We start from the raw sequence: 56,676 nt of genomic DNA on the forward strand, positions 1-56,676 counted from the left end.
GCGGGGCCGCCTGGCGGGACTTCAGGCCGGGCCTGGCGCGACTGGTCGCGGCACGCCTACCGAGCTTTCCCGCTGGCCGGATACGAGTGCGGTTGGTTCCACGCCGCGCCGCCAACCGGCGGGATCGGCTGGGCGGGGCCGCCTGGCGGGACTTCAGGCCGGGGCTGGCGCGACTGGTCGCGGCACGTCTAGCGGGCCCTTCCGCCGGGCGGATACGTGTGCGGTTGGGATCCACGGGCCGTGCTCACAGCCGAGTCGATCGGGTGGGTCACCTGAAACCTCCAAGCCGGGGCCGGGGGCGACCAGCGGAGCACGCCTACCGGGCCCCTTCTCCGCCAGGCTTGTGTGCGGTCGATATTTGCGGCCCCGACCGGTGGTGGGATCGGTTGGGCGCCTGATCGATCTTGAGGCCGGGTCCGGGTGGCTAGTCGCGGCACGTCTGCCGGGCCTTCGGCCGCCCGATGCGTGCGGGCGGTATTCAGGCGCCAACCGGTGGGATCGGGTGGGCCGCCTGACGAGCTTCAGGTCAGCTCAGGTGCGGCTGGTCGCGGTGTGTCCACCCGGCCCTTCCGCCGGGCGGATACGTTTGCGGTTGGTATCCACGGGCCGCGTTGCCAACCGGCCCGATGGGCTGGGCCGCGTGACCGTTCTCCAGGTTGGGCTGGGGGCTCGTGCGGCGCGGCTGCCGAATTTTCCCGCCGCTGGATAGGCGCACGATCGACGCTCGCGGCCGCCAACCGGCGGGACTGGGGAGGCCGCCTGGTGGGACAGGTCTGGGTGTAGGGCGACTGGTCGGGGTGCGGCCAGCGGACTCGCCACCTGAGACGTGCGCGGTTGATGTTCATGGGCTGCCAACCGGTGGGGTCTGGGCGGGGCATGTCTGCCGGGTTCTCGTGTTGCCCGGGACGTGTGCGCGGTCGGTATCCATGCGCTGCCAACCGGAGCGGGTTGGGTGTCTGTGGGTGTTCAGGCTGGGTCTGGGGCTACTGGGCGGGGGGAGCTTGTGGGGTGGTCGTTTGCGGTGCGGCGGCGTAGGAGGGTTGCCCAGCGGGGGCGGTCGCGGTCTGTGGCGGGGGCGCCGCGGACCTCGGTGCCTGAGACCTCGGCGGCCTCGGCGGCGGCCAGGTACACCGGGAGGACGCCTGTGCCGGGCTGGTCGGCCAGGTCGGGTTCCAGGCCCAGTGCGGCGGCGATCGAGGGCAGGACGGCGGCGGACGCGGACGCGTAGCCGCGGGCGGACGGGTGGTAGCGGTCCTCGCTGAACATCGAGAGCGGGTCGGCGGCGAACTCGCGGCCCAGCAGGTCGCCCAGGGAGATCGAGCGGGCGCCGCGTTCTACCGCGGCGATGGTCTGGGCGGCGGCTAGCTGGCGGCTGGCGCGGCGGGCGATCCACTTCAGCGGGGGCATCAGAGGCTTGACGGAGCCCAGGTCGGGGCAGGTGCCGACGACGACGTGGCTGCCCGCGGCGCGGAGGCGGTCGACCGCGTCGGCCAGGTGGCGGACGGAGTCGGCGGGCGGGATGCGGCCCGTCACGTCGTTGGCGCCGATCATGATGACGGCGATGTCGGGACGGGTCTGCAACGCGCGGTCGACCTGGCCGCGGAGGGACGGGGAGCGGGCGCCGGAGCGGGCGACGTTCGTCAGGCGGACGGGGCGGTCGGCGATCGCGGAGAGGCCGGTGGCCAGGAGTGCGGCCGGGGTCTCTTCCGGGGTGTGGACGCCCAGGCCCGCGGCGGTCGAGTCGCCGATCATGACAAGGGAGAGCGGTGTCGTTTCCAGCGTGCTGCCGTAGACGCCGTCCGCGGGTGGTGGGTCACTGTTGGGGGTGGCCTCGATCATTCTGCGGGCCAGTTTCGCCTCGACCACGACCAAGCCGAAGGTGATGCCGCCCACGGCGGTGATTCCGCCGCCCCCGTACGCAGCGGCCGCCGCGATGCGGCGTGCCGTGAATGCCCTCAACATGCGTCGCTGACCCTCCGTGATGACCTTCTACCCCCGGGCCGCCGCCTTGATGCCTGCGGCCCCCGGCTCGGCTACCTTCGGAAACGGGGTCCGTCCGGACCCGCGTCCCGGGCGCCCTGCGTGAAACAGGGACGCGACCATTGATTCGGCACACTGAACGACAAGGATGTCGCGGTGCAGGTACACGATTCGCTCGTCGAGCTGATGGGCAACACTCCACTCGTCCGGCTGCGCAAGGTGACCGACAGCGAGGGGACGGGCCGTCCGGGAGCCCAGGTGCTCGCCAAGGTGGAGTACTTCAATCCCGGTGGGTCGGTGAAGGACCGGATCGCGGTCCGCATGATCGATGCGGCGGAGCGGTCGGGGGAGCTGCGGCCGGGCGGGACGATCGTGGAGCCGACTTCCGGGAACACGGGGGTGGGGCTCGCGATCGTGGCGCAGTACCGGGGGTACCGGTGCGTCTTCGTCTGCCCGGACAAGGTCGCCCGGGACAAGGTCGACGTGCTGCGGGCCTATGGCGCGGAGGTCGTGGTGTGCCCGACGGCGGTGTCGCCCGAGCATCCCGACTCGTACTACTCGGTGTCGGATCGGCTGGCGGCGGAGATTCCGGGCGCGTGGAAGCCGAACCAGTACACCAATCCGCAGAATCCGGTGTCGCACTACGAGACGACCGGGCCGGAGATCTGGGAGCAGACTGAGGGGCGAGTCACGCACTTCGTGGCGGGGATCGGCACCGGCGGGACGATCAGTGGCGCCGGCAAGTATCTGAAGGAGGTCTCCGGGGGACGGGTCAAGATCATCGGGGCTGATCCTGAAGGGTCGGTGTACTCAGGGGGGAGTGGACGTCCCTATCTCACCGAAGGTGTGGGGGAGGACATCTGGCCCGAGACCTATGACCGGGACATCTGCGACGACGTCATCGCCGTGTCCGACAAGGACTCGTTCAACATGACGCGGCGGCTCGCCCGTGAGGAGGCGCTGCTCGTCGGCGGGTCCTGCGGGATGGCCGTGGTCGCGGCGCTGCGCGTGGCGGAGCGGGCCCGGCCGGACGACGTGGTCGTGGTGCTGCTGCCGGACGGCGGCCGCGGGTACCTCACGAAGATCTTCAATGATGAGTGGATGGCCGACTACGGCTTCCTCATCCCGGCGACCGAGGAGGCTCGGGTCGGCGAGGTGCTGACGCGCAAGGGGCGGACGCTGCCGGAGTTCGTGCACGTCCACCCGCACGAGAGCGTGCAGACCGCCATCTCGATCATGCGGGAGTACGAGGTGTCTCAGCTTCCGGTGATGAAGGAGGAGCCGCCGGTCATGGCGGCGGAGGTGGTCGGGTCGGTGGTGGAGCGGGACCTGCTCGACATCCTGGTCAGGGAGCGCGCGAAGCTGACCGAGCCGGTGGAGCTGCACATGTCGGAGCCGCTGCCGACGCTCGGGTCCGGCGAGCCGGTGAGCAAGGCCGTCGGGGTGCTGGAGAAGTCCGGGGCCGCCGTGGTTCTGGTCGACGGGAAGCCCAAGGGGCTGGTCACCCGGCAGGATCTCATCGCGTTTCTGGCCGGGTCCGGAGGGTGACGCGGGCATAAGGAAAGCGCCGGAGGCCTCTTGGCCTCCGGCGCTTCTTTCTTGGAGGATGTCGGGTTGCGCGGCCCGGCCGGTGGGCGGCATTTCGGGGCCGGGCCCCCCAACCCCACGCCCGTCTGTGGGGCGCCGGGTTACCGGTGCCCGGACGGGAGGTAGTCCTCCCGCGTGTCGGACTGCTTGAGCTGCTTCTTCGGCTGGTCGCCGTGCCCCGGCCACCAGGCCCGGTGGCCCAGCAGGGCGGTGAGGCCCGGCACCAGGAACATCGCCATCACGAAGGCCGACAGCGCGATCCCCAGCGCGATGGAGAAGCCCATCTGCTGCAGCATCGACACCTTGGCGAGCAGCATGACCGAGAACGTCCCGGCCAGGATCAGGCCCGCCGCGGCGACCGTCGGGCCGCCGTGCTCGACCGCCAGCGCGGCGGCCTTGCGCGGCTCGTGGCCCTCCTTGGCCTCCTCGCGGAGCCGCGCGGTCATCAGGATGTTGTAGTCGGTCCCGATGGCCAGCACGAACAGATACAGCATGATCGGCAGGTGGAAGATCTCCCCGGGCTGGCCCATCAGGCCCTGGAAGACGTACACCGCGGAGCCCAGCGTCGCGGCGAAGCCGAGCAGCACCGCCGGGACGAGGTACAGCGGCGCGACCACCGAGCGGAGCAGCGCCAGGAGGATCAGCGCGATCAGCGCGCCGGCGATCGGCAGGATCACCGACAGGTCGCGGTTGACGACCCTGTTGATGTCGCTGTAGATCGCGGTCTCACCGCCGACGAACACCTCGGTGCCCTCGGGCGCGATGTCGTGGACGGCCGGTCCGAGATCGTTCTTGACCAGGTTGATCGACTTGTTGTCGACGGGGTTGCCGTTGAGCACCAGGTTGACCTGGGCGACCTTCGGGTCCTTGCTGGGGGTGGCGGGCTGCACGCCGCCGACGCCCGGCAGCGACTTCGCCTTCTGCCCGAACGCGTCCAGCTCGGCCTTCTCCAGCGGCTGGCCGTCGGTGGACCGGATCATGACCTCGACCGGCGTGTTCTGCCCGGCGGGGAAGCCCTTCTGCAGGTCCTTGACGGCCTGCGCGGACTCGGTGTCCTGCGGGAAGCTGGACTGGAAGTCGTAGTCGGACTTGAACCCGATCGCACCGGACGCCAGCGCGACCATCAGGCCCGCGGAGACGAGGGCGACCATGGCCGGGCGCTTGCCCACCATCCGGCCGATCCGCGCCGAGGTGGTGGCCTTCGGCTGCTTCTTCCAGGACTTCGACGGCCAGAACACCGCGGGGCCGACCAGCGACAGGATCGCGGGGAACAGCGTCAGCGAGGTGACGCCCATCACCAGGACGCCGATGGCGAGCGACGGGCCCCATGCGGCGAAGATCCCGAAGGAGGCCAGCATCAGCACCAGGAACGTGGCCGCGATCGCGGCCGCCGCGGAGGTGATGACCTCGCCGACCCGCTCCACCGCCGAGATCAGCGCGGTCTTGCGGTCCTCGCCGGCGCGCAGCCGCTCCCGGTAGCGGAACAGCAGGAACAGGTAGTAGTCGGCGCCGACGCCGAACAGGACGATCGTCAGGATGATCTGGAGGCTGTCGTCGCCGGAGAAGTCCAGCACCTTGGACGCGGCCCCGATCAGCCCCATCGACACCTGCTCGGTGGCGATGATCACGATGATCGGCAGGATCGCCGCCAGCGGCGCCCGGAAGATCAGCAGGATCAGGCCGATGATCAGCCCGAAGGTGGCGAAGGTGATCAGCACGAAGGACTCGGTGAAGGAGTCTTCGTTGTCGACCCAGGCCGCGGGCTCACCGCCGACCTTGGCCTCCAGCCCGCTCCCCAGCTCCTTGGGCAGCTGGGTGCGGATGTCCTTGATCGCCTGACTCTGCTGCTTGGCGGACTCGCCCCCGGTCGTCATCTCCACCGGGACGCTGATCAGCTGGATGGACTTGTTCGGCGCGACCGCTTGGGCGCCGGTCTCGAAGCCCTTCACGGTCGGGTACTTCTTGGCCGTCAGGTTCTGCGCTGCCGCGGCGATCTTGGTGCTGTCAGCGGGGGTGATCTGCCCGCCGTCGGAACGTTGCACCACGATCAGGGCGGACGCGTCCGCCTGGTCCGGGAACGCCTTCTCGGCGATCTCGGCCGCCTGGACGGACTCGTACTTGGACGGCAGGAACTCGCCCTGGTCCGACTCGGTGGCGAGCTTGGGGGACAGAACGATGATGAGGGCCGCGGCCAGGAGCCATGCCCCGATCGTCCACCATGGATGTCTCACGACGAAGCGCGCGAGCCCAGCGAACATGCGAATTCCTTAGTTTCAGGGTGAAGTGGTTCGGGTTGGGATGTTTGTTTCAGGTTGAGGTGGTACCCGTAAAACGGTAGAGAACCGGACGGGCTCTGTAGTCAACCCCCGAGCCGAAATAGTGGCTGATACTTGCGGGGGAGTGCCTCATCCTCTAGGAGGGGAGTGGGCTGGATAGCCTCGTACCCATGGACAACGAGGTTCATCAGACTACCCGCGGCCTGCGAACCGGTGACGGTCGGGAGGCGAACGGCGGACGGCGGCACGGCTTCGACACCGTGGCACTGCACGCCGGTCAGGAGCCCGACCCGACCACCGGCGCGGTCGTCCCGCCCATTTATCAGGTCTCGACCTACAAGCAGGACGGCATCGGCGGGCTGCGCGGTGGCTACGAGTACTCGCGGTCGGCGAATCCGACGCGTACCGCGCTGGAGGTATGCCTCGCCGAGACGGAGGGCGGCGCGCGGGGGCTGGCGTTCGCGTCGGGGCTCGCCGCCGAGGACGCGCTGATCCGGGCCGTCTGCCGCCCCGGCGATCACGTCGTGATCCCGAACGACGCGTACGGGGGGACGTACCGGCTGTTCGCCAAGGTGGCCGAGCCCTGGGGGGTCGCGTTCGATCCGGTGGCGCTCGGGGACGTGGACGCGCTGCGGCGCTCCCTGCGGGGCGATACGAAGATCGTTTGGGTGGAGACGCCCACCAATCCACTGCTCGGTATCGCCGATATCGCGAAACTGGCGGAGGTCGCGCACGATGCGGGGGCGCTGCTGGTCGTCGACAACACGTTCGCCTCGCCCTACCTCCAGCGGCCGCTGGAGCTGGGCGCCGACGTGGTCGTCCACTCGACGACGAAGTACATCGGCGGGCACTCCGACGTCATCGGCGGCGCGCTGATCGCGGCGGACGCGGAGCTGGGGGAGCGGCTCGCGTTCCACCAGAACGCGATGGGCGCCGTCGCGGGGCCGTTCGACGCCTGGCTCACCCTGCGCGGGATCAAGACGCTGGGCGTGCGGATGGACCGGCACTGCGCCAACGCCGAGCGGATCGTGGAGATGCTCGTCCGGCACCCGTCGGTGCGGGACGTGCTGTACCCGGGGCTGCCCGATCACCCGGGGCACGACATCGCGGCCAAGCAGATGCGGGCGTTCGGCGGCATGGTCTCGTTCCGGATGGAGTCGGAGGACGCCGCGGTGCGGGTGTGCGAGCGGACGGAGCTGTTCACGCTCGGCGAGTCGCTCGGCGGCGTCGAGTCGCTGATCGAGCATCCGGGCCGGATGACGCACGCGTCGGCGGCCGGGTCGCCGCTGGAGGTCCCCGCCGATCTGGTGCGGCTGTCGGTCGGGATCGAGGACGTCGACGACCTTCTCCACGATCTCGATCGGGCGCTGGCCTGAGCGTTCGTCCGGGCCCGGCTGGGCGTTCGTCCGGGGCCCGGCCTGGGCGTTCGTCCGGGTGCCGGCCTGGGCGTTCGTCCGGCCAAACGAGTTGATCTTCCCCCGGGTGGTTGATCAAACCTCTATAATCAGCGCGCCAGGTTGGTGAAGAAGGGGCCCGGGGTGCGCAAATCACTGGTCAGTGGGGCGGCGTTCGCCGCGGTGTGTGTCTCCGCCGTCGCCGTTCCCGCGGGAGCCCACGCGACGGCGCCGACGCCACCGGCACCGTCCGTTCCGGCGGTGGCGCCGTCTGGGGAGCCGGTGACCCCGGAATCCGGGTCGCCGTCGACGTCGTCCACGTCCATGCCCCAGGGCGGGACGCCGGGCGGGCCGTCCGGCGGTCCGGCCGCGCCCGACGGGGAGCCCGACGGGACCGTCACCGCCCAGGCGGTCATGGTCACCCCGGCGCTGCCGAAGTCCCGCACCTACGCCTACGGCAAGGCCGCCGCGCAGCGGATGGACGCGTACTGGCGCGACGCCGGGCCGCGCGCCACGCCCCGTCCGGTGGTGCTGATCCTGCACGGCGGCTACTGGATGAGCGGCGACAAGGGCGGCGGCTGGAAGTACTTCGCGCGGCGGCTGACGGAGCAGGGCTTCGTCGTCGTGTCGGCGAACTACCGGCTCGCGCCGAAGGCGCAGTGGCCGGCGCAGCGCGACGACTCGCTGTCCGCGCTCGCGTTCATCAAGAAGCACGCCCGGCTGTGGAACGCCGACCCGCGCCGCGTCGCCGTCCTCGGCTCCTCGGCCGGGGGCCACCTCGCGACCCAGATCGGCGCGTACGGGACGGGCGGCCAGCAGGTGCGCGGCGTGATCGCGCTGTCGCCGCCGAACGACCCGTTCCTCGCCTTCCAGGACGGCGCGAACCCCGCCGCCACGCTCCAGCAGGTCAAGCTGCGGCGCGCCGTGACCGCGCTCGTCGACTGCGTGCCCGACTCGGTCTCCGGCGTCGCCGGCATCGCCGCGGACTGCCTGGCCCGGCTGGACGACGCCAGCACCGTCACGCACGCCTCCGCCGGCGACGCGCCCATGCTGCTGCTCCACGGCAGCGGCGACTTCGTCCCGGTCACGCAGAGCACGGGGCTGGCGAGCGCGCTGCGCGCCGCGGGCGTCCAGGCGACGGTGAAGACCGTCGAGGGCGACCTGCACGCGGCGCAGATGCTCGAGGACGCGGACACCTGGCCGCTGATCGTGAGCTGGCTCAAGAACCACGTGAAGCCGCGAGACTAGAAGTTCAGCCGTTCCAGACCATCAGGACGAGGATCACCAGCCAGATCAGGGACACGACGCCGGAGAGGGCGGCGATCCTGCCGCGCTCCACCTGCGCGATGTCGCCTTCCGGGGCGGCGGCGGGCTTGGCCGCCTGCTTCTCGTCCTTGGCCTCGGTCGTCTCGCCGTCCTCCGCCTTGGCCGCGGCTGCGGGCTCGGGCTTCTTGGCGGCTGCGGCCTCCAGCAGGTGCACCGCCTTCCGCTGGTCGCGGTCGACGATCAGCAGCAGCACCAGCGCGACGATGAACAGCGTCATCGACGCAGACAGCCAGACCTCCGCCAGGTCGCCCTCGGCGAGCAGCAGCCCGAACAGGAAGATGCCCAGCGCGCCGATGCCGTAGATCTGCGTCGTCCGGTGCAGGTACCGCACGACGGACGCGTTGCGCTTGCGGATGTAGCGCGGGGTCGAATGGGTGGCGGCGGTGAGCGGCCCCAGCGTGAAGATCGCGAAACCGATGTGCAGGAAGAGCAGCAGGCGGTCGGAAGTCGACATGAGGCCGACCCTAGCCCTGTGACGCCCTTACACGGGGGGTGTGGGGGGTCGTCCCCCCACAAAAAAGCAGGCGCTAGCGGCGGGTGCGGCGCACCCTTAGGTAGTCGCTTACGACGTACTCGCCCAGGCGGTCGGCGTCGGGGGCGAAGACCCGGCCGCCGTTGCGGCGGGCGACCTCCTCGACGAACGACACCAGGCGGCGGTCTTCGGCGAGCATGAAGAAGTTCATGCAGGCGCCGCGCCGGGTCATCTTGTCGACCTCCGCGAGCGTGAGGACGAGCGTGTCGGTGGACGGCGGGTAGTCGAACAGCGAGCGGCCGTCCGGGCGCAGGTGCGCGGTGGGCTCACCGTCGGTGACGACGAGGACGATCGGCTCGAAGTCGGGATGCTGGTCCAGATGGCGTCCGGCGATCATCAGCGCGTGGTGCAGGTTCGTGCCCTGGACCATGTCCCAGTCGAGGCCCGCCATCTCCGTGGGGTGCAGCACCCGCGCGTAGTTGGAGAACCCGATGATCTGGATCGCGTCCTGCGGGAACTTGCTGGTCACGAGGGTGTGCAGGGCGAGCGTGGTCTGCTTGGCGACGGCCCAGGTGCCGCGCAGCACCATCGAGTACGACAGGTCGACGAGGAGGCAGACGGCCGCGCCGGTGCGCCGCTCCGTCTCCTGCACCTCGAAGTCGTCCACGCTCAGCCTCACCCCGTTGGCGGGACGGGCGGTGCCGGGGCCGTTCGAGCCGTTGCCGTGGACTTTCGTGAGGTCGGGGGCGGCCGGTTCGACCACTTTCGCGGTCGCCAGCCCGGCGCTGTCGGTGTCGCCCGTGCCCGGGTCCATGGCGCTGCGGCGGATGGCGTTGCTGACCGTCCGGACCACGTCGAGGGGCTGCTCGTCGCCGAAGCGCCATTCGCGGCTGGAGCCGGTCAGCTCGCCCGCCTGGCCCGCGTCCTGCTGGTCGTGGTCGCCCTGCCGGCCGGTCGTCAGCTGGGCGAACACGCGGCGCAGCGCGGTCTCGCCGAGCCGCCGCACGGCCTTCGGCGTCAGCTCCAGCTTGCCGCGCTTGCGCTGCAGGTAGCCCTGCCGTTCCAGCTCGGCCTCGATGCGGCGCAGCGCGGCGAGATCGTCGACGGCCTGCCGGCCGAGGGCGCGCCGGACGGCCTCCTCGTCGATGTCGTCCAGCCGCGCGCCCGGGTACTCCTGCCCGAGCGCCGCCTCCAGCTCGCTGAGGTCGGCGAGCTCGGCCAGCGCGGTCGTGGCGTCGCCCATGCCGAGCGGGTCGTCGCCGGTCATCTGCTCGGGCTGCCCCCAGCCGAGGTCGGGACGGCGGGCCCGCAGCGCGTCGCCGAGCCGGGTCATCTCCATGGCGAGGCCCGCGTCCTGCATGGCCTGCTCCATCAGCCCGGCGAGCTCCGCGCGCTGCTCGGGGCTGAGGGAGGCGAGCAGCCGGTCCATGGCGGCGGCGCGGCGGGCGAGGGAGTCGACGAGCTGTTCGAGGTTCTGCGGGTCGTCGGGGAACATGTCCCCGTACTCGTCCATGAACCGGTCGAAGTCTTCTTGGGTGTGCTCGCCGCGGGCGTCGCGCTCCAGCATCCCGTTCAGCGCGGCCATCATGTTCTTGACGCGTTCCATGGCGGCCGGGTCGGGGTTCGCGAGGGCCTGCTTCATGCCCTGGAACTGGGCGTCGAGGACTTCGCGGCGCAGCAGGTCCTTCAGTTGCTCAAACGTCTGGCGGGCGGCGTCGGAGCGCCAGTCGTAGTCCGACAGCCGCCGGATCGCCTGGGAGGTGTCGGACGGCAGCGTGTCCAGCTCGGCCTCGCGGAGCCGCGCGTCGTCGCTCGGGTCGGGGAACAGCTCGGCGCGTTCCTGCCCGATCGCGGTGTCGAGGAGCGCGCGGGCCTGCTCCAGCGTCCCGTCGAGGCGGCCGCGGTCGCGGAGGGCGCGGCGCCGCTCCCGCACCTGGCGGAGCATGTCGTCGAGCCCGCGTCGGCCCTCGGCGCCCGGCAGGCCGCGCCGCAGCAGCTCGCGGAGCGCGTCGTCGGGACGGGTGCCGTCCAGCACCGAGTCGCCGAGGGCGTCGAGGGCGGAGCGGACGTCGTAGGGCGGGGCGAGGGGGTCGGGCCCGTCCTCGTACGCCCCGTAGCGGTAGCGGCTCATCGAATCCCCTCGCGGGTGGAGATCTCAGGTGCGGTAGGTGGCGGTCCCGTCCGCTCGCCCGCCGGCGACGTCCTTGGACAGGCGCCGGGTGAGGAACAGCCCCTCCAGGGCGAACTCCAGTGCGGCGGCGGCCTGCCCGGGGGACTCCCCGCTCATGCCGAGCCGCTCCATCATCTTGGCGAGGCCGGGGACGTGGCCGATGCGGCGCAGCAGCTCCGCCGCCGCGACCAGCTCGCCCGACTCGACGGACTCGCCGTTGTCGAACTTGTCGAGCAGCCCGGTCAGGTCGGCGGGGCCGAGCGTGCGGCGGTAGGTCTCGGCGACGGCGCGGCGCAGCAGGTGTTCGAGGACCTCCTGCTCGCGGCCCTCCTCGCTGACCTCGAACTCGACCTTGCCCATCAGCGACGGGACGATCGCGGTGAGGTCGCAGACCCGTGCGACGGCGTGGTCCTCGCCGGTGAGGGCCGCGCGGCGGACGGCGCCCGCCGCGACGGTCTCGGCCCCGGCGAGCGCGAACCGCGCCGACACGCCGGAGCGGGCGTCGACCGCCGTCGACTCGCGGACGAGGCGGGTGAACCGGCCGATGATCTCGATGAGATGGTCGGGCACCTCGGCGGGCAGCCCGGCGAGGTCGGCGAAGTCGGACTCCTGGCGGATCAGGGCCAGCTCGGCGTCCAGTTCGAGGGGGTAGTGGGTGCGGATCTCGGCGCCGAAGCGGTCCTTCAATGGGGTGATGATGCGGCCGCGGTTGGTGTAGTCCTCGGGGTTGGCGGACGCGACGAGCAGCACGTCCAGCGGCAGCCGCAGCGCGTAGCCGCGGACCTGGACGTCGCGCTCCTCCAGGACGTTCAGCAGCGACACCTGGATGCGTTCGGCGAGGTCGGGCAGCTCGTTGATGGAGAAGATGCCCCGGTTGGTGCGCGGTACGAGCCCGAAGTGGACGGTCTCCGGGTCGCCGAGCGTCCGGCCCTCCGCGACCTTGATGGGGTCGACGTCGCCGATGAGGTCGCCGACGCTGGTGTCGGGCGTGGCGAGCTTCTCGCCGTACCGGTCGTCGCGGTGCTTCCACTCGACCGGCAGGTCGTCGCCGAGCTCGGCGGCGAGGCGGCGGCAGCGCACGCACACCGGCGCGTACGGGTGGTCGTTGATCTCGCAGCCGGCGACGACCGGGGTCCACTCGTCCAGCAGGCCGACGAGGGTGCGGATGAGGCGCGTCTTGCCCTGCCCCCGCTCGCCCAGCAGCACCAGGTCGTGCCCGGCGAGCAGGGCCCGCTCCAGGTGCGGGAGGACGGTGTCGTCGAACCCGAGGATGCCGGGGAACCGCGGCTCGCCGGATCGCAGCCGGGCGAGCAGGTTCCGGCGGATCTCCGCCTTCACGGACAGCTGGACGTGACCGCTGCTGCGCAGCCCCCCCAGGGTGGAATCGCGCGGTGTTGATGATGGCACGCGATCGACACTACGTCGCGGGTGTGCGGACTCGCACCCCACGTTGGACGATTCGTCCGCTATGCCGGTGCAGGCACCGCGCTTGCGCCGTCCCCGCCGCCGGGGGTGGATGTTCGGGTTTGGGTGGATACCCGGCTGGAGGGAAGACTGGGGGGAAGATTGAGTGAGGAAAACTGGTCTCGTGAATTTGGCGAACTGGGTGAGTACTTTCATCCGGCCCGCCGCGCAAGCGTGGTACGTGCAGACACCGAGGATGAAGTACTCAATGGAGGGAGGCGGCGCCGATGGCGCGATTCGGTGATGGCCTGGCCCTCGGACCCGACCTGTCCAAGGCGGCCGTGTCCGCGGTGGAACAGGCGCTCGCGCCGCTCAGCGCGGCGCCCGACCTGGTGTGCGTCTTCATGAGCGGGGACGATCCCGGCGCGATCGAGGAGGCGGCGCTCGCCGCGGCGCAGGCCGCCGGGCCCGCGGTCGTGCTGGGCTGCAGCGCGTCCGGGGTGATCGGCGCCGGGCGCGGCGTGGAGGACACCGGCGCGGTCAGCGCGTGGGCGGCGGTGCTGCCCGGCGCGCGGCTCGACCCGTTCCGGCTGGAGACGCTGAAGGCCGACGACCGGCTCGTCGTGGTCGGCATGCCCGAGGGGCAGCCCGACGACGTCGTCGGCGTCCTGCTGACCGACCCGTACAGCTTCCCCGTGGACGCGTTCGTCGAGCGCTCCGAGGACGCGCTGCCCGGCCTGCCGCTGGTCGGCGGGCTCGCCGAGGGCGCCGTGCGCGGCGACGCGCGGCTGTTCGTCGGCGGCGAGGTGTACGCGGACGGCGCGGTCGGCGTCGTCATCGGCGGCCCCGTCGCCGCCGCCACCGTGGTCAGCCAGGGCGCCCGCCCGATCGGCCCGGACATGGTGGTGACGCGGGCGGAGGAGAACGTCCTGTACGAGCTGGCCGGCGTCCCCGCGCTGGAGAAGCTCGAGCAGATCGTCATGGAGCTGCCGGAGGAGGAGCAGGAGCTCGCCGGGCGCGGGCTGCTGATCGGCGTCGCGATGGACGAGTACGCTGACGAGCACGAGCACGGCGACTTCCTCGTCCGCGGCGTCGTGGGCGCCGACACCGACAGCGGCGCGATCGCGATCGGTGACGTGGTGGACGTCGGGCGCACCGTCCGGTTCCAGGTCCGCGACGCCGGGGCCGCCGAGGAGGATCTGTCGGCGCTGCTCGACCGGTTCGACATGGCGCCGGTCGAGGGCGCGCTGCTGTTCGCCTGCAACGGGCGCGGTCAGGCCATGTTCGCCGACTCCGACCATGACGCTCGGGTTCTCGACCACGCGTTCGGGCCCGCGGGGGTGGGCGGGTTCTTCGCCGCCGGGGAGATCGGGCCGGTCGCCGGGCGCAACCACGTGCACGGGTTCACCGCGTCCATCCTGGCGTTCGGGCGTGCGGGAGAGCCTGCGTGAGCGACAGTCCGCCGCCGTCCGGACAATCGAATCCCGTGCTCGCCGTCGACATCGGCGGGACGAAGCTCGCCGCCGCGCTCGTCGAACCCGGCGGGCGCGTCGCCGCCTACGACCGCGTCGCCACCCCGAACCCGCCCGTGTCCGATCCGCACGCGCCGGATACCGGGGACCTGGACGCCGAAGGGCTCTGGCGGACGCTGGAGGCCCTGCTCGGCAAGCTCGTCGCCGACGCGGGGGATCCGTCGCTCGCGGGCGTCGGCGTGGGCTGCGGCGGGCCGATGACCTGGCCCGCCGCCGAGGTGTCCCCGCTCAACATCCCGGCCTGGCGAGGTTTCCCGCTGCGGGCGCGGCTGCGCGACCGGTATCCGGGGCTGCCCGTCCGCATCCACAACGACGCGATCTGCGTCGCGGTCGGCGAGCACTGGCGCGGCGCGGGGCGCGGGCACGACAACGTCCTCGGCATGGTCGTGTCGACCGGCGTCGGCGGCGGGCTCATCCTCGGCGGGCGCCTCATCAACGGCGCCAGCGGCAACGCCGGGCACATCGGCCATGTCGTCGTCGACCCCGGCGGGCCGCCCTGCGCGTGCGGCGGGCGCGGCTGCCTGGAGGCCGTCGCGCGCGGGCCCGGGCTGGTCGCCTGGGCGCGCGAGCAGGGCTGGCGGCGGGGGAACCCCGGCCGGCTGGACAGCACCACGGCCGGAGCCGAGCTGGCCGCCGACGCGCGCCGCGGGCATCCGGTCGCGTCCGCGGCCATGCGGCGGGCCGGGCGCGCCATCGGCATCGCCATCGCGTCCGCGACGCACCTCTGCGACCTGGACGTCGCGGCCATCGGCGGCGGCCTGTCCCAGGCGGGGTCGCTGCTCTTCGACCCGCTGGAGGAGGCGTTCCGGACGCACGCCAGGATGGAGTTCGCGCGGCACGTCCGGATCGTGCCCGCCGCGCTCGGCCAGACCGCCGGACTCGTCGGCGCCGCCGCCCTCGTCTTCGCGCAAGATCGTTACTGGTGCGATCGGGCCGCGGGATGAGCGGATCATGGGCGATGATCGTGGGATGAGCACTGGGATGAGCAATGTCACCGTGGACGATGTGCGCGCCGCCCGGGAGCTGCTCCGCGGGGTGGCCGTCAGCACCCCGCTCATCCCGTCCCGGGCGCTGTCCGAGCAGCTCGGCGGGCCCGTCCTGCTGAAGTGCGAGAACCTGCAGCGCACCGGATCGTTCAAGATCCGCGGGGCGTATGTGCGGATCGCCGGGCTGAGCGAGCGCGAGCGCGCCCGCGGCGTCGTCGCGGCCAGCGCCGGGAACCACGCGCAGGGCGTCGCGCTCGCCGCGGCCATGCTCGGCTGCAAGGCCACCGTCTTCATGCCGGACGGCGCGCCGCTCCCCAAGATCGCCGCGACCCGCGGCTACGGCGCCGAGATCGTGTTCCCCGGTCCGACCGTCGACGACTGCCTCGTCGCCGCGCAGAAGCACGCCGGCGAGTGCGGCGCCGTGTTCATCCACCCGTTCGACCATCCGGACGTCGTCACCGGGCAGGCCACCATCGGCCTGGAGGTCATGGAGCAGTGCCCGGACGCCCGGACGATCGTCACCCCGGTCGGTGGCGGCGGGCTGCTCGCCGGCATCGCGGCGGCGGCCAAGGGCCTGGCCGAGGAGGCCGCGCGGGGCCGGGGCGGCGGCGAGACCAAGCTGAAGATCATCGGGGCGCAGGCGAAGCGCGCCGCCGCGTTCCCGCCGTCGCTCGCCGCCGGGCGGCCGACGCAGATCGAGATCGAGCCGACGATGGCGGACGGCATCGCGGTCGGCCGCCCCGGCGACCTCACCTACGCCATGTTCACCGACCTCGTCGACGCCGTCGTCACCGTCACCGAGGAGTCGATCTCGCAGGCGCTGCTGCTGTGCCTCGAACGCGCCAAGCAGGTCGTCGAGCCCGCCGGGGCGGCCGGGGTCGCGGCGCTGCTGGAGCACTCGTACGCGGTCGAGCCGCCCGTGGTGGTGGTGCTGTCGGGCGGCAACATCGACCCGCTGCTGCTGTCGAAGGTGCTGCGGCACGGCCTCGCCGGGGCGGGCCGCTACCTGGTCGTCCGGTGCCGGTTGAAGGACCGTCCGGGCGCGCTGGTCACGCTGCTGAGCGAGCTCGCCGAGCTGGGCGTGAACGTCCTGGACGTGATGCACGAGCGCGTCGCCGCCCGGCTGCCCGTCGAAGAGGCGGAGGTCCTCATGCACCTGGAGACGCGCGGCGCCGACCATTCCGAGGACGTCATCGCGCGGCTCCGCGAGCGCGGCTACACCCTCACGCTGAGCTGACCGTTCGCGCGGCCGGGCTCAGCATGAGGGTGCGCCACGGGGTGGCTACAGTGCGGGCTTGCCTTCGGAGAAGAGCCACGCCTTGGCCCAGGCGTCCAGGTTCTTGCCCGACAGCTCGGCGGCGAAGCGGACGAAGTCCTCGGTCGAGGCGTTGCCGTGCAGGTGCGCGGCAGGCCACGCCTTCAGCAGCGCGCTGAACGACTCCTCGCCGATCGTCTTGCGGAGCACGTGGAGGGCCATCGCGCCGCGGTCGTAGACGAGCCCGTCGAAGATGTGGTCGCGGCCCGGGTCGGCGACCCTGCCCTTCCACAGGCCGTCGGCCGCCGGGGTCGCGTAGAGGTCGTCGAAGCTCTTCTGGACGGGCGTGCCCTCGAACTTCTCGGAGTACAGCCACTCCGAGTACGTCGCGAAGCCCTCGTTCATCCAGATGTCGGCCCATCTCGCGGGCGTGACCGCGTCCCCGAACCACTGGTGGCCGAGCTCGTGGGCGATCAGGGTGCCGCGCGGGATGGTGCCCGGCCTGCGGAACAGGTCGTACACCGGGCGGCCCTGCGTCTCCAGCGCGTAGCCGACGCCGGCCTTCACCGCGATACCGCCCGTCGAGGTGAACGGGTAGCCGCCGTACATGCCCGCCTGGAAGTCGGTGACCTGGGCGGTGTGGTCGTGGAACTTCTGCGCGTCGTCCGGCTTGATGGCGAGGGCCTGGTCGGTGGCCGTCAGGTTCGGGGTGCCCGCGAGGGTCTTCCCGGTGAGGACGTCGTACTTGCCGATCGCGAGCATCGACAGCTCGCTGGCCATCGGCCGGGACATGTGCCAGCGCGCGGTCGTCCAGCCGTTCTCCGTCGACTTGCCGCGCAGGTCGCCGTTGGCGAGCGCGGTGAGGTTCTCAGGAGCGGACAGGACGAAGGTGTACGTCGCCTTGTCGGTCGGGTGGTCGTTCACGGGGAAGACCGTCGCGGCGCCGAACGGCTGGTTGAGCATCACCGCGCCGTCCGCCGTCGGGATCCAGCCGGACGTGCCGAGCGCGTCGTCGTTGATCGTCTGCGGGACGCCGGAGTAGGCGACGGTCACCGTGAAGGTCCGGTTCTTCCGCAGCCCCTTCGGCGGGGTGATCTCGAGTTCCTGCGCGCCCGTCCGGGTGTAGGACGCGTCGCGCCCGTCCACCTTCACCGACGAGATCGTGAGCGGGCCGAGGAAGTCCAGGTTCAGCCGGGACAGGTCCTGCGTCGCCTTGGCCCTGACCTTGGTGACGGCCCGGATCCCCTTCGTGGCCGGGTCGTAGCGCAGGTCGACGTCGTAGTGGGCGACGTCGTAGCCGCCGTTGCCCATGTCGGGGAAGTAGGGGTCGCCCGCGCCCGGCGCGCCCGGCGTGAAGTACGGCTGATCTTGATCCGTGGCGGTGGCGGGCGTCGCCGACACCGCGAGCGCCGCGCCGACGCTCAGCGTCACGGCGGCCAGCGCTCTGGGGGTTCTGCTCATCGACCTCGTCCTCGGTGATCCGCGCCTGGCGGCCCCCTGTCAGGCGCCAGGAACGTGATCAAGACTTTCTGGTGAACGACGCCCCGTGCAAGCGCGAAACGGTCTCAAATCCGCTGGTACGGGGTGGAATTTGTGGCCGGAACCGGCAACCGGTGACCACTTGTGCGGCCCCGCCCGCCGTGCGGCGGGCGACGGTGGGCTGTGGACAAGGTGCGGCCGCCCGCCGCTCCGCCGGGGTGTCCGGGACCACGGCGGCCCGTGGTGCGGCCCGTGGTGAATGGTCCGGTCACCAGGCCGATGATGGCGGTGGCCAGGGGCGGGGCGCGCGGCGACGGGCCGGGCTTTCCCGACTCGTTGCCGTGCGTTCACCGCCTCATGTGGGCGCCCCTGTCCGGAAGGGCGCCTGCTTCGAGGGACGGCTGCTTGGAAGGACGGCTACTTGGAGGGACGGCTACTTGGAGGGACGGCCTTCCTCGTACAGCCAGTCGTTGAAGAACGAGTCGAGCTTCTTCCCCGAGATCCTGTTCGCCGTCGCGACGAACTGCGGCGTCGTCCCGCTGGAGTGGCGGCGCTCCTTCGTCCAGGTCTGGAGGATCTTGTAGAACACGGCCTCGCCGACCTTGCCGCGCAGCGCCACCAGCGTCATCCCGCCCCGGTCGTACACCGAGCGGCCGAACATCTGCTTGCGGCCCGGGTCACCCGGCGGGACGTCCCACAGCTCCCGCGCCATCGGGCTCTCGTACCGCTCGTCGAACTGCTGCCGGACGGTCTTCCCGCCGGTCCGCTCCTCCCACAGCCACTCGGCATAGGTGGCGAAACCCTCGTTCAGCCAGATGTCCTGCCATTTCGTGACGCTGACGCTGTCGCCGAACCACTGGTGCGCCAGCTCGTGCGCGACGATCGTCGGCTGCAGGCCGAACGACCCGTACACCGGACGGGTCTGCGTCTCCAGCGCGAACCCGACCTCCGCGTTGTCGATCAGCCCGCCGGTCGAGGAGAACGGGTACGGGCCGAACAGCTTCGCCCATTCGTCGGTGATCTGGGTGTTCAGCCGGTGGAAGCCGTCCAGGTCCGTGCCGGTGCTCGGGTCCGCCGCGGTGATCACGGAGATGCCGCCCGCCGTCTTGCCCGTCCGGACGCCGAACCGCCCGACGTCGATCGTCGCCAGGTACGTCGCCATCGGCGCCTTGACGTGCCACTTCGAGGTCGTCGCGGCACCCGTGCCGGTGCCCGTGTGGTGGTGCCGCGCGATCGGGCTGACGTCCGGGGTGGGCTCGCCCGGGGGCTCGGTGGGCGGCCCGCTCGGGAAGTCGGGCGGCACGCCGGGCAGGCTCGGCGGCGTGCCCGGCAGGCCGGGGTCGCCGGGCGTCCCGCCGGAGCTCGCCGGCGGCGTCTCCGGCTCGCCGTTGGCGATCGCGGTGAGGCCGGGCGGCACGGTGAGCTCGAAGTCGAACGTGGCCTTGTCGCTCGGATGGTCGTTGCTCGGGAACCAGGTGTGCGCGCCGCTCGGCTGGCACGCCACGAACACGCCGTCCGAGGTGCGGATCCAGCCGTAGGTGCCGAGCACCGGGTCCGACACCGGCTCCGGCGTCCCCGCGTACGCGACGACGGTCGTGAACTTCGCGCCCTTCTCCAGCGGCTTCGCGGGCGTGACCTCCAGCTCGCTCGCGTCGCGCTGCTGCCGCGCCGGGGCGCCGTCGACCGTGATCGACGACACCTCCAGGCCGGTCAGGTCGAGGTTGAACCGGGCGAGCCGCTCGGTCGCGACCGCGGTGATCGTCGCGGTGCCGTCCAGCTGCTGCGGGCCGTTCGGCGTGACCTTCAGCTTCAGCGCGTAGTGCTGGACGTCGTAGCCGCCGTTGCCGTTGCCCGGCACGTACCGGTCGCCCGCCGTCGCCGGTCCCGCCGGACCGGTCGCGGCCGGACCCGGCGGCGGACCGGTCCCGTCGTCGCCGTCCTCGAACGGGGTGAGCTGGCAGGACGCGGTCAGCGACCCCGCGACGGCGAGCGCGGCCAGCCCCGCACCGCCGCGGAACAGCCGCCGCGCGTCACGGGACCGTCTCGCGTTCCGGGACACGACGCGCGCGCCGGCGCCGCTGGAGCTGGGGGAGTTTCCGGCCATATGCACGTTGCCCAGCCTGCCCGTGCCGGGCCCTACCCGGCAACTCGGTCATCAGGCGCAGGCGGCGCAGGCGGGCGCGCAGGAGGCTAGCGGCGGGCGTAAGGGTTGGGAAGACGCGGGTCGGCCTTGACGACGACGGTACGCGCCACCTTGCAGTGAAGCGCCTGCTTGCGCGGGTCCCAGAGGATCCACAGGACGTCGATCAGCCCGATGCACCCGCAGATGCCGCCCAGCACGCTGTAGAACGCCGAACGTCCCACGGCCTGGCCGGTGGTGATCGCCTGCCGGTCGTGCTCGCGGACGACCCGGATCCGCAGCAGCATTTTGCCGAGCGTCTGCCCCCACTTGGCGTGCATCAGCCAGTAGTAAAGGAATCCGAGGACGACGCCGATCGCGTTCGCCGCCGTCTGGCCGCCGCTGTAGAACGAGTCACCGGGCTCCGGGTCGAACACGCGGTTCCAGTCCACGAACGGGAGCGAGATCAGGCTCGACACGACCCCGATGAGGATGAGGTCGACGATGGCGGCGCCCAGCCGCGCCCACCGGCTCGCCAGTCCCTCGGCCGGATCCGCGTAGCCGCCCATGCCGCCGCCATAGGCGGGCGCGGCCCCGTATCCCTGCTGCCCATAGGGCCGTTGCTGCCCGTACGGCTGTTGCCCGTAGGGCTGTTGCTGCTGACCGTATGGATCTTGCCCGGGCTGGGGCTGGCCGTAAGGCTGCTGGCCCCCGTAGGGCGGCTGCTGCTGTTGCCCGTACGGAGGTTGTTCTCCGTACGGAGGCTGTTGCCCCTGCGGCGGTTGCTGTCCGTAGGGAGGTTGCTGCCCGTAGGGCGGTCCGCCGTACGGGCCTGGGCGCTCGGGTTCCTGCCGCCCGGGCTGCCGGTCGTCCGGCTCTCCCCCGGACGCGGGGTCGTTCGGCGGTTGCGTCATGCCGTCAGAGTGGCCGTGCCGCCGCCGTCCAAACCTCGCCGCGTCCGGGGGCAGCGCAATGTTTGCCCGCCGATGATCGGTAAATGATCAAAGGGCCGCCCGGGGGGCGGCGCTCACCGCTGCTTGGCGTACGGGTCCGGCACCCACGGCACCGCCTTCACCACCACCGTCCCGGCGACCTTGTCGTGGAGGGCCTGCCTGCGGTCGTCCCACAGGATCCACGCGGTGTCGAGCAGGCCGACGAGCCCGAGGATGCCCGCGGCGGGCGTGAGCAGGTTGAGCGACGCCGTCGTGAGCGTGATCGCGTAGACGAAGGCCTGCCTGCCGAGGACCTGCCCCCAGCTCACCGCCGAATGGTCGGACGCCTTCACCAGCCGGATGCCGACCGCCTTCTTGCCGAGCGTCTGGCCCCATTTGGCGTGCAGGATCGTGTAGTACGCGAAGCCCACCACGAACACGATGGCGTAGCCGGTCAGCAGCCGCGGGATGTTGTAGAGGTCCAGCGGGTTGGCGATCGGCTCGCCGGACTTCATGGAATCTTCCATCTTGTCCCAGCGGATGGAGAACAGGACGGCGGGCAACGCCACGACGCTCAGGAGCAGGCCGTCCAGGATTCCCGCGCCGAGACGCGCGCCGCGTCCCGCCAGCAAGTCGTGCGGGCCGCCGCCGTATCCGGGGTGCGGCTGACCGGGAGGGCCGTAGGCGGGCTGCGGTGGCGCGCCGTGGACGGGCGGGGCCTGACCTGGCGGGACCTGGCCGGGTGCGGCCGGAGGGGGCGGCGCCTGGCCGGGCTGGGCGCCGTACGTCCCCTGATACGGCGGCGGACGCTCGGTGGTGCCCTCCGCGGCAGGAGCTTCCTTGTTCATGGAGACGTTGCTGCCGGACGCGTCGTCGACCTGCGGTTCAGGGGGCTCCCCGTCGCCGCCCGCGGGCCGGGGGTTCTCAGGCGGTTCACTCATGGCCCACAGTGTGCCGGTAAACACGGCCCTGTGGTGGCCCTGTGGTGAGCGCGGTCCGGCGGTGAACAGGTCTTCTCTCCAAAGGCCACCGGCCCTGGACGCGGGTGCGTCCAGGGCCGGTGGCTCCCCGAGTGACGGGTGGTCTCAGAGGTTGCCGCGGAGCTCCTGCTCGCGCTCGATCGCCTCGAACAGCGCCTTGAAGTTGCCCTTGCCGAAGCCGAGCGAGCCGTGCCGCTCGATCAGCTCGAAGAACACCGTCGGCCGGTCCTGGACGGGCTTGGTGAAGATCTGCAGCAGGTAGCCGTCCTCGTCGCGGTCGACCAGGATGCGGCGCTTCTGCAGCTCCTCGATCGGGACCCGCACCTGGCCGATGCGCTCGCGCAGCTCGGGGTCCTCGTAGTAGGAGTCGGGGCTGGCGAGGAACTCCACGCCCGCGGCCCGCATCCGGTCGACGGACGCGAGGATGTCGTTGGTCGCGAGCGCGATGTGCTGGACGCCCGGCCCGCCGTAGAACTCCAGGTACTCGTCGATCTGCGACTTGCGCTTGCTCTCCGCCGGCTCGTTCAGCGGGAACTTCACCTTGCGGGTGCCGTCCGCGACGACCTTGGACATCAGCGCCGAGTACTCGGTCGCGATGTCGTCGCCGACGAACTCCGCCATGTCGGTGAAGCCCATGACCCGGTGGTAGTAGTCGGCCCACTCGTTCATGCGCTCGACGTTGCCGACGCAGTGGTCGACCGCCTGGAAGAACCGCTTCTCCGGCGGCGCGACGATCGGGTCGGCGGCGGCGAACCCCGGCAGGTACGGACCGGCGTAGTTCGACCGGTCGACCAGCGAGTGCCGCGTCTCGCCGTACGTGGCGATCGCCGCGATCGTCACCTTGCCGAAGTCGTCCTCCAGGACGTTCGGCTCCGCCAGCCCCGTCGCGCCCTTCGCGACCGCGTGCCGGTAGGCGGCGTGCACGTCGGGGACCTCGATCGCGAGGTCGACCACGCCGTCGCCGTGCGCGGCGATGTGCCGGCCGAGCTCGGTGCCCGCCTTCACCGGGCCGCGGAACACGAACCGCGCGCCGCCGGACTCCAGCACGTGCACGGCCTCGTCGGGGCTGCCGTTCTCCGGGCCGCGGTAGGCGACCCTGCGCATGCCGAACGCGGTCGAGTAGTAGTGCGCCGCCTGCTTTGCGTTGCCGACGGCGAAGACGACGGCGTCCATGCCTTTGACCGGGAACTCATCCATACCAACCAATCTCGACATGCGCCTACAAGCTGCGCAAGAGTGGATTGAATCGCTGGACAATCTGTACAGTCAGACCCGGTGACCGCCGGGCGGTCTGTACAGCATGACCACGAGCACGAGCGAGTGGGAACCGGCGGCGGAGAGCGGGAGGCGGCGCGGCGTGGCCATCGATGACCTGGACGGACGCCTGATCGAGCTGTTCACGACCGAGCCCCGCATCGGGGTGCTGGAGGCGTCCAGGCGGCTCAAGGTCGCGCGCGGGACCGTCCAGGCGCGGCTCGACCGGCTGGTCTGCGACGGCGTCATCGCCGGCTTCGGCCCGGAGATCGACGCGGCGGCGCTCGGCTACGGCGTCACGGCGTTCGTGACGCTGCAGCTCAGGCAAGCGGGCGGGCACGATCCCGTGGCGGCGCGGCTCGCGCAGGTGCCGGAGGTGATCGAGGCGCACACGATCACCGGCCCCGGCGACATGCTGTGCCGGGTCGTGGCGCGCAGCAACACCGACCTGCAGCGCGTCATCGACGTGATCGTGGACGTGGCGGGCGTGGAACGGGCGTCCTCGGTGATCTCGCTGGCCACCCAGGTCCCGTACCGGACGCTTCCGCTGGTCCGCGCGGCGTCCACCCGGAGGGGAACGCCCCCCGGCCGCGACGCCGCGGCCCGGCGCGATGCCGCCGAGCGCCGCGGCGGCTCCGCGGAGACGTGGTGAGGCCGGGCGTCTCGGTGGAGATCGCCCGGCCTCATCCGTCACACGCCGCGTGGGAGCTCGTGAAGGCGCGCGGGGGTCAGCCGGCGCCGTAGGGGGTCGCGTCGATGATCTCGACGGTCATGCCGCGGCCGTTCGGCAGGGTGTAGGTGGCCTTGTCGCCGACCTTCTTGCCGTTGATGGCGGCGCCGAGCGGCGACTTGGGGGAGTACACGTCGATCGGGGCGCCGACCTCCTCGCGGGAGGCGAGCAGGAACGTGACCTCCTCGTCGTCGCCCTGGAAGGAGACGGTGACGGTCATGCCCGGGCCGACGACGCCCTCGGTGCGGGGCGCCTCCCCGACGCGGGCGTTCTCCAGGATGCCCTGGAGCTGGAGGATACGGCCCTCGATCTTGCCCTGTTCCTCCTTGGCCGCGTGGTAGCCGCCGTTCTCGCGCAGGTCGCCTTCCTCCCGCGCCGCCTCGATCTTCTGCGCGATCTCGATGCGGCCCGGGCCCGACAGGTGCTCAAGTTCGTTCTTGAGCCGGTCGTACGCCTCCTGGGTCAGCCAGGTGACGTTGTCAGCGCGGGTCTCGGTCACGGGTACTCCTCATCCACATGTTGCGATCTCGCCCGCCCGCCGTGGAGCGGGTGTCACATCGACATGAAGTGCGGCCAGGTGAAACCTCTAGCCTATCCGGTGTGTTCGAGTAAAGGTTCCCTGAACACGGTGCCTGCAATCCGCCAATCGTGTTTCGTCCTTTACCGGGTGTAGGGGCGTCCGGCGGGGGACGAGCCGACGATGAGATCGTCAGACGACGCGGCAGCCGTGGATTCTCGCCCCGGTGGCCCGGCGCGGGGTCTGGAGCGTCGCCGTACCGTCCACGCTGGAGGTTCCGGCGGGCACGACGACCTCCTGCGCGGCGAGCACCGCGAACTTCTCGTCGAAGGCGTCGACGGTGCACCGCACCTCATCGCCCTTCCCCTTGGCCACCGAGTAGTTGATCTCGACGCCGGTGTCGGCGATGTCATAGGTGACCGTCTGCGCGACGATGCCCGGCGTCTGCCCCGCGTAGGCGGCGATGATCCCGAAGCCGCCCGCGGCCAGCGCCGCCACGACGCCGATGACGACCAGCCCGGCGCGGCCGCGCCGGGTTCCGGCGGGGCCCGGACCGGAGTCGCCGGACGCCGCTGGTTTCGACAGGCTCGTCGTCATGGCGGGGAATCTCCGTGCGGTGGGCGGACGTTGTCAGGGACAATTCTCGTCTGTCATCGCGGGTGCCTCGAACCGGGGTCCGCCCATCACGGTCCGAACAGGAGATCCCCACGTGTCCGAGGTCATCGATACGGCGGTCGGCGACGATGCGCCGTCCGTCGACGGCGGTACGGCGGTCAGCGGCGGTACGGCGGTCAGTGGCCGGGCGGCGGGCGGCGGCGCGGAGCCGCTGCGCCTCATGGCGGTGCACGCCCACCCCGACGACGAGTCCAGCAAGGGCGCGGCGACGATGGCCAAGTACGTCGCCGAGGGCGTCGAGGTCCTGGTCGTGACCTGTACGGGCGGCGAGCGCGGCGACATCCTGAACCCGGCGATGGACCGTCCCGAGATCAAGGCCGACATCGGCAAGGTCCGCGAGGCGGAGATGGCGCGGGCGCGGGAGATCCTCGGCGTCGAGCAGCGCTGGCTCGGCTTCGTCGACTCCGGCTTCCCCGAGGGCGACCCGCTGCCGCCGCTGCCGGAGGGCTGCTTCGCGGTCGAGCCGCTGGAATCGGCGTCCGAGCCGCTGGTGCGCGCCGTCCGCGACTTCAAGCCGCACGTGATGCTGACCTACGACGAGAAGGGCGGCTACCCGCATCCCGACCACGTGAAGTGCCACGAGGTGTCGGTGGAGGCGTTCGAGGCGGCGGGCGACCCGGAGCGCTACCCGGGCACCGGCGAGCCGTGGCAGCCGCTGAAGCTCTACTACCACATGACCTTCAACAAGGAGCGGATCCTCGCCCTGCACAACGCGATGGAGGCGGCCGGCCTGGAGTCGCCCTACGCCGAATGGCTGGACGGCTTCGAGGAGAAGAAGGAGAACCGCGCGAGCTGGGACGTGACGACGCGCGTCCCCTGCGCCGACCACTTCGAGACCAGGGACCAGGCCCTGCTCGCCCACGCCACCCAGATCGACCCCAACGGGTTCTGGTTCGTCGTCCCGATGGACGTCCAGCGCGAGGCATGGCCCACCGAGGACTACCATTTGGCCAGGTCCCTGGTCGACACCGAGCTGCCGGAGGACGACCTGTTCGCCGGCATCCGGGAGAGGGTGTGTCTGTAGTGGCCCCGCACGCCGAAGTGCCCGTGCTCGCCGCCGTCCCGCTGAACGACGACACCGTCAGCCCCGGTGTCCTGGGTTTCGCCGTCTTCATCGCGCTGCTCGTCGCGACGGTGTTCCTGCTCCGCTCGATGACCAAGCAGTTGAAGAAGATCCAGGCGCCGCGGGAGGCGGACCTGAAGCAGCAGGAGTGGGAGCGCGCCGAGGCCGCGAAGACGGAGAAGGCGGAGAAGGCGGAGAAGGCGGCCGCCGGGAAGGCCGCCGCTGCCGCGGGGGACGCCGCTAAGATCGACAAGGCCGGGACGGCGCCGGCGGACGACGACGAATCCTGACGTCCTGACGCCCCGCCGCACGTCCCCCGGCTGACACAACGGCAGCACGCCTGACATGAAGCGGGGGCCGCCCATGGCGGACGCGGCGCATCGTCCAGAGGGCTTCACAGCGCCCGGACCGGACCGTCCGCACAGGGTGACCGCGCTGCTGCGAGAGCGCGGCGAGCAGGGCGCGCGGGTCACCTTCTTCGAGCTCTTCTTCGACCTCGTCTTCGTCTTCGCGATCACCCAGCTGTCGCACCTGCTGCTGGAGCACCTCACGCTGCGCGGGGCCGCCGAGACGCTGCTGCTCCTGCTGGCGGTCTGGTGGGCGTGGATGTACACGTCCTGGATGACGAACTGGTTCAGCCCCGACCATCCCGCCGTCCGGCTGGTGCTGGTCGGCGTGATGATCGCCGGGCTGTTCATGGCGGCGATGCTGCCCGGTGCGTTCGGCGACAAGGCGATGTGGTTCGCCGCCGCCTACGTCACGATCCAGGTCGGCCGCACCCTGTTCGCCGTCGTCTGCACCCGGGGGCACGAACTGGGCGCGGGCTTCCAGCGGATCCTGTTCTGGCACGCCGTCCCCGGCGTGCTGTGGATCGCCGGCGCCCTCGTCGACGGCCATGACACCCGCGCCGGGCTGTGGCTGCTGGCCGTCGCCCTGGAGTGCCTCGCGCCGTGGCACGGCTACGCGACACCGCTGCTCGGCCGGGCCAGCACCACCGAGTGGACGATCGACGGCGCCCACATGGCCGAGCGCTGCCAGCTGTTCCTCATCATCGCGCTCGGCGAGACGGTGCTGGTCACCGGCGCGACGTTCGGCGACCACACGCCGACTGCGGCGATCACGGCCGGGTTCGTGTCCGCGTTCGTCGGCACCGTCGCGCTGTGGTGGATCTACTTCGACCACACCGCGGAGGCCGCCGCCGAGCGGATCGCGTCGTCCGCGGACCCGGGACGGCTCGGACGGTCGGCCTACACCTTCGTCCACATCGTCATGGTCGCGGGCATCGTCGTCAGCGCGGTCGCGGACGAGCAGGTGCTGGCGCACCCGGACGGGCATGTGAGCACCGCGTTCGCCCTCGTCGCGCTCGGCGGGCCCGCCCTGTTCATCGCCGGGCACGCGCTGTTCAAGCGGGCCGTCTTCGGCGGGTTCACGCGCGCCAGGATGACCGCGCTGCTCGCCCTCGCCGCGCTCGCGATACCGGCGTTCGCCCTCGACGCGCTCACGCCGCTCGCCCTGCACATCTGCGCGGCGGTCGTGGTGGTGGCGCTGGCGCTGTGGGACGTCCGCGTCAACCGGTTGCAGCTCCGCGAGCGGGTGCCGCTGCCGGGGCCGCTGAAGGCCGGCTGAGAGCCGGTTCGATCGGGGCGCGTCCGGGGAGGACCCTCGACGTGCGCGCGAACTTCGAGGACGCCTACCGGGGCCTCCGCCCGGCGGCGGCCCGGCTGTTCAGGCTGCTGGGCCTGCATCCCGGCGACGACATCGGCCTCGCGGCGGCGGCCGCGCTGGCGGACGTCCCCGAACCCGAGGCCCGCGAGCTGCTGGAGACGCTGACCGGCCGGGAGCTCGCCGCCACGTCCGGCGAAGACCGGTTCACCCTTCCCGGGCCGCTGCGCGGCTACGCCCGCGAGCTGGCGGAACGCGAGGAGACCGCGGCCGGGCGGGACGCCGCGCTCCGCCGCGCCCTCGACCACTACCTCGCCGCCACCGCCGGCCGGGACTCGGCGGCCGGGGAGGGGGAGCTGGAGGCCGGAGGGCTGGCGCTGCTGGAGCGGGAACGCTGGGCGGAGGCGGCCGAGACCCTCCAGGACGGCCTGCGCCGCGCCGAAGCCGCCGGTGACCCGTACGCGATCCTGATGGCCCGCCACAACCTCGCCCGCGCGCTGACCATGACCGGCGACCTCGACCGCGCCATCGACCTGCTCGGCCCTCTCCCGGACGAGTTCGCCGCCCTCCCCGAACCGGACCACTACAACCGGGCCCGCGCGCTGGCGAGCCTCGGCGAGGCGTACCTGCGCGCCCGCCGTCCCGTCGCGGCCACCAACTTCTTCGGCCAGGCCCTGGAGATCATGCGGAGGCAGGGCGCCGTCGACCAGCAGGCCGTGATGTTCGTCCACATCGCCGACGCCGCCCGCCAGCGCGGTGACCAGGCCGCCGAAGCCGCCGCCCTCGACCGCGCCGTCGAGCTCTACGAATCGATAGAGAGCCCGAACTCTGGCCCGCTCGCCGACCGCCGCGCGTCCCTTTCCTGATCCGCCGTCACAGCTTCCCGTGGTCCCAGCTGACGACGCGCTCGGGTTCCATGACGACGAGGACGCGCTTGGCGATCGCCTGCTCGATGCCCGCGGCGACGACCGGGTCGATCGGCTCGCCGATCTCGGGCACGGGCAGCCCCGCCATGCGGGATCCGACCACCATGCCGACCTTCGACCGCGGCTCCGGGTCCTCGATGACGAGACCCCGGCCGTAGAGGGCGACGCCGCGCAGCTCGGCGTACTCCACGCCGTCCTCGACCAGGCACGTCATGGTCGGGTCGCGGCGCAGGTTCAGCACCTTCTGCGACGCCCGGTACGTGGTGAACGCGATCTTGCCGTCGAGCAGCGCGTAGAACATCGTCACCAGGTGCGGGGCGCCGTCCCGGCCGACCGTGGCGACCTGGACCTTGAAGTGCGCGGCGAGATAGGAGGCCACCTCCTCCGGTGCCATCCGGATCTTCTCGCGCTTCCCACCGGCCACGGAGCACCTCCCGCTCGACGACGCGCCCAGCATAACCAAGCGCTTACCCGGGTCCCGGCGGCGGCACCATGGGGGGATGCGCGATCTGATCGTCCTGGGCTCGGCCAGCGCGGTGCCGACCAAGGCCCGCAACCACAACGGGTACCTGCTGCGCTGGGACGGCCACGGCCTGCTGTTCGACCCCGGCGAGGGCACGCAGCGGCAGATGACGCGCGCCGGGGTCGCCGCGCACGACGTGACCTGGATCTGCGTGACCCACTTCCACGGCGACCACTGCCTCGGCGTCCCGGGGATCGTCCAGCGCATCGCCCGCGACGGCGTCGAGCACCCGGTGGACGCGGCGTTCCCGGCGAGCGGCACGGAGTACTGGACGCGGCTGCGGCACGCGGCCGTCTTCCGCGACACCGGCGTCATCCGCGAACACCCGATCTCGGGCGACCGCATGGTCCTCGACACCGGCGGGGCGCCCTTCAGCCTGACCGCGCGGCGTCTCTCCCACCCGGTGGAGGCATACGGCTACCGGCTTGAGGAGCCGGACGGTGTGACGATGCTGCCCGCCGAACTCGCCGCCAAGGGGATTCGCGGCCCGCTGGTGCGGCGGCTCCAAGAAGAAGGCCGCGTGACCACCCCGGACGGCCGGACGGTCACGCTCGACGAGTGCAGCGTCCGCCGCCCAGGCCAGAAGGTCGCCTTCATCATGGACACTCGCCTCTGCGACGCCATCACCGGCCTCGCCCACGGCGTGGACCTCCTGGTCATCGAATCCACGTTCCTCCACCAGGACGCCGCCCTGGCCTCCGAATACGGTCACCTCACCGCGGCACAAGCAGCTAAAGCCGCCACGGCCGCGGGCGTCCGGCACCTGGTCCTGACGCACTTCTCCGAGCGGTACCGCGCCGAGGACGAGCAGCTCTTCCTGGACGAGGCGTCCGCCCATTTCGCCGGCGACATCACCCTCGTGCACGACCTGGACCGGATCCCGCTGCCGTCCCGCCGAAAGCCGCCAGAGCAAATCGAACGGGACCGGCTAACCGGCCGCGATCTTGGGCAGGAGTCCGGGCATGGCTGACGAAGTGGATGTCGTGGTGATCGGTCTCGGCCCCGGCGGCGAGGACGCCGCCGGACGGCTCGCCGAGGCGGGCCTGTCCGTCGTCGCGGTGGAGTCGCGGCTGGTCGGCGGCGAATGCCCGTACTACGCCTGCGTGCCCACCAAGATCATGGTGCGCGCCGCGGGGCTTCTCGCGGACGGCGGCCGCGTCCCCGGGATGGCGGGCGTCGCCGACGTCCGTCCCGACTGGGCGCCGGTCGCGGCCCGGATCCGCGACGAGGCGACCGACGGGTGCGACGACAAGACCGCCGCCGACCGCCTCACCGGCAAGGGCGCCACGCTGGTCCGCGGCGAGGGCCGCATCACCGCCCCCCGCGAGGTGACGGTGGACGACCGCGTGTTCCGTGCCCGCCGCGGAATCGTCCTCAACACCGGCACGTCTCCCACGGCCCCGCCCATCGACGGCCTGGCCGGCACCCCGTACTGGACGAACCGCGAGGCCGTCCAGGTCACCGAGGTTCCCGCGTCGCTCATCGTGCTCGGCGGCGGCGTCGTGGGCGCCGAGATGGCGCAGGTCTTCTCCCGCTTCGACACCCGCGTCACGGTCGTCGAGGCCGCCGACCGTCTCCTCCTCAACGAGGAGCCGGAGTCGAGCGCCCTGATCCGCGACGTCTTCGAGCGCGAGGGCATCGGCGTCCGCACCGGCGTGAAGGTCACGGCCGTCAGCCACGAGAACGACGAGTTCACCATGCACCTCGGCGACGAGACCCTCGCCGCCGACCGCCTCCTCGTCGCGACCGGCCGCCGCCCCAACCTGAAGGGTCTCGGCCTGGAGCACGTCGGCCTGGACGAGAACGCCCGCAGCGTCCCCGTGGACGGCCACCTCCGCGCCGCCGACGGCGTCTGGGCGATCGGCGACATCACGGGCATGGGCGCGTTCACGCACGTCTCCATGTACCAGGCGGCCATCGCCGTCCGCGACATCCTCGGCGAGGAGGGCACGCCCGCCGCCTACCGCGCCGTCCCGCGCGTCACGTTCACCGACCCCGAGATCGCCTCCGTCGGCCTGACCGAAGCGCAGGCACGCGAGCAGAACCTGCCGGTCCGCACCGGCACGTCCCAGATCCCCGACTCGTCCCGGGGCTGGATCCACAAGGTCGGCAACGACGGTTTCATCAAGCTCGTCGAGAGCACCGAATGGGGCACCCTGGTCGGCGCCACGGCCGCGGGCCCCTACGCGGGCGAGATCCTCGGCTTCCTGTCCGTCGCCGTCCACACCGAGACCCCCACCGCCGTCCTCCGCGAAATGATCTACGCCTACCCCACCTTCCACCGCGCGATAGAACCCGCCCTGGCAGACCTGGCGAGCCGCTCGGGGTGAGTTCGCGCGTCGGTGCGGGTGGAGGCGTGAGGCGGCGGCCGGATCGGGCAGGATCGGTGGCATGAACCGGCTCGAGCATGCGACAAGCCCGTACCTGCTGCAGCACGCGGACAATCCGGTCGACTGGTGGGAGTGGGGCGACGAGGCGCTCGCCGAGGCGCGGCGGCGAGACGTCCCTGTTCTCCTTTCTGTTGGATATGCGGCTTGTCATTGGTGTCATGTGATGGCGCATGAGTCGTTCGAGGACGGCGAGACGGCGCGGATCATGAACGAGCTGTTCGTGAACATCAAGGTGGACCGGGAGGAACGGCCGGACATCGACGCCGTCTACATGGAGGCGACCCAGGCCATGACGGGCCAGGGCGGGTGGCCGATGACGGTGTTCATGACCCCGGACGGGCATCCGTTCTACTGCGGGACGTACTTCCCGCGGGCGCAGTTCCGGGCGTTGCTGCAGGCCGTCCACAAGGCGTGGACGGAGCAGCGCGACGAGGTGGTGGGGCAGGGGCGGCAGGTCGTCGACGCGCTCACCTCGCGCGGGTCGGGGCTCGCGGGCACGGAGGCGCCGGGCGAGGAGATGCTCGCGCGTGCGGTGAAGGTGCTGGGCGCGTCGTACGACGCGGCGCGCGGCGGGTTCGGTGGCGCGCCGAAGTTCCCGCCGTCGATGGCGCTGGAGTTCCTGCTGCGCCACCACGCGCGGACGGGCGACGACGAGGCCCTCGCGATGGCCGCGCACACCATGGAGGCGATGGCGCGGGGCGGGATGTACGACCAGCTCGGCGGCGGGTTCGCCCGGTACTCGGTGGACGCGGCCTGGGTCGTGCCGCATTTCGAGAAGATGCTCTACGACAACGCGTTGCTTGCTCGGGTCTACGCGCACTGGTGGCGGCTGACCGGGACGCCGTTCGCGCGGCGGGTGGCGCTGGAGACGTGCGACTGGATGCTCCGCGACCTCCGGACGGACGAAGGCGGCCTCGCATCGGCACTGGATGCCGACAGTGAAGGCGTCGAAGGCAAGTACTACGTCTGGACGCCCGCACAGCTGCGCGAGGTGCTCGGGGACGACGACGGCGCATACGCGGAGAGCCTGTTCGAGGTGACAGGGACGTTCGAGCATGGGACGTCGGTTCTGCAACTTCTCAGTGACCCCGATGACGCCGAACGGTACGAGCGTGTGCGGACGACGTTGCTGGCGGCGCGCGCGCACAGGATTCCGCCCGCGCGGGACGACAAGGTCGTGGCCGCATGGAACGGGCTCGCCATCGCGGCGCTGGCGGAGTGCGGGGCGCTGTTCGACCGCCCGGATCTCGTCCGGGCGGCCGAGGAGGTGGCGCGGCTGCTGGTCGATGTGCATCTGCATGAGGGACGCCTGGCACGGACGTCGCGGGGCGGGGTCGCTGGCGCCAACGCCGGTGTTCTGGAGGACTACGCGGACGTCGCCGAGGGGCTGCTCGCCCTGCACGGCGTCACGGGGGACCCGCGGCACGTGCGGCTGGCCGGTGAGTTGCTGAACACCGTCCTGGAACGGTTCGGGGACGGGTCCGGCGGGTTCTACGACACCGCCGACGACGCGGAGCGGCTCTTCCGGCGCCCGCAGGACCCGACCGACAACGCGGTGCCGTCGGGGCAGTTCGCCGCCGCGGGCGCGCTGCTGTCGTTCGCGGCGCTGACCGCGTCGGACTGGCACCGGCAGTCCGCGGAGGCGGCGCTCGGCCCGGCGGGGACGCTCGCCGACAAGCACGCGCGGTTCGCCGGCTGGGGCCTGGCCGTGGCGGAGGCGCGGGCGTCGGGGCCGGTGGAGATCGCGGTGATCGGCGACCCGGACGACGAGCGCACCCGCGTGCTGCACCGGACCGCGCTGATGGCGGTCGCGCCGGGCGCGGTGGTGAGCGTGGGCCCGCCGGACGCGGAGGGCGTGCCACTGCTGGAGGGGCGCGGACTGGTGGACGGCGTCCCGTCGGCGTACGTGTGCCGCGGGTTCGTCTGCCGGCGGCCGGTGACGTCTTCGGCGGAATTGACGCGAGAATTGCTCGGGTCTTCGGGATGACGTGCGACATTGGACGATTCATCCATTTTGTGGCAGCGTGACCTTGATCTCGTACCCGCTTGGTGTTACCACTGAGTAGCAGGGACGAGGCTGACCCAACGGGGCAGTCCGGACGAGCGTGACCGCCGGAACCGCCGGGTATCTGGACGGCGTCCGGACGGAACCCGGGTCCATCGCGAACTTAACAACCGCGTGCGACGTTAGAACACGGTGTGACGTCCACAACAGGGCCGACCTTTCGAGGAGTGTGGCAGTGGGAAAGCCGAACCGCCGGGCCCTTCCGACGATCATCGGCGTTTCAGTACTGACGACTCTCGGCGCCAACGTCGCCGTCCTGGTCGCGCGCGGTGACGACGGTTCCGCGACCACCCGCGGCACCGAGCGGTTCGGCCGGTTCGTGGCCGCGTCCGACCGCACCGGCCTCGCGTCCGGCGCCGTCGCACCGCAGGGCACGCGGCTCACCCCGCACGTCCTGGTCGCCGCGCCGTCCACCCTTCCGCCCGAGCTGGTCTCCAGGGTGCGCGGCGCCAAGAACGTGAAGGGCGTCGAGGTCGTGGACGCCGTGCAGGGCATGGTCGCGGGCAAGCGGGTCGGGCTGATGGGCGTCGACCCGTCCACGTTCCGCAACTACACGCCGAAGCCCACCGCCCGGTCGGACGCCCTGTGGCGGAACGTGGCCGCCGGCGACGTCGCGATCTCCTTCACGATGGGCAACGACGGCGGCGTGGCGCTCGGCAGCCAGGTCCCCGTCGGCGGCCGGAGCAGCCAGGCGCCGCTGCGCGTGGGCGCCTACGCGACGATGGGCATCGGCGACGTGGACGCGGTCGTCTCGCGCGCCACCGCGCAGGCCCTCGGCATGCCGTCCGGCAACGCGATGCTGATCAGCGTGCCGAAGACCGAGCCGAAGACGTTCATCAAGAAGCTCCGCAAGGTGCTGCCGAAGGGCGCCAAGGCCGTCGCCGTCAACCCGGAGATCGAGCCCGCGACGCCGGGCAGCCCGCCCGGCGGGCAGGTCATGACGGCCCGGCAGGTCCGGACGGTGATCCAGGCCGCGCACACCCGGCTCGGCTGGCCGTACGTGTGGGGTGGCGAGTCCGAGCAGGAGGGCGGCTACGACTGCTCCGGCCTCATGCAGTACGCGTTCGCCAAGGCCGGCATCAGGCTCCCGCGCGTCGCGGCCGACCAGGCGCGCGTCGGCTGGGTCGTCCCGTACAGCAAGGCCCAGCCCGGCGACATGCTCATCTGGGCCAACGACCCGACCGCGCCCGGCTACATCTCCCACATCGCGCTCTACCTCGGGAAGGGCAAGATGCTGGCCGCCCCGAGGCGCGGCACCGTGGTCCAGGTGCAGGACGTCTACACCCGCAACATGCGCGGCGCCGTCCGGGTCAGCCCCAAGATCGCCAACGGCCTCGCGCGCTGAGCTATAGCGGGCAGCCGCGGCCGAGGAACTCCAGGTTCCGGTCGATGAGGGCGGCCAGATCGAGCTCCTCGGGGTTCTCCAGCCACCGGTAGAGCGCCGCCTGCAGGACGCCCAGCACCGCCCAGCTAAACGTTTCGACTTCGGGATCGTCGCCGCGCCGCCCGGTCCGTTCGGCGACGAGCTCGGACAGGACGGCGCGCGTCCCCACCCGCATGGTCTCGGCCATCCGCCCGCGCAGCGCGGGGACCTCGGCCATGAGCCGCAGGCGCGTCCGGGTGGCCGGCAGGTCCACCGCCTGCATCTGCGTCATGATCTCGCGGATCACGGCGCGGAACGCCTCGAGCGGGGGCGTCTCCGGCGGCTGCTCGCGGAACATCTCCGCGATGAGCGGGTCGTACTCGTCGGTGAGGACGACGTCCTCCTTGGTGGGGAAGTAGCGGAAGAACGTGCTCGGCGAGATCTCCGCCGCCGCCGCGATCTGCTCCACCGTCGTCCCGTCGTACCCCTGCTCGGTGAAGAGCCGGAGGGCGTGGTCCTGGATGGCCCTCCGGGTCCTCAGCTTCTTGCGCTCGCGCAGCGGAAGCCGGGCGAGCCGCTCCTCCAGCCGGTCGATCGCATGCTCAGGGTGCGACGTGCTCATGGCCTGATTCTGTGGCATCGGCGGTGGGCCCCGCATCTCCCGGGGCGCGTCCGGGCTGGAAGCGCCACAGCAGGACGGCGACGGCGAGCGCGGCGGCCCCGCAGGCGCCGAGCACCGAGGCCATGCCGTGGACGTAGGCGTCCCGCGCGGAGGCGAGCAGGCCGCCGTCGCCGAGCCGGTCCGCGACCGCGACGGCGCCGCCCAGCGAGTCCCGGGCGGCCGTCGCCGCCTCCGCCGGGAGGCCGCCGGTGCCGACGCGGTCGCGGTAGATCGCCGACAGCAGGCTGCCGAGCCCGGCGACACCGAGCGTGGCACCGGTCTGGCGCAGCGTCTGGACGAGCCCGGAGCCGCGTCCCGCCTGGTCGGCGGGGAGGGTGGCGAGGATCGCGTCCATCGCCGGGACCATCGTGAGGCCGCTGCCGAGCCCGATCACCACCAGCCACCCGACGGTCTGGGCGTAGCCGTCGCCGGTGTCCGTGAGCGCGCCCCAGCCGAAACCGGCCGCCAGCACCAGCAGGCCCAGCACGATGACCGGCTTGTGCCCGAAGCGCGGCGTCGCGCGGTCGGTCGCGAGGGCGCCGCCCATGAGGCCGAGCAGCATCGGGATGAGCTTCAGGCCCGTGTCGAAGACGCCGTTGCCCTGCACGGCCTCCAGGTACTGCGGGACGACGAACAGCACGCCCGCCAGCATCAGGTTCGCCGTGACGGCGGCGACCATCGCCCACACGAACCGGGCGTCGCGGAACAGTTTCGTGGGGAGCATGGGGGCGGTGACGCGCCGCTCCCAGAGCGCGAAGCCCGCCAGCAGGACGGCCGCGAAGGCGAACGAGCCGAGCACGACCGCGTCGCCCCAGCCGCGCACCGGGGCCTCGATGACCCCGTACACGAGCGCGACGATCCCGCCCATGGACAGCAGCGCGCCGACCCCGTCGACGGGGGGCGCGGACGGGTCCCGTGTCTCGGGCAGCAGCAGCGCGACCGCGAGGCCGCCCGCGATCACGATCGGCACGTTGATCAGGAAGATCGAGCCCCACCAGAAGTTCTCCAGCAGCCAGCCGCCGAGCAGCGGGCCGAGCGGGAGCCCGAGCGCGGTGGACGCCGACCAGATCGCGACGGCCCTGGTCCGCTCCTCCGCCGGGAAGATCGCCGGAATCATCGACATCGACAGCGGTGTCACGATCGCGGCGCCGAGCCCCATGACCGCGCGGGCCGCGATGACGCCGCCGGTGCCGCCGGCGAACGCGCCGGCCAGCGACGCGGCGCCGAAGATCCCGAGACCGGCGATCAGCAGCCACTTGCGGCCGAACCGGTCGCCGAGCAGCCCGGCCGGAAGCAGCAGCGCCCCGAAGACCAGCAGGTAGGAGTCGACGATCCACTGCAGCTCGCTGGTGCTCGCGTCCAGCTCCGCCGAGAGCGTGGTCAGCGCCACGTTGAGGATCGTCAGGTCGAACCCGAGCACCAGCATGCAGAGCGCCAGCGCCGCCAGCCCCAGCCAGCGCCGGCCGTACCCCACCACCATGGTGGTCACCTCCATTTGGAGTGAACTATGAAATGAGAGTAACTCTCAAAAGATGGTGAATGTCAATGGCGTGGGAGGCTGGCGCATGGCGACGGCGGGTTGTAATTTTGATTACATGAGTACGAGTGAAGCGGTGGAGCAGCTCCGCGGCTGGTTCTCCGGACGGCTCCCCGACGACTGGTTCGAGGGACCGCCGGAGGTCGTCCTCGACCGCGAGGAGGTCAGCGTCATCGGCCGCCTCCCCGAACCGGCCGCCGCGGCGCCGGAGGCGTCCGAGGCGGAGCGGGCCGGCGCGATCGCCGGGCACGTCCAGCGGTTCCGCGAGGAGACCCGCGAACACCGCATGGGCATCGCCCGGGAGGCCGAACGGCGCTTCGGCCACAAGGTCTCCTGGGGCGTCGAGTGCGGCGGCGAGCGCGAGATGTTCACCACCCTGTCCGTGCCCGTCATGACCCGGCTCCGGCAGCCCGAACGGCGCGTCCTGGACACCCTCGTCGAGGCCGGCGTCGCCCGCAGCCGCAGCGACGCGCTCGCCTGGTGCGTGCGGCTCGTCGGCAAGAACACCGACGAATGGCTGTCGGAGCTGCGTTCCGCGCTCCAGCACGTCGAACGCGCCCGCGCCGCCGGTCCCAAGGCCTGAGCCCGCACCGGCCCGGCTTCATTACCGGAACCAAATGATCATGGGGTGTGATCATGGTGCCGCCCTGCCCTACTGTGCCTTCAAGCGGGCCCGCGGGGACGGGTGCCGTGCGGCGAGCAGGGGGTGGACGGGTGGCGCACGGGCTCCGTTGCCTGGACGGCTCCGACCTGGCCGTCGTCCCGGTCGCCTCGCTCGACCGCGGCGGCACCCCGTTCGAGGTCACGCTGGAGCTGTGGCGCGACGGCGACTCCTTCGGCGCGGTGGGGGAGCGGTGCGGATACTTCCTGGCCGACCTCGCCGCCCGGGTGGCCGCGGCCAGGGCCGACGGGTCCCCGCAGGCCGTCCGCTGGCCCGACCCCGACGACCGGTTCCCGGAGCCGCCCGGCGGCGCGGCCCGCGAACCCGAGCTGTTCTCCTTCCGCTACCGCGACCGCGGCGACGTCGTGAGCACCGGCGAGCTGCGCTGCGCGCTGCGGACGTCCTCGATGTGGGTCGGGCGGCAGCAGTCCGCGGCCGGGCGGTGGCGGGTCGCGCGGCGGGCCGTCATCGAGGCGTGGGGCGCGAGCGGGCGCGGCGTCCGCGCCATGCTCACCTCCTCGGACCTGGCCCGGTTCCTCGGTGATCTGCTTGCGGAGGCCGAAAGATCCCTTCCGGAAGGCGCGGGAAGCCGTTCTCCCGGTGGGGAACGGGCCAGAGCAGGCCAAACAGCCGCTCTGGAGCGCCCTGCGCATTAGCCTGACATGACGGGAACGGTGAGATAAGTAGCGCCGTCGGGCCATAATTGAGCGTCCTCCCGCCAGGGACGCCGCTCGAAGGGATGCCCATATGGGGGTTCGGCGTACGGGAAAGCCACGCACCGGCATGCGGACGGCCGGGGGACGGCTGACCTCCGCCATCCGCCACACCGGCCCGTACGCGGCCGTCCGCGACGTCGTCTACCGGATGTACGAGCACCGGGTCGAGGCGTCGCTGCCGAAGGACGTCACGCCCCGCCACATCGGCGTGATCCTGGACGGGAACCGCCGCTGGGCCAGGTCGATGGGCCTCGCCGACGTCAACTCCGGCCACCAGCGCGGCGCGCAGAAGATCTCTGAGCTGCTGCAATGGAGCACGGAGGCGGGGGTGGAGCACGTCACGCTGTGGCTGCTGTCCACCGACAACCTGAACCGTCCCGCCGCCGAGCTGGACCCGCTGCTGGAGATCATCGAGACCACCGTCAAGAAGCTCGCCGCCGACGGCTGGCACGTCAAGCCCGTCGGCGCCCTCGACCTCCTGCCCGACAAGACCGCCCGTGTCCTGAAAGACGCCGGTGAGGCCACATCGGACGCCCCGGGCCTGATTGTGAACGTCGCGGTTGGGTATGGGGGTAGGCGTGAGATCGCTGATGCGGTGCGCTCTCTGCTCATCGAGCAGGCGAGCCGGGGCACCAGCATCGAGGAACTCGCCGAGATCCTCGACGTTGAGCACATCGCGGAGCATCTCTACACGCGCGGCCAGCCGGATCCTGACCTGGTCATCCGCACCTCGGGGGAGCAGCGTCTCTCCGGCTTCATGCTCTGGCAGAGCGCCCACTCGGAGTTCCACTTCTGCGAGGTCCACTGGCCGGACTTCCGCAAGGTCGACTTCCTCCGGGCCATGCGCTCGTACGCCGCGCGGCACCGGCGCTACGGTACCTGACGGCCGTCCTCCGGCCCCCACCACCGCATACGCGGCGGACCCATGCGCCACTGGCAAGTCCCCCATCATCAGGGAGATCGAGTGGCCACAACCTCCGCGCGCCGTCCCGGCCCGTCCGGGAACACCTCCGGTACCTCCGTCGTCCCGGATCGGCGCACGTACGTCCTCGACACCAGCGTCCTGCTCGCCGACCCGGGGGCGCTGACACGGTTCGCCGAGCATGAGGTCGTACTCCCCATCGTCGTGATCTCCGAGCTGGAGGCCAAACGCCACCATCCCGAGCTCGGCTACTTCGCCCGGCAGGCCCTGCGCATGCTCGACGACCTGCGCCTGCGCCACGGCCGCCTGGACGAGCCGGTGTCCGTGGACGGCCCGCTCGGCGACCAGGGCGGCACGCTCCGCGTCGAGCTGAACCACGCCGACCCGAGCGTGCTGCCCGACGGGTTCCGGCTCGGCGACAACGACACCCGCATCCTGTCGGTCGCGGCGTGGCTCGCGCACGAGGGGCGCGACGTCGTGCTGGTCTCCAAGGACCTGCCGATGCGGGTGAAGGCGTCCGCGGTCGGCCTCACCGCCGAGGAGTACCGGGCGGAGCTGGCCGTCGTGGAGTCCGGCTGGACGGGCATGCGGGAGCTGGAGGTGCCCGCCGGGGTCCTGGAAGGCCTGTACGAGTCGGGCTCCGCGGACGTCGACGAGGCGCGGGACCTGCCGTGCCACACGGGGCTGCGGCTGCTGTCGGAGCGCGGCTCGGCGCTCGGCCGGACGCTGCCGGACAAGTCGGTGAAGCTGGTCCGCGGCGACCGGGAGGTGTTCGGGCTGCGCGGCCGGTCCGCCGAGCAGCGCATCGCGCTCGACCTGCTGATGGACGAGGACGTCGGCATCGTCTCGCTCGGCGGCCGGGCCGGCACCGGCAAGTCGGCGCTCGCGCTGTGCGCGGGCCTGGAGGCGGTGATGGAGCGCGGGCGGCACCGCAAGGTCGTGGTGTTCCGCCCCCTGTACGCGGTCGGCGGCCAGGAGCTCGGCTACCTGCCCGGCTCGGAGAACGAGAAGATGTCGCCGTGGGCGCAGGCCGTCTACGACACCCTGTCGGCGGTGACCACGCCGGACGTCATCGACGAGGTCGTGGACCGTGACATGTTGGAGGTCCTGCCGCTCACCCACATCCGGGGCCGGTCGCTGCACGACGCGTTCGTGATCGTGGACGAGGCGCAGTCGCTGGAGCGCGGCGTGCTGCTGACCGTGCTGTCGCGGATCGGCGCGGGGTCGCGGGTCGTCCTGACGCACGACGTGGCGCAGCGCGACAACCTGCGGGTCGGGCGGCACGACGGCGTCGCGGCGGTGGTGGAGAAGCTCAAGGGGCATCCGCTGTTCGCGCACGTGACGCTGACGCGGTCGGAGCGGTCGCCGATCGCCGCGCTGGTCACCGACCTGCTCGGCGACGTCGGCGGCTAAGCCCCTTCAAGGAGTGAGTGAACCCCGGCGGTGCCGTGCGAGCGGTCCGCCGGGGTTCGCGTCTCAGAACGTCCTGGATCCTGTCTACGGAACGTGATCGATAAACCTCGCACAGTGGGTTTGTGAGGAAGGTCACAGGATGCCCCGTGGGGGTGGAGAACCCCTGGTCCCGTCGCGGTTTTGGCGGTTCGTCCAGTGAGTTGACAACGGCCCCAGCCACAGCTTTCGTCTCGTTTCGGTTGCGAAGCCTCCCTTGGCCTCAGGCATTGTGTCTCCCCGTAAGCACCCCCGAGCGGTGCCGGACCGGAGCGCGTCCCCTCATCGACGCGCGCACCGGGCACGGCGCCGGCCCGGGTCCGGGGCCGCCGCGACCTCCAGGGCGGCCGGACGGGCCAGGGGTGAAGCAGTTCGGGCGCGTGTCCATGCGCGTGCGACCGTCGGAAGGACCGCCTTGTACGGAGACCGTCCAGGGTCCCCTAGGCGAGACGAACGACAGCACTTCGACCCCCAAGGGCCGTGGCAGAGCGCGCCTTCCGCTCCGGCGCAGCCGGTCCCGGCTCCGGCGGAGCCTCCGGCGCCGCACGTCCCCATCCAGGCCACCGGCGCCTTCGCGGCGCCGCCCGCGCCGCCCGAGCCGTACGCGCCGTCAGACCCGTACGCGGCACCGCCGGACCCGTACGCACCGTCCGACCCGCTCGGGCAGGGTGACCCGTTCGGGCAGCCGGCGCCGCACGAGGACGACGTGAAGGTCGCCGGCAGCGCGCCGCCCCAGGCCGGTGCCGCGCCCGCCGGTGACACGCTCGGCTTCCAGCCCCTCCCGCCCGAGGCGCTGCGCACCGGCGCGTCCGCCGAACCGCCGCGCGACGAGATCGTGTCCGGACGGCGCGCGCAGCACTCCTCCGGTGGACGGGGCGGTTCCGGCGGGCGCAACGGCATGCGGATCGCCGCCATCGCCGCCATCGCCGCGGGCGCCGCCGTGGTGGTCGGCGTCGGCGCGGTCGCCGCGTTCGCGCTGACCGGCGGGTCCGGCGGCGAGGCGACCGTCAAGCCGAACCGGCAGCTCGCCGACGCCGCGCCGAAGGTCGACCCGAAGGTCCTGGAGGAGCAGCGGCGCCAGCTGGCCCTCGACCGCGCCTCCCGCGCGACGCGCCAGGACCAGGGTGAGACCCCGTCCCTGCACCCGAAGGGCAAGCCGATCCCGACCAAGAAGCCGGACGGGGACGGCGGCGGCCCGATCGGCGACCCGGTCCCGGCGGGCGAGGCGCAGGAGATCGCCAAGAGGCTGATGCCGAGCTTCGGGTTCACCGGCGACGGCCAGTTCGGCTGCCTGGTGAAGCTGTGGAACAAGGAAAGCCACTGGAACGTGCACGCGGACAACCCGTCGTCGGAGGCGTACGGCATTCCGCAGGCCAATCCGGGTTCCAAGATGGCCAGCGCCGGGCCCGACTGGCAGAACAACGCCACCACGCAGATCAAGTGGGGACTCGGCTACATCAAGGGCCGCTACGACACCCCGTGCGGCGCCTGGTCGCACTCCCAGTCGGTCGGCTGGTACTGACCCGCTCCGCCGCGTCCCGGGGGCTCAGGAGGGCTTCCGGGACGCCCGCTTGGACGAGCCCGTCATGCCGAGCACGTCCAGGGCGGCGTCGAGCTGCTCGACGGTGAGCCTGCCGTCGTCCACGTAGCCGCGTTCCAGGACGACCTCGCGGATCGTCCTGCGTTCGCTGAGCGCCTGCTTGGCGACCTTCGCCGCCTCCTCGTACCCGATGTAGCGGTTGAGCGGCGTCACGATCGACGGTGACGACTCGGCGTACTCGCGCATCCGGTCCGCGTCGGCCTCGATGCCGTCCACGCAGCGGTCGGCGAGCAGCCGCGACGCGTTCGCCAGCAGGCCGATCGACTCCAGCACGTTGCGGGCCAGCATCGGCAGCATCACGTTCAGCTCGAAGCTGCCGGACGCGCCGCCGAACGCGACCGCCGCGTCGTTCCCGATGACCTGCGCCGCGACCTGCGCGACCGCCTCCGGGATCACCGGGTTCACCTTCCCCGGCATGATCGACGAGCCGGGCTGCAGATCCGGCAGCCGGATCTCGGCGAGCCCGGCGCGCGGGCCCGAGCCCATCCAGCGCAGATCGTTGGAGATCTTGGTGAGGCTCACCGCGACGGTGCGCAGCGCGCCGCTCGCCTCGACCAGGCCGTCCCGGGCGCCCTGCGCCTCGAAGTGGTCGCGGGCCTCCGTCAGCGGCAGGCCGGTGGCCCGCGCGATCTCGGCGATGACGCGGCCGCCGAAGCCGTCCGGGGTGTTGATGCCGGTGCCGACCGCCGTGCCGCCGAGGGGCAGCTCCGCCAGCCGCGGCAGGACGGCCTCCAGCCGCTCCACGCCGTGCCCGACCTGCGCGGCGTAGCCGCCGAACTCCTGGCCGAGCGTGACGGGCGTCGCGTCCATCAGGTGGGTGCGGCCCGACTTCACAACCGTCCGGAACTCCTCCGCCTTGCGCGCGAGGGCGGCCTCGAGATGGCGCAGCGCGGGGATCAGGTCGTTCACGACGGCGCCGGTGGCCGCGATGTGGATGGACGAAGGGAACACGTCGTTGGACGACTGCGACGCGTTCACGTGGTCGTTCGGATGGACGGGACGGCCGAGCCGCTCCTCCGCCAGCGTCGCGACGACCTCGTTGGCGTTCATGTTCGACGACGTCCCCGAGCCGGTCTGGAACACGTCGATGGGGAACTGGTCGTTCCAGCGGCCGTCCGCGACCTCGCGGGCGGCGGCGGCGATCGCGCGGGCGAGGTCGGCCTCGATGACCCCGAGCTCGGCGTTCACCGTCGCCGCGGCGGCCTTGATCTGGCCGAGGGCGGCGATGTGCGACGGCTCCAGCGGCCGTCCCGAGATCGGGAAGTTCGCCACCGCGCGCTGCGTCTGCGCCCGCCATTTCGCCGCCGCCGGCACGCGGACCTCGCCCATCGAGTCGTGCTCGACCCGGTACTCCTGCTCGCCCATCGCAGCCTCCCCCTTCACGTCCGTGGCCGCCGTCAAGCCGTCCATGCGCGTCCGCGGCCGCCATCAGTGGCAGCCTGGCGGGTGGCTCCCGCATTCCCCGGGGTGGGGCTTGTCACTCCTCCCGGGTGAGCGAGTAGGTCTTCCGTTCGCCGGGGGAGCCGAGGGGCTTGCGCAGGCCGTTGATCCAGACGTCGCAGGCGGACGCGTCGTAGATGACCGCGTTGAGGCGCGGCTGGTCGTACCGGCGGGCCTCGCCCTCCCGCAGGGTCTCGTCGCTGAGCACGGCGCCGTCCGGCACCGAGACGAAGACCTTGCAGACGGCGTTGCGGGCGCGGACGACCAGCGTGCTGGTCCCGACGCCGGACGGGACGCCCTGCGCGCCGCCCGCGGGGCTGGAGGGCGCCTCGGTCGGGGACGCCCCCGGGTTCTCCCGCATCCCGACGACGAGCGCGGTGGCGCCGATCCCGCAGGACGCGAAGGTCGCGCCGACGAGCCCGATCACGACCATCAGCCGGCGGCGGTTCGTCCGGCCGCGGCGTTTCGAGCGGGGCCCGGTGAGGACGCGCTCGAGCCGGTCGACGGCGCGGGCGTGGCTGAGCCGGCGGGTCGGGTTCTTCTCCAGCAGCCCGACGATCACCGGGGTGAGCTCGCCCGCGTTCTGCGGGGCGGGGGTCGACTCGGTGGCGAGCGCGCTGAGCGTCGCCATCACGTTCTCGCGCTCGAACGGCGGGCGGCCCTCCAGCGCGGCGTACAGCGTCGCGCCGAGCGACCACAGGTCCGAGCGCGGCGTCGCCTTCTCCCCGCGGGCCACCTCGGGCGCCACGTAGGCGGGCGACCCCATGAAGTGACCGGTCTTGGTCAGGCTGGCCGACCCGGACGAGAACGCGAGCCCGAAGTCGGTGAGGACGACGCGGTCGCCGTCCAGCAGCACGTTGCTGGGCTTGAGGTCGCGGTGGACGATCCCGGCCTTGTGCGCGGCGCTGAGGGCGTCCAGCAGCGCGCGGCCGATGTGCGCGACCCGCTCGATCGGCAGCGGGCCCGAGCGTTCGATGAGCTGTTCGAGGCTGGGCGCCTCGATCATCTCCATCACGATCCAGGGGCGGCCCTGCTCGATGACGACGTCGTACACCTCGACGATGGAGTGCGTGCGCAGCTGCGCGGGCGCGCGCGCCTCCCGGAGGGTGCGGCGGTAGAAGACGACTCGGTCGTCCTCCTTGAGGCCATCGGGGAGCCGGAGCTCCTTGATCGCCACGGCGCGATCGAGGAGTTCGTCATGCCCTCTCCATACGGTGCCGTTGGCGCCCTGACCTATCTCCGAGACCAACCGGTAGCGCGCCGCGAGAACGAGGCGCTCTGACCGTGACATGGCGAAAAAGATACCGGAGTGGCCGGCTGGTCATCGGAGGGACCTTGGCACCAACCACCATTTTCGGGTTGTCAATATGACCTAAATGCAAGAATCACCATGAATCGGCGGCAGGGGCTGCCGTTCGTCAGCGCCTGCCGATGCTCAGGACGGGGCCCGTGGTGTCGGCGAAGAAGTCCTCGCCCTTGTCGTCCACGACGATGAACGCGGGGAAGTCCTCGACCTCGATCTTCCAGACCGCCTCCATGCCGAGCTCCGCGTACTCCAGGACGTCCACCTTCTTGATGCAGTCCTGGGCGAGGCGGGCGGCGGGGCCGCCGATCGAGCCGAGGTAGAAGCCGCCGTGCTCCTTGCACGCGTCGGTGACCTGCTTGGACCGGTTGCCCTTCGCCAGCATGACCAGCGAGCCGCCCGCGGCCTGGAACTGCTCGACGTAAGAGTCCATGCGCCCGGCCGTGGTCGGGCCGAACGAGCCGGACGCGTAGCCCTCCGGCGTCTTGGCCGGGCCCGCGTAGTAGACGGCGTGGTCGCGCAGGTACTGCGGCATGGGCTCGCCCGCGTCCAGCCGCTCCTTGATCTTGGCGTGCGCGATGTCGCGCGCCACGACGAGCGGGCCCGTCAGCGACAGCCGCGTCTTCACCGGGTACTTGGTCAGCTCCGCCCGGATCTCCGCCATCGGCCGGTTGAGGTCGATCTGCACGACCGCGTCGTCCAGGTGCTCGTCGGTCGTCTCGGGCAGGTACTGCGCCGGGTCGGTCTCCAGCCGCTCCAGGAACACGCCCTCCGCGGTGATCTTCGCGAGGGCCTGCCGGTCGGCGCTGCACGACACCGCGATCGCCACCGGGCAGGACGCGCCGTGCCGCGGCAGCCGGATCACGCGGACGTCGTGGCAGAAGTACTTGCCGCCGAACTGCGCGCCGATGCCGAGCTTCTGCGTCAGCTCGAACACCTGCAGCTCCAGCTCCAGGTCGCGGAACCCGTGCCCGAGCGGCGAGCCCTCGGTGGGCATCGTGTCCAGGTAGTGGGCGGAGGCGTACTTCGCGGTCTTCAGCGCGTACTCGGCGGACGTGCCCCCGACCACGATCGCCAGGTGGTACGGCGGGCACGCGGCCGTCCCGAGCGAGCGGATCTTCTCCTCCAGGAAGGTCATCATCCGCTTCGGGTTCAGGACGGCCTTCGTCTCCTGGTAGAGGAACGACTTGTTCGCGCTGCCGCCGCCCTTGGCCATGAACAGGAACTTGTACGCCTCGCCCGGGGACGCGTACAGCTCGATCTGCGCGGGCAGGTTGCTGCCGGTGTTCTTCTCGTCCCACATCGTCACCGGCGCCATCTGCGAGTAGCGCAGGTTCAGCTTCGTGTACGCGTCGTAGACGCCTCGCGAGATGTGCGCCTCGTCGTTCCCGTCCGTCAGGACGTGCTGGCCTCGCTTGCCCATCACGATCGCGGTCCCGGTGTCCTGGCACATGGGCAGGACGCCCCCGGACGAGATTCCCGCGTTCTTCAGCAGGTCCAGCGCGACGAAGCGGTCGTTGGGGGACGCCTCCGGGTCGTCCAGGATCCGGCGGAGCTGCGCCAGGTGCGCGGGGCGCAGCAGGTGCGAGATGTCGCGCATCGCGGTCTCGGTGAGCAGCCGCAGCGCCTCCGGCTCGACCTGGAGGAACGTCCGGCCGCCGGCTTCGAAGGTGGAGACCCCGCCGGAGGTCAGGAGACGGTAGTCGGTCTCGTCCGGGCCGAGCGGCAGCAGGTCGGTGAAGGAGAACTCAGGCATCTCAGGCAGATCCTCGCGCGGTTCCGATGGGGGCGGTGGCTACGGACTCACAGGTTACGACCTCGGGAACCGCGCGTTCACTGGGGGCGACGGGCTCGCCGGACGTGCCGGGCTCCCCGGACACGACGGGCTCACCGGACACGACGGGCTCGCGGGGGGCGACGCGGGCGCGCAGGCCGACGGCGACGCCCGCCGCGACCAGCGCGGCGCCCGCCAGGTCGGCCGGGCCGGGCCGGTCGATGCCGAGCGCCACCGTCGTGATCACCGCGCTGACCGGGATCAGGCCCGCGAACAGGCCGGCGCGGTCGGCGCCGAGGCGTCCGATGGAGCTGTACCAGAGCAGGAACGCGATCGTGGTGACGAACACCGACAGGTAGGTGAAGCCCGCCAGCTCGCCGGCAGTGGGGGTGCGGAGCACGGCCGTCCCGTCCACGGCGAGGCCGACGGCCAGCAGCATCGGCGCGGCCAGCGCGGCGGAGTAGGCCGAGACGCGCAGCGCGCCGAGCCGGGGCAGCAGCGGGATGGCCAGCAGCGAGAAGCACACCTCTCCGGCGAGCGCGCCGAGCGACAGCAGCAGCCCGCGGGGGCTGCCGCTGCCGAGCCCGTTGGCGAGCGCGGCCCCGGCGGCGACCACGCACGCCGACAGCACGAGCGCCGGGGCGGGGCGGCGCCCCTCCAGCAGCGGGCCGATCAGCGCCAGGATGATCGGCACCGTCGCGATCACCGTGCCGATCGTGGCCGGGCTCGTGTCCCGGGTGGCCGCGACGATGCAGACGTTGAACGCGACGAGGCCCGTCCCGGCCAGCGCCGCCAGCAGCAGCCAGTCCCGGAGCGAGGGGCGCCGCGCCGGGCCGCCGGCGAACCGGACCACGATCAGCAGGACCAGCGCGGCGACCGCGTACCGCACCGCCTGGCCGCCGAACACCGGATAGCCGGCGATCGTCGCGGACACGGCGGTCAGCGTCCCGACGAGGAACATCGCCGACCCGGCCCCGGCCATGCCGCGCCTGTGAGAAGTGTTCATGGAGGGAACGCTAGAATCCCGCTTGGTCCATGCGACAGGGCCAATCAATGTGTAGTGATGTGGACCATTGGGTGGTCGGTGACGCTCCCACTCCCTCTTGACGCTGAGAGTCATGTGACCGACCTTCATCTCCCGCTCGACCGGTCCGCAGGCCGGCTCGCCGCCCAGATCGCCGCAGGTTTCCGCTCGGCCGTGCGCACCGGCCGGCTCACCGCCGGGACACGGCTGCCCTCCAGCCGCGACCTGGCGCGCGACCTGGACGTCTCGCGCGGTGTGGTCGTCGCCGCCTACGAGCAGCTGACGGCCGAGGGGTTCCTGATCGCGCGGCGCGGCGACGGGACCCGGATCGCGCCGCTGGCCCGGCCGGACGAGGCGCCCCCTGCGGCGGTGCAGAACGGCGTGCCGGCGCCGTCCCGGGAGCCCAGGCCGGAACCCGCGCCGCCGCCCGCGCCCGCCTACGACCTGTGGCCGGGCAAGCCGGACCTGTCGGCGTTCCCGCGCGAGCGCTGGATCTCCGCCGCCCGCGCCGCGCTGCGCACGCTGCCGCACGACGCGCTCACCTACCCCGACCCGGGCGGCGTCCCCGCGCTGCGCGCCGAGCTGGCCGGCTACCTCGGCCGGGTCCGCGCCGCGCACGCCGACCCCGGCCGCGTCGTGATCATGAACGGGGTGGCGCAGGGGCTGTCGGCGCTGCTGCGGCTGCTGCGCGCGAGCGGGCACACGCTGCTCGCCGTCGAGGACCCGACCAGCGACCGGCAGCTCCCGATGCTGGACGCGTCCGGCCTGCGGGTGATCCGCGTCCCCGTCGACGCCGAAGGGCTGGACGTCGCCGCGCTCGCCCGCACCGGGGCGCGGGCCGTCCTGGTCACCCCGGCGCACCAGTACCCGACCGGCGTCGTGCTGTCCCCGTCCCGGCGCGCCGAACTGATCGCCTGGGCCCGCGACGTCGACGGGCTGATCCTGGAGGACGACTACGACGCCGAGTTCCGCTACGACCGCGAGCCCGTCGGCTGCCTCCAGGGGATCGACCCGGAGCGCGTCGTGCTGCTCGGCTCGGTCAGCAAGTCCCTCGCGCCCGCGCTCCGGCTCGGCTGGGCCGTCGCGTCCCCGGCCGTCGCCAAGCGGCTGCGGAGCCACCGGGAGACCACCGACCTCGGCGCGCCCGTCCTGGAGCAGTACGCCCTCGCCGAGCTGATCAGGGGCGGCGGCTACGACCGGCACCTGCGCACGATGCGGCGGCGGTACCGGGCCCGGCGGGACGCGCTGGCCGGGGCGCTGAACTCCCGGATGCCCGGCGCCGTGGTTCGCGGCGTCTCAGCGGGCATCCACCTCTACGTGGAACTGCCCCGGGGATGCGACGAGGACGCGGTCGTGGCGCGCGCCGCGCTGTCCGGGGTGTCCGTCGCGGGCGCCCGTCCCATGTGGTCGGCCGGACGCGCGGGGCACGCGAAGCCCGCCCTCGTGCTCGGGTACGCGGGCCTCTCCGAGCCGCGCCTGGTCAAGGCCGCGCAACTGCTGGGCCAAGCGGTTACGGACGGTACCGAGGGGTAGAACAAGGATCCCCGAGGTAGGAGTTGTCAATGAGTCTTGAAGAGGCCGCGCGGCAGCTGAAGATGGCGGGTCACGACGCGCAGGTGGCCTTCGACTGTGTCGGCCTGGGCGACCTCGAAAGGGCACAGGAGCACGCCGTGACCCTCCGGGCCGCGGCCGACGCCGCCGAAGTGGCCCTGAGCCGCGCCTTGCAGGACATGACCCCGGAGGAGGCCCAGGCCGAAGGCGAGAAGGCCATCCGCCTGATGGAGGACGCCCGGCCGGCCGCCGGCGCCTGATCGTTCGTCGTTCCGAGCCCCCGTGCGCGCGTCCCCGCGCAGGCGGGGGCTCGAACGGTCCGGGACGCCTCAGGCGACGGGCCGTTCCATGGCGGGGGAGTCCGGCCGGTCGCCCTTGACCGGGATCGGGGCGAAGCCCTTGGCGGTGGCGAACACGACCAGGATGAGGGCCGTGGGGACGATGAACGCCAGGCGCAGGCCATGGTCCGCGCTGAGCGGGGCGATGGCGCCGACGACGGCCGCTCCCAGGACGAACCCGACGTAGTTGAAGATGTTCACGCGGGCGACGGCCACGCCGAGGCCGGTCGGGTCGACCCGACCGGCGGCCGAGAAGGACACCGGGGCGATCACGGCCAGGCCGAGCCCGGCGACCGCGAACGCCGCGATCGCGGCGGCCGCGTTCGGGGCCGCGACCACGCCGATCATGCCCGCGAGCCCGACCGCGCCGCCGATCCGCACGACCCGCACCGGGCCGGAGCGGCGGACGGCGAGGTCCGCGACGGCACGGCTGATCACCATGGTGACCTGGTACGCGACGTACCCGAGCGGCGCGATCCAGTCGCTGCCGGACAGCTCGTCGTCCAGGTACTTCGCGCCGTAGCTGGAGATCGCCGAGTCGGCGAGGTAGGCGACGGCCATCGCGGCGCCGACGATCAGGATCGGCCGCCACGGGACGCTGCGTCCGGCGGCCTTGAGCTCCTCGGCGGTCGGCCCGCGGGCCTCCTCCGCGCGGGCGTAGAGCCGGTGCCCGGTGGCGAGGGACACCGCGATCCCGACGGCGGCGGCCACCGCGAAGCCGGTGAACAGCGACAGGTCGATCTTGTTGGTGAGGGACGCCCACAGCCCGCCGAGGATCCCGGCGACGCTCCACACCGCGTAGAAGCCGGTGATCAGGCTGACGCCGTAGCGGCGCTCGACCGCGATGGCCTGCGCGTTCATCGAGGCGTCCACCGCGCCGACGAACAGCCCGAACGCCGCGACCGCCACATAGAGCGCGAGGTCGTTGTCGCCGGTGAGGCCGATCAGGGCGATCGTGACGGCGACCGCGGGCTGGGAGACCCGCAGCACCGGCCCGCTGCCGAACCGCTGGAACAGGGCACCGGACGCGACGCTCCCCACCCCGGCGATCAGCGGCACCATCAGCAGCACCAGCGACAGCGTGCCGTCGCTGAGATGGTGGGCCTTCTGCATCTGCGGGACCTGCGTCACGAGCGACGCGAAGCACAGCCCCTGGACGGCGAACGCCGCGTACGCGGAGAGCCGGGCCCGGCTGTCCCGGAGGGTGATGCCCTGACGCACGCGGCCCCACCTCTCAGCGGCACGCAATGTGAAGAAGATTCGCGTCAGCGTATGGACCGGGGCGGCACCAGGTCAATCGTCAGCCGAGCGGAGCTCGTCCGTTGAATGGTGGTGGGTGGGGGCTGGCGGACGGTGAGCCGAGCGGAGCTCGTCCGTTGAATGGTGGTGGGTGGGGGCTGGAGGACGGTCAGTCGATGAGGCGCTTGCGCATACCCCGGACGGCGATGAGCCACATCAGCGCCGCGAACACCATCAGCGCCGCCAGATGCCCCAGATCGGCCAGCGGGTCCAGGCCGAACACCGCGTCCCGGACCAGCTCAACGCAGTGATAGAGCGGGTTCAGGTACGAGACGTTCTGCGCCCAGCCCGGCAGCGAGTCGATCGGGAAGAACGTTCCCGCGATCAGGAACAGCGGCGTCACCACACCGGTGATCACGTAGTCGAAGGAGTTGATCGACGGGACCACCGAGGACGTCCACATCCCGAACAGGCCGAACCCGAGCGCGGTGAAGAACGTCACGAACGGCACCAGCAGCATCCCGAACGCGGGGTCGAGGCCGAAGAACATCCCCACGACGATCGGCGTGCACGAGTACACCGACGACTTCGCCGCGATCCACAGTGCCTCGGCCGTCACCAGCTCGTGGACGTCCACCGGCGCGGCCAGCATCCCGTCGTAGGTGTGCTGGAACACGCGCCTGATGTAGCCGTTGAACATCCCCGGGAACACCGAGGTGAACAGCGCGGCCGTGCCGACGACGCCCGTCGCGACGAAGTCCAGGTACCGGTAGTTCCCGATCACCGCGACCATCGAGCCGAACCCGTAGCCGAACGCGAGCAGGAAGAACGTCGGCTCCACCATCGAGGCGAACGACTGCGACTTCCAGTACCGCTTGTAGAGGGCCAGCTCGTGCCGCCAGATCCCCCGCACCGGCGCGAACTCGAACCGCCGCAACCGCGGCGCCCGCTCAGCGCGTGCCGTCATTCCACACGCTCCCCGGTCAGAATCACGAACACGTCCTCAAGGCTGGCGGCGCGGCGGACGCCGTCCGGGCCCAGGTCGTCCTCCAGGGACGGCGGGATGGTCTCGGCCTTCAGCACCGACACCGACGGGCCGGTGCGGCGGGTGGGCAGCCCGGCCGACTTGGCCAGCTTCTCCACCTCCGTCAGCCGGCCGGGCGGCCCGTAGTGCTCCACGACCCGCTCGCCCGCGTACTCGGCCACCAGCGCCGCCGGGGAGCCGCGGGCGATGACGCGGCCGTGCGACATCAGCGCGCACTCGTCCGCCAGCCGCTCGGCCTCCTCGATGTAGTGCGTCGACATCAGGACGGTCGTGCCCCCGGCGCGCAGCCCGTCGATCAGCCCCCACAGCTCGGCGCGCACCTGCGGGTCGAGGCCGACGGTCGGCTCGTCCAGCAGGACGAGCGCGGGCCGGTGCACCAGCCCGCGGGCGATCAGCAGCCGCCGCCGCATGCCGCCGGACAGGTCGTCCACCTTGGTGAACTGCCGCTCGGTCAGGTGCGCGATCGCCAGCGCGTCGTCCACCGCCTGCCTGCGGGCCCGGCGCGGCACCCGGTACAGGTGCGCGAACACCTCCAGGTTCTCGCGGGCCGTCAGCTCCTCGTCGAGGTTGTCCTGCTGCGGGACGACGCCCATCGCCGCCCGCGCCTGCTTGGACTCCTGCGGGACGCGGAAGCCCAGCACGCGGATGCTGCCCTCGGTCGGGATCGCCTGCGCGGTCAGCATCTTCATCGTGGTCGACTTGCCGGCGCCGTTCGGGCCGAGCAGTCCCATGCAGATGCCGCTGGGGACCTCCAGGTCGAGACCGTTCACGGCGGTGAAGTCGCCGAAGCGCTTCACCACGCCCCTCAGGCTGATCGCCGCCGCGGCGGGGCTCTCCTGGGCAGCCGAGAGCTGCGCACGTTGCACGGTCATGCCCCTCACCCTAGGGAAAAAATCGGACATAACCCCACGGGTTTTCCATGGGGTCCGCGCGGCGGCCTGCGGCTAACCTCGTGGTGTGGACGTCCCCCACCGAGATGGTCAGCCCCGCCCCGCCGCCGAGCGGCCGCGCCCTGCCGCCGCGAAGGCCACGCGCATCCGCGACCTGCGCGCGTCGGACGCCGACCGCGACCGCGTCGCCGCCGTCCTCGGCGAGGCCTACGCGGACGGCCGGCTCACCGCGGACGAGCACGCCGACCGTACCGCCCGCGCCTACGCCGCCCGCACGCTGGGTGAACTCACCGGCCTCACCGGCGACCTCAGCCCGCAGGAGGCGCAGCCGATCCTGGTGGACGACCGTCCCGTCACGGTCTTCTTCGGCCGCACCCGCCGGGACGGGCGCTGGGTCGTCCCCGTGAAGCTTCCGCTGCTCGCCCTGTTCGGGACGGTCGAGCTCGACCTGCGCGAGGCCGTCCTGCAGCGCCGCCACATCGTGGTCGACTCGATGGTCCTCGGCGGCCGGATCCGGCTGCTCGTCCCCGACGGCGTCCGCGTGGACGTCACCGGGCGCACCATCCTCAGCACCCGCGACCTGCGGGCCCGGCCCGTCGCCGACGGCCCCACCATCGAGGTCGGCGGGACGATGATCTTCGGCTCGGTGCGCGTCCGGGCGCCGAAGCGCACGCTGCGCGCACGCGTCCGCGACCGCTTCACCCGCGGCGGCTAGCCGCCCTACACGGCGGTGTCGAAGTTGATGGCGCTGTAGGCGCGGAGCTTGCTGAGCTGGTGCTCGCTGTCGATCGTCCGGATCGTCCCGCTGCGGGAGCGCATCACCAGCGAATGCGTCACGGCCGTGCCCTTGCTGTAGCGGACGCCGTCGACCAGCTCCCCGTCGGTGATCCCGGTCGCGGCGAAGAACACGTCGTCCGAGGTCACCAGGTCGTCGGTCGTGAGCACCTTGCCCGGCTCGTGCCCGGCGTCGGCGGCCCGCCGCCGCTCCTCGTCGTCCTGCGGCCACAGCCGTCCCTGGATCACGCCTCCCAGCGCCTTGATCGCGCACGCCGCGATGATGCCCTCCGGGGTGCCGCCGATGCCGAGCAGCACGTCGACGCCCGTCCCGGGACGGCACGCCATGATCGCCCCGGCGACGTCGCCGTCCAGGATGAACTTGATCCGCGCCCCGGCCTCGCGGACCTCCTTGACGATGCCCTCGTGCCGCGGCCGGTCCAGGATGCAGACGGTCACGTCCTGCGGCGAGGAGCCCTTCGCGCGGGCGACCGCGCGGATGTTGTCGGCGATCGGACGCTCGATGTCGACGGCGTCCGCCGCCTCCGGGCCCGTCACCAGCTTCTCCATGTAGAACACCGCGGACGGGTCGAACATCGACCCGCGCGGCGCGACCGAAAGCACCGCGATGGCGTTGTTCATGCCGAGCGCGGTCAGCCGCGTCCCGTCCACCGGGTCGACCGCGACGTCGCACTCGGCGCCGGAGCCGTCGCCGACCTCCTCGCCGTTGAACAGCATCGGCGCGTTGTCCTTCTCGCCCTCGCCGATCACCACGACGCCCTGCATGGACACGGTGTTGATCAGCTGGCGCATGGCGTTCACGGCGGCCCCGTCCGCGCCGTTCTTGTCGCCGCGGCCGACCCAGCGCGCCGCGGCCAGGGCGGCGGCCTCGGTCACCCGGACCAGTTCCATCGCCAGGTTGCGGTCCGGGGCCTCGGGCTCGGTCGTGAGCGGCGAGGAAACGGCGGTCTCTTCGGACATGGCGGCCCAGCCCTTCGGTCGGCGGCGACCCGGCGGTCGTGTTTTCCCGGATTCTCCGTGGACGGGACGTCCGGCCACAAATTGGACCAGACCAGCCGGGGTCACGGAGCGTACCGGCGCGGGCGACGCGCCCGGCGCGGTACGCCCGGCGCGGCACCGTGGTGCGTCCGGCGCGGCGCCGGATTCGGCGGTCGCGCCGGCAAGGGATCGTTTCCCCTTGGGAGAGGGCGTAATCTCTGGCGACATGAGCAGCAGCCACATCGACGTCCCGTCCGGCGAGGTCACCCCGAACGGGGAGACGGGGACCGCCGGCGCCCCCGCGCGCACGTCCGACCGCGGAGCCGCGACCCGCGGCGCCCTGCTGGCCGCTGCGCGGGACGTCTTCTGCGAGTCGGGCTTCGCCCAGGCCGCGGTGACCGACATCGTCGCCAAGGCGGGCGCGAGCGTCGGCAGCCTGTACCACCACTTCAGCGGCAAGGCCGACCTGTACCTGACGCTGTTCGAGGAGTTCCAGGTCGGGCAGCAGGAGCGCACCCGCAAGGCGATCAACGCCGTACGGGACGCGGGCGAGACCGACCCGATGCGGCAGTTCATCGCCGGCGCGGGCGCCTACCTCGACGGCTGCCTGGCCGAGCGCGACGTGTCCCGGCTGTTCATCTCCGGCGACGGCCCGCCCGGCTTCGACCGCGTCATGCGGCAGCGGCTCGGCAAGTGGGCGCGCCGCAGCGCCGCGCTGTTCCACACCGCCGACGGGGGCGTGGACGAGGCCCTGGTCGTCGTGCTGACCGGCGCGATGGCGGGCGCGGTCTCGGAGATCTCCCTCATGGACGACGAGGACGCCGCCCGCAGGCTCGCCGACGAGATCATGGCCATCGTCGGCACCATCACCAACCCCGGTACGGGGCAGCGCTGACCGTGCGGGATCCTGTAGGGGTGACCGAAGAGACCGAAGAGGAAGTCTCCGAAAGCGCCGCGGAGAAGGGTTCCGGCGGGCGGCCCGTGGTCGAGGTGAGCCCGGCCGTGCACAAGCGGCTGAACACGGGGCTCGGCGGCTTCACGATGGCGATGGCCGCGTGCCTGCTGGTCGTCCTGGTGATCTACGCCATCACGCCGCGCAGCAACGAGGAGATGCTGCCGACCGTCGACTACGGCTCGCAGCTGTGGGTGATGCGCAACGACGCGCCGTTCACCTCGTACGCGCCCGAAGGTCTCCCGGCGGGGTGGCGCCCGACCAGCTCGCGGCTGAGCGGGCTGGAGTCCGGCGGCGAGAAGCCCGTCGCCTGGCACCTCGGTTTCGTGACCCCCAGCGACGAGTACGCGGCGCTGGAGCAGAGCAACGAGAAGGCGTCCGAGTACGTCCCGCGGATGACCAACAGCAGCACGATGGTGGGGACGCAGCAGGTCAACGGCGTCGCCTGGACGAAGTACCACCGCAAGGACAAGAAGGCGAACTCCCTCGCCCGCACCCTCCCGGACGGCGTGAGCCTCGTCGTGACCGGCACCGCGTCCTACGAGGAGCTCGCGTTCCTGGCCGCGTCGCTCAAACCGCAGAGCAAGGGGAACGCGGGCCTCACCCCGTCGGCGACCCCCAAGCCGGGGGCCTGACCACGCCGGTCAGAACGCCGGTCAGAACGGCGCGGCGGCCTCGCCGTTCTCGGGCCTGTCGAGCGCGGCCGCCAGCCGGGCCCGCGCGCCTTCGAGCCACTCCTCG

51 protein-coding genes (1 of these 51 only partly in view) are annotated in these 56,676 nt (G+C 72.0%); 26 read left to right on the plus strand and 25 right to left on the minus strand.

The genetic code is table 11. From position 1 onward, the window contains the following. On the plus strand, positions 1–192 hold a 192-nt coding region (locus ACH34S_RS33800), incomplete at its 5' end, for a hypothetical protein (RefSeq protein WP_395956941.1). 774 nt (positions 193–966) lie between these two features. On the opposite strand, the gene ACH34S_RS33805 is transcribed toward ACH34S_RS33800, so the two are convergent. Next, positions 967–1,962: an SGNH/GDSL hydrolase family protein gene (locus ACH34S_RS33805; protein WP_395956942.1), complete on the minus strand. Its 996-nt coding sequence runs from the start codon at positions 1,960–1,962 to the stop codon at positions 967–969. Between the two features lie 174 nt (positions 1,963–2,136). Between ACH34S_RS33805 and ACH34S_RS33810 the strand changes: the two genes are divergently transcribed. Next, positions 2,137–3,528: a cystathionine beta-synthase gene (locus ACH34S_RS33810; protein WP_395956944.1), complete on the plus strand. Its 1,392-nt coding sequence runs from the start codon at positions 2,137–2,139 to the stop codon at positions 3,526–3,528. A gap of 140 nt (positions 3,529–3,668) precedes the next feature. On the opposite strand, the gene ACH34S_RS33815 is transcribed toward ACH34S_RS33810, so the two are convergent. Further along, complete coding sequence (locus ACH34S_RS33815; RefSeq protein WP_395956945.1) at positions 3,669–5,825, minus strand: MMPL family transporter; 2,157 nt, start codon at positions 5,823–5,825, stop codon at positions 3,669–3,671. A 188-nt stretch (positions 5,826–6,013) separates the two neighbouring features. On the opposite strand from ACH34S_RS33815, the gene ACH34S_RS33820 reads away from it, so the two are divergent. Next, positions 6,014–7,219 (plus strand): cystathionine gamma-synthase, encoded by a 1,206-nt coding sequence (locus ACH34S_RS33820; protein WP_395956946.1) that lies wholly within the window; start codon positions 6,014–6,016, stop codon positions 7,217–7,219. 128 nt (positions 7,220–7,347) lie between these two features. On the opposite strand, the gene ACH34S_RS33825 is transcribed toward ACH34S_RS33820, so the two are convergent. Next, on the minus strand, positions 7,348–7,653 hold the full coding sequence (locus ACH34S_RS33825; protein WP_395956947.1) for a hypothetical protein: 306 nt from the start codon (positions 7,651–7,653) through the stop codon (positions 7,348–7,350). Here ACH34S_RS33825 and ACH34S_RS33830 point away from each other — a divergent pair. Beyond that, a complete protein-coding gene (locus ACH34S_RS33830; RefSeq protein ID WP_395956948.1) occupies positions 7,652–8,485 on the plus strand; it encodes an alpha/beta hydrolase in 834 nt (277 codons plus the stop codon). The two genes, ACH34S_RS33825 and ACH34S_RS33830, sit on opposite strands and share 2 nt — an antisense overlap. 4 nt (positions 8,486–8,489) lie before the next feature. Here ACH34S_RS33830 and ACH34S_RS33835 read toward each other — a convergent pair whose 3' ends face one another. The 3 genes from ACH34S_RS33835 to ACH34S_RS33845 all read right to left on the minus strand — a co-directional run bounded on the left by ACH34S_RS33835 (position 8,490) and on the right by ACH34S_RS33845 (position 12,612). Continuing rightward, positions 8,490–9,017 (minus strand): hypothetical protein, encoded by a 528-nt coding sequence (locus ACH34S_RS33835; RefSeq protein ID WP_395956949.1) that lies wholly within the window; start codon positions 9,015–9,017, stop codon positions 8,490–8,492. A 73-nt stretch (positions 9,018–9,090) separates the two neighbouring features. Continuing rightward, complete coding sequence (locus ACH34S_RS33840) at positions 9,091–11,166, minus strand: hypothetical protein (protein ID WP_395956950.1); 2,076 nt, start codon at positions 11,164–11,166, stop codon at positions 9,091–9,093. Positions 11,167–11,190: 24 nt separating this feature from the next. After that, entirely contained in the window at positions 11,191–12,612 is a 1,422-nt protein-coding gene (locus ACH34S_RS33845) for a sigma 54-interacting transcriptional regulator (RefSeq protein WP_395956951.1), read from the minus strand. A 284-nt stretch (positions 12,613–12,896) separates the two neighbouring features. On the opposite strand from ACH34S_RS33845, the gene ACH34S_RS33850 reads away from it, so the two are divergent. From ACH34S_RS33850 to ilvA, 3 genes are read left to right on the plus strand one after another with little or no spacing between them, the layout of a single operon-like run. After that, positions 12,897–14,060 (plus strand): FIST N-terminal domain-containing protein, encoded by a 1,164-nt coding sequence (locus tag ACH34S_RS33850; RefSeq protein WP_395956952.1) that lies wholly within the window; start codon positions 12,897–12,899, stop codon positions 14,058–14,060. Then, entirely contained in the window at positions 14,057–15,085 is a 1,029-nt protein-coding gene (locus ACH34S_RS33855) for an ROK family protein (protein ID WP_395956953.1), read from the plus strand. Before ACH34S_RS33850 ends, ACH34S_RS33855 begins: the two co-directional genes overlap by 4 nt. Positions 15,086–15,122: 37 nt before the next feature. Beyond that, complete coding sequence (ilvA, locus tag ACH34S_RS33860; protein WP_395956954.1) at positions 15,123–16,364, plus strand: threonine ammonia-lyase; 1,242 nt, start codon at positions 15,123–15,125, stop codon at positions 16,362–16,364. Positions 16,365–16,409: 45 nt separating this feature from the next. Here ilvA and ACH34S_RS33865 read toward each other — a convergent pair whose 3' ends face one another. From ACH34S_RS33865 to hppD, 5 genes are all read right to left on the minus strand, one after another. Continuing rightward, the gene (locus ACH34S_RS33865; protein ID WP_395956955.1) at positions 16,410–17,843 is read right to left on the minus strand and encodes a M1 family metallopeptidase; all 1,434 of its coding nucleotides are present in this window, start codon (positions 17,841–17,843) and stop codon (positions 16,410–16,412) included. Between the two features lie 451 nt (positions 17,844–18,294). Continuing rightward, entirely contained in the window at positions 18,295–19,965 is a 1,671-nt protein-coding gene (locus ACH34S_RS33870) for a M1 family metallopeptidase (RefSeq protein ID WP_395957211.1), read from the minus strand. A gap of 86 nt (positions 19,966–20,051) precedes the next feature. After that, complete coding sequence (locus ACH34S_RS33875; RefSeq protein ID WP_395956956.1) at positions 20,052–20,894, minus strand: RDD family protein; 843 nt, start codon at positions 20,892–20,894, stop codon at positions 20,052–20,054. A 113-nt stretch (positions 20,895–21,007) separates the two neighbouring features. Beyond that, complete coding sequence (locus ACH34S_RS33880; protein ID WP_395956957.1) at positions 21,008–21,853, minus strand: RDD family protein; 846 nt, start codon at positions 21,851–21,853, stop codon at positions 21,008–21,010. A 144-nt stretch (positions 21,854–21,997) separates the two neighbouring features. After that, on the minus strand, positions 21,998–23,089 hold the full coding sequence (gene hppD / locus ACH34S_RS33885; RefSeq protein WP_395956958.1) for a 4-hydroxyphenylpyruvate dioxygenase: 1,092 nt from the start codon (positions 23,087–23,089) through the stop codon (positions 21,998–22,000). Positions 23,090–23,192: 103 nt separating this feature from the next. Between hppD and ACH34S_RS33890 the strand changes: the two genes are divergently transcribed. After that, positions 23,193–23,798 carry an Lrp/AsnC family transcriptional regulator gene (locus ACH34S_RS33890; RefSeq protein WP_395956959.1) on the plus strand — a complete coding sequence of 202 codons (606 nt, stop codon included), beginning with the start codon at positions 23,193–23,195 and terminating at the stop codon, positions 23,796–23,798. 76 nt (positions 23,799–23,874) lie between these two features. Here ACH34S_RS33890 and greA read toward each other — a convergent pair whose 3' ends face one another. Together greA and ACH34S_RS33900 are read right to left on the minus strand one after the other, a co-directional pair. Next, positions 23,875–24,375: a transcription elongation factor GreA gene (gene greA / locus ACH34S_RS33895; RefSeq protein WP_395956960.1), complete on the minus strand. Its 501-nt coding sequence runs from the start codon at positions 24,373–24,375 to the stop codon at positions 23,875–23,877. Positions 24,376–24,585: 210 nt separating this feature from the next. Then, positions 24,586–24,990 (minus strand): DUF4307 domain-containing protein, encoded by a 405-nt coding sequence (locus tag ACH34S_RS33900; RefSeq protein ID WP_395956961.1) that lies wholly within the window; start codon positions 24,988–24,990, stop codon positions 24,586–24,588. A 238-nt stretch (positions 24,991–25,228) separates the two neighbouring features. Here ACH34S_RS33900 and mca point away from each other — a divergent pair, with 238 nt between their 5' ends. Genes mca through ACH34S_RS33920 form a run of 4 tightly spaced genes read left to right on the plus strand, consistent with a single transcriptional unit; the run spans position 25,229 to position 28,659 of the window. Beyond that, positions 25,229–26,092: a mycothiol conjugate amidase Mca gene (gene mca, locus ACH34S_RS33905; RefSeq protein WP_395957212.1), complete on the plus strand. Its 864-nt coding sequence runs from the start codon at positions 25,229–25,231 to the stop codon at positions 26,090–26,092. Next, entirely contained in the window at positions 26,083–26,421 is a 339-nt protein-coding gene (locus tag ACH34S_RS33910) for a hypothetical protein (protein ID WP_395956962.1), read from the plus strand. The genes mca and ACH34S_RS33910 overlap by 10 nt, the downstream gene beginning before the upstream one ends. A 55-nt stretch (positions 26,422–26,476) precedes the next feature. Beyond that, positions 26,477–27,757, plus strand: a complete 1,281-nt coding sequence (locus tag ACH34S_RS33915) for a low temperature requirement protein A (protein ID WP_395956963.1) — start codon at positions 26,477–26,479, stop codon at positions 27,755–27,757. Positions 27,758–27,798: 41 nt separating this feature from the next. Further along, positions 27,799–28,659, plus strand: a complete 861-nt coding sequence (locus ACH34S_RS33920; RefSeq protein WP_395956964.1) for a hypothetical protein — start codon at positions 27,799–27,801, stop codon at positions 28,657–28,659. Between the two features lie 7 nt (positions 28,660–28,666). Here the strand turns inward: ACH34S_RS33920 and ACH34S_RS33925 are convergent, their stop codons facing one another. Then, a complete protein-coding gene (locus tag ACH34S_RS33925) occupies positions 28,667–29,143 on the minus strand; it encodes a pyridoxamine 5'-phosphate oxidase family protein (RefSeq protein ID WP_395956965.1) in 477 nt (158 codons plus the stop codon). A gap of 76 nt (positions 29,144–29,219) precedes the next feature. Between ACH34S_RS33925 and ACH34S_RS33930 the strand changes: the two genes are divergently transcribed. The 4 genes from ACH34S_RS33930 to ACH34S_RS33945 all read left to right on the plus strand — a co-directional run bounded on the left by ACH34S_RS33930 (position 29,220) and on the right by ACH34S_RS33945 (position 35,042). Further along, a complete protein-coding gene (locus tag ACH34S_RS33930) occupies positions 29,220–30,212 on the plus strand; it encodes a ribonuclease Z (RefSeq protein WP_395956966.1) in 993 nt (330 codons plus the stop codon). After that, complete coding sequence (locus ACH34S_RS33935) at positions 30,205–31,572, plus strand: dihydrolipoyl dehydrogenase family protein (RefSeq protein WP_395956967.1); 1,368 nt, start codon at positions 30,205–30,207, stop codon at positions 31,570–31,572. Before ACH34S_RS33930 ends, ACH34S_RS33935 begins: the two co-directional genes overlap by 8 nt. Positions 31,573–31,633: 61 nt before the next feature. Beyond that, positions 31,634–33,619 (plus strand): thioredoxin domain-containing protein, encoded by a 1,986-nt coding sequence (locus ACH34S_RS33940; protein WP_395956968.1) that lies wholly within the window; start codon positions 31,634–31,636, stop codon positions 33,617–33,619. A 253-nt stretch (positions 33,620–33,872) separates the two neighbouring features. After that, a complete protein-coding gene (locus ACH34S_RS33945; protein WP_395956969.1) occupies positions 33,873–35,042 on the plus strand; it encodes a C40 family peptidase in 1,170 nt (389 codons plus the stop codon). A gap of 1 nt (position 35,043) precedes the next feature. Here the strand turns inward: ACH34S_RS33945 and ACH34S_RS33950 are convergent, their stop codons facing one another. Next, the gene (locus ACH34S_RS33950; protein WP_395956970.1) at positions 35,044–35,682 is read right to left on the minus strand and encodes a TetR family transcriptional regulator; all 639 of its coding nucleotides are present in this window, start codon (positions 35,680–35,682) and stop codon (positions 35,044–35,046) included. Beyond that, complete coding sequence (locus tag ACH34S_RS33955; protein WP_395956971.1) at positions 35,663–37,216, minus strand: MFS transporter; 1,554 nt, start codon at positions 37,214–37,216, stop codon at positions 35,663–35,665. The genes ACH34S_RS33950 and ACH34S_RS33955 overlap by 20 nt, the downstream gene beginning before the upstream one ends. A 100-nt stretch (positions 37,217–37,316) precedes the next feature. Here ACH34S_RS33955 and ACH34S_RS33960 point away from each other — a divergent pair, with 100 nt between their 5' ends. From ACH34S_RS33960 to ACH34S_RS33980, 5 genes are all read left to right on the plus strand, one after another. Then, a complete protein-coding gene (locus ACH34S_RS33960; protein WP_395956973.1) occupies positions 37,317–37,841 on the plus strand; it encodes a hypothetical protein in 525 nt (174 codons plus the stop codon). Positions 37,842–37,972: 131 nt separating this feature from the next. Then, positions 37,973–38,575, plus strand: a complete 603-nt coding sequence (locus ACH34S_RS33965; protein ID WP_395956974.1) for a hypothetical protein — start codon at positions 37,973–37,975, stop codon at positions 38,573–38,575. 127 nt (positions 38,576–38,702) lie between these two features. Next, on the plus strand, positions 38,703–39,518 hold the full coding sequence (locus tag ACH34S_RS33970) for an isoprenyl transferase (RefSeq protein WP_395957213.1): 816 nt from the start codon (positions 38,703–38,705) through the stop codon (positions 39,516–39,518). A gap of 81 nt (positions 39,519–39,599) precedes the next feature. Further along, a complete protein-coding gene (locus ACH34S_RS33975; protein WP_395956975.1) occupies positions 39,600–40,970 on the plus strand; it encodes a PhoH family protein in 1,371 nt (456 codons plus the stop codon). Positions 40,971–41,421: 451 nt separating this feature from the next. After that, positions 41,422–42,528 carry a lytic transglycosylase domain-containing protein gene (locus tag ACH34S_RS33980; RefSeq protein WP_395956976.1) on the plus strand — a complete coding sequence of 369 codons (1,107 nt, stop codon included), beginning with the start codon at positions 41,422–41,424 and terminating at the stop codon, positions 42,526–42,528. A gap of 24 nt (positions 42,529–42,552) precedes the next feature. Here the strand turns inward: ACH34S_RS33980 and ACH34S_RS33985 are convergent, their stop codons facing one another. The 4 genes from ACH34S_RS33985 to ACH34S_RS34000 form a co-directional block, all read right to left on the minus strand. Then, positions 42,553–43,971, minus strand: a complete 1,419-nt coding sequence (locus tag ACH34S_RS33985) for a class II fumarate hydratase (RefSeq protein WP_395956977.1) — start codon at positions 43,969–43,971, stop codon at positions 42,553–42,555. Between the two features lie 112 nt (positions 43,972–44,083). Next, positions 44,084–45,337: a serine/threonine-protein kinase gene (locus ACH34S_RS33990; RefSeq protein WP_395956978.1), complete on the minus strand. Its 1,254-nt coding sequence runs from the start codon at positions 45,335–45,337 to the stop codon at positions 44,084–44,086. 127 nt (positions 45,338–45,464) lie between these two features. Continuing rightward, positions 45,465–47,105 (minus strand): fumarate hydratase, encoded by a 1,641-nt coding sequence (locus ACH34S_RS33995; protein WP_395956979.1) that lies wholly within the window; start codon positions 47,103–47,105, stop codon positions 45,465–45,467. Position 47,106: 1 nt separating this feature from the next. Continuing rightward, positions 47,107–48,129: a DMT family transporter gene (locus ACH34S_RS34000; protein ID WP_395956980.1), complete on the minus strand. Its 1,023-nt coding sequence runs from the start codon at positions 48,127–48,129 to the stop codon at positions 47,107–47,109. A 114-nt stretch (positions 48,130–48,243) separates the two neighbouring features. Here ACH34S_RS34000 and ACH34S_RS34005 point away from each other — a divergent pair, with 114 nt between their 5' ends. After that, positions 48,244–49,680, plus strand: a complete 1,437-nt coding sequence (locus ACH34S_RS34005) for a PLP-dependent aminotransferase family protein (RefSeq protein WP_395956981.1) — start codon at positions 48,244–48,246, stop codon at positions 49,678–49,680. Positions 49,681–49,709: 29 nt separating this feature from the next. Beyond that, complete coding sequence (locus ACH34S_RS34010) at positions 49,710–49,958, plus strand: hypothetical protein (RefSeq protein WP_395956982.1); 249 nt, start codon at positions 49,710–49,712, stop codon at positions 49,956–49,958. A gap of 69 nt (positions 49,959–50,027) precedes the next feature. Here the strand turns inward: ACH34S_RS34010 and ACH34S_RS34015 are convergent, their stop codons facing one another. The 3 genes from ACH34S_RS34015 to ACH34S_RS34025 all read right to left on the minus strand — a co-directional run bounded on the left by ACH34S_RS34015 (position 50,028) and on the right by ACH34S_RS34025 (position 53,192). Continuing rightward, positions 50,028–51,257 (minus strand): MFS transporter, encoded by a 1,230-nt coding sequence (locus ACH34S_RS34015; protein WP_395956983.1) that lies wholly within the window; start codon positions 51,255–51,257, stop codon positions 50,028–50,030. A 187-nt stretch (positions 51,258–51,444) separates the two neighbouring features. Then, positions 51,445–52,242 carry an ABC transporter permease gene (locus ACH34S_RS34020; protein ID WP_395956985.1) on the minus strand — a complete coding sequence of 266 codons (798 nt, stop codon included), beginning with the start codon at positions 52,240–52,242 and terminating at the stop codon, positions 51,445–51,447. Further along, the gene (locus ACH34S_RS34025; protein ID WP_395956986.1) at positions 52,239–53,192 is read right to left on the minus strand and encodes an ABC transporter ATP-binding protein; all 954 of its coding nucleotides are present in this window, start codon (positions 53,190–53,192) and stop codon (positions 52,239–52,241) included. Before ACH34S_RS34025 ends, ACH34S_RS34020 begins: the two co-directional genes overlap by 4 nt. 85 nt (positions 53,193–53,277) lie before the next feature. Between ACH34S_RS34025 and ACH34S_RS34030 the strand changes: the two genes are divergently transcribed. After that, positions 53,278–53,925, plus strand: a complete 648-nt coding sequence (locus tag ACH34S_RS34030) for a DUF1707 domain-containing protein (RefSeq protein ID WP_395956987.1) — start codon at positions 53,278–53,280, stop codon at positions 53,923–53,925. 5 nt (positions 53,926–53,930) lie between these two features. Here ACH34S_RS34030 and glpX read toward each other — a convergent pair whose 3' ends face one another. Further along, entirely contained in the window at positions 53,931–54,965 is a 1,035-nt protein-coding gene (glpX, locus tag ACH34S_RS34035) for a class II fructose-bisphosphatase (RefSeq protein WP_395956988.1), read from the minus strand. A gap of 244 nt (positions 54,966–55,209) precedes the next feature. Between glpX and ACH34S_RS34040 the strand changes: the two genes are divergently transcribed. Then, positions 55,210–55,878, plus strand: a complete 669-nt coding sequence (locus tag ACH34S_RS34040; protein WP_395956989.1) for a TetR/AcrR family transcriptional regulator — start codon at positions 55,210–55,212, stop codon at positions 55,876–55,878. Positions 55,879–55,898: 20 nt separating this feature from the next. Then, the gene (locus ACH34S_RS34045) at positions 55,899–56,570 is read left to right on the plus strand and encodes a DUF4245 domain-containing protein (protein WP_395956990.1); all 672 of its coding nucleotides are present in this window, start codon (positions 55,899–55,901) and stop codon (positions 56,568–56,570) included. 21 nt (positions 56,571–56,591) lie between these two features. Here the strand turns inward: ACH34S_RS34045 and ACH34S_RS34050 are convergent, their stop codons facing one another. Next, positions 56,592–56,676 carry the 3' end of an exodeoxyribonuclease VII small subunit gene (locus ACH34S_RS34050; RefSeq protein WP_395956991.1) on the minus strand. Its footprint extends 152 nt past the window's final position, so only the last 85 of its 237 coding nucleotides appear in the window; the start codon falls outside the window, past its right edge — the gene reads right to left on this strand; its stop codon occupies positions 56,592–56,594.

It is taken from the genome of Actinomadura sp. 3N508 (assembly GCF_044326375.1).
GTDB lineage: Bacteria > Actinomycetota > Actinomycetes > Streptosporangiales > Streptosporangiaceae > Spirillospora.

Bases quoted from the DNA above. Each gene is read 5' to 3' on its own strand.
- ACH34S_RS33830 (WP_395956948.1), top strand. From the start codon at position 7,652: ATGGTCACCCCGGCGCTGCCGAAGTCCCGCACCTACGCCTACGGCAAG.
- ACH34S_RS33865 (WP_395956955.1), bottom strand. From the start codon at position 17,843: ATGAGCAGAACCCCCAGAGCGCTGGCCGCCGTGACGCTGAGCGTCGGC.
- ACH34S_RS33875 (WP_395956956.1), bottom strand. From the start codon at position 20,894: ATGACGCAACCGCCGAACGACCCCGCGTCCGGGGGAGAGCCGGACGAC.
- ACH34S_RS33935 (WP_395956967.1), top strand. From the start codon at position 30,205: ATGGCTGACGAAGTGGATGTCGTGGTGATCGGTCTCGGCCCCGGCGGC.
- ACH34S_RS33820 (WP_395956946.1), top strand. From the start codon at position 6,014: ATGGACAACGAGGTTCATCAGACTACCCGCGGCCTGCGAACCGGTGAC.
- glpX (WP_395956988.1), bottom strand. From the start codon at position 54,965: ATGTCCGAAGAGACCGCCGTTTCCTCGCCGCTCACGACCGAGCCCGAG.
- ilvA (WP_395956954.1), top strand. From the start codon at position 15,123: ATGAGCAATGTCACCGTGGACGATGTGCGCGCCGCCCGGGAGCTGCTC.
- ACH34S_RS33990 (WP_395956978.1), bottom strand. From the start codon at position 45,337: ATGTCACGGTCAGAGCGCCTCGTTCTCGCGGCGCGCTACCGGTTGGTC.
- ACH34S_RS33930 (WP_395956966.1), top strand. From the start codon at position 29,220: ATGCGCGATCTGATCGTCCTGGGCTCGGCCAGCGCGGTGCCGACCAAG.
- ACH34S_RS33970 (WP_395957213.1), top strand. From the start codon at position 38,703: ATGCGGACGGCCGGGGGACGGCTGACCTCCGCCATCCGCCACACCGGC.
- ACH34S_RS33825 (WP_395956947.1), bottom strand. From the start codon at position 7,653: ATGACCGCCTGGGCGGTGACGGTCCCGTCGGGCTCCCCGTCGGGCGCG.
- ACH34S_RS33805 (WP_395956942.1), bottom strand. From the start codon at position 1,962: ATGTTGAGGGCATTCACGGCACGCCGCATCGCGGCGGCCGCTGCGTAC.
- ACH34S_RS33880 (WP_395956957.1), bottom strand. From the start codon at position 21,853: ATGAGTGAACCGCCTGAGAACCCCCGGCCCGCGGGCGGCGACGGGGAG.
- hppD (WP_395956958.1), bottom strand. From the start codon at position 23,089: ATGGATGAGTTCCCGGTCAAAGGCATGGACGCCGTCGTCTTCGCCGTC.
- ACH34S_RS33840 (WP_395956950.1), bottom strand. From the start codon at position 11,166: ATGAGCCGCTACCGCTACGGGGCGTACGAGGACGGGCCCGACCCCCTC.
- ACH34S_RS34020 (WP_395956985.1), bottom strand. From the start codon at position 52,242: ATGACGGCACGCGCTGAGCGGGCGCCGCGGTTGCGGCGGTTCGAGTTC.
- ACH34S_RS33985 (WP_395956977.1), bottom strand. From the start codon at position 43,971: ATGGGCGAGCAGGAGTACCGGGTCGAGCACGACTCGATGGGCGAGGTC.
- mca (WP_395957212.1), top strand. From the start codon at position 25,229: ATGGCGGTGCACGCCCACCCCGACGACGAGTCCAGCAAGGGCGCGGCG.
- ACH34S_RS34010 (WP_395956982.1), top strand. From the start codon at position 49,710: ATGAGTCTTGAAGAGGCCGCGCGGCAGCTGAAGATGGCGGGTCACGAC.
- ACH34S_RS33950 (WP_395956970.1), bottom strand. From the start codon at position 35,682: ATGAGCACGTCGCACCCTGAGCATGCGATCGACCGGCTGGAGGAGCGG.
- ACH34S_RS33900 (WP_395956961.1), bottom strand. From the start codon at position 24,990: ATGACGACGAGCCTGTCGAAACCAGCGGCGTCCGGCGACTCCGGTCCG.
- ACH34S_RS33835 (WP_395956949.1), bottom strand. From the start codon at position 9,017: ATGTCGACTTCCGACCGCCTGCTGCTCTTCCTGCACATCGGTTTCGCG.
- ACH34S_RS34025 (WP_395956986.1), bottom strand. From the start codon at position 53,192: ATGACCGTGCAACGTGCGCAGCTCTCGGCTGCCCAGGAGAGCCCCGCC.
- ACH34S_RS33940 (WP_395956968.1), top strand. From the start codon at position 31,634: ATGAACCGGCTCGAGCATGCGACAAGCCCGTACCTGCTGCAGCACGCG.
- ACH34S_RS34000 (WP_395956980.1), bottom strand. From the start codon at position 48,129: ATGAACACTTCTCACAGGCGCGGCATGGCCGGGGCCGGGTCGGCGATG.
- ACH34S_RS33850 (WP_395956952.1), top strand. From the start codon at position 12,897: ATGGCGCGATTCGGTGATGGCCTGGCCCTCGGACCCGACCTGTCCAAG.
- ACH34S_RS33955 (WP_395956971.1), bottom strand. From the start codon at position 37,216: ATGGAGGTGACCACCATGGTGGTGGGGTACGGCCGGCGCTGGCTGGGG.
- ACH34S_RS34040 (WP_395956989.1), top strand. From the start codon at position 55,210: ATGAGCAGCAGCCACATCGACGTCCCGTCCGGCGAGGTCACCCCGAAC.
- ACH34S_RS33815 (WP_395956945.1), bottom strand. From the start codon at position 5,825: ATGTTCGCTGGGCTCGCGCGCTTCGTCGTGAGACATCCATGGTGGACG.
- ACH34S_RS33995 (WP_395956979.1), bottom strand. From the start codon at position 47,105: ATGCCTGAGTTCTCCTTCACCGACCTGCTGCCGCTCGGCCCGGACGAG.
- ACH34S_RS33890 (WP_395956959.1), top strand. From the start codon at position 23,193: ATGACCACGAGCACGAGCGAGTGGGAACCGGCGGCGGAGAGCGGGAGG.
- ACH34S_RS33870 (WP_395957211.1), bottom strand. From the start codon at position 19,965: ATGGCCGGAAACTCCCCCAGCTCCAGCGGCGCCGGCGCGCGCGTCGTG.
- ACH34S_RS33960 (WP_395956973.1), top strand. From the start codon at position 37,317: ATGAGTACGAGTGAAGCGGTGGAGCAGCTCCGCGGCTGGTTCTCCGGA.
- ACH34S_RS33915 (WP_395956963.1), top strand. From the start codon at position 26,477: ATGAAGCGGGGGCCGCCCATGGCGGACGCGGCGCATCGTCCAGAGGGC.